Origin of the sequence: Labrenzia sp. THAF35, assembly GCF_009363595.1 — a bacterium.
GTDB classification, from domain to species: domain Bacteria; phylum Pseudomonadota; class Alphaproteobacteria; order Rhizobiales; family Stappiaceae; genus Roseibium; species Roseibium algicola.
Map to the genome: position 1 here is coordinate 2,045,001 of NZ_CP045380.1, position 57,671 is coordinate 2,102,671.

Annotated in this window: 44 protein-coding genes, 1 tRNA gene and 2 rRNA genes (1 of these 47 only partly in view); 31 read left to right on the forward strand and 16 right to left on the reverse strand. The window is 58.9% G+C overall.

The window, feature by feature from the left end:
- Positions 1 to 154: 154 nt before the first annotated feature.
- The 3 genes from FIU93_RS09450 to FIU93_RS09460 all read left to right on the forward strand — a co-directional run bounded on the left by FIU93_RS09450 (position 155) and on the right by FIU93_RS09460 (position 3,519).
- Positions 155 to 2,877 (forward strand): 23S ribosomal RNA (locus FIU93_RS09450).
- Positions 2,878 to 3,078: 201 nt separating this feature from the next.
- A 5S ribosomal RNA gene (gene rrf / locus FIU93_RS09455) occupies positions 3,079 to 3,193 on the forward strand.
- A 249-nt stretch (positions 3,194 to 3,442) separates the two neighbouring features.
- A tRNA-Met gene (locus FIU93_RS09460) sits at positions 3,443 to 3,519 on the forward strand.
- Positions 3,520 to 3,986: 467 nt separating this feature from the next.
- Here the strand turns inward: FIU93_RS09460 and FIU93_RS09465 are convergent.
- From FIU93_RS09465 to FIU93_RS09515, 11 genes are all read right to left on the reverse strand, one after another.
- Entirely contained in the window at positions 3,987 to 4,334 is a 348-nt protein-coding gene (locus tag FIU93_RS09465; RefSeq protein ID WP_031270608.1) for a cupin domain-containing protein, read from the reverse strand.
- Positions 4,335 to 4,346: 12 nt separating this feature from the next.
- Positions 4,347 to 5,351, reverse strand: a complete 1,005-nt coding sequence (locus tag FIU93_RS09470) for a zinc-binding alcohol dehydrogenase family protein (RefSeq protein ID WP_152505452.1) — start codon at positions 5,349 to 5,351, stop codon at positions 4,347 to 4,349.
- A gap of 39 nt (positions 5,352 to 5,390) precedes the next feature.
- Entirely contained in the window at positions 5,391 to 6,269 is an 879-nt protein-coding gene (locus FIU93_RS09475; RefSeq protein ID WP_152505453.1) for a 3-keto-5-aminohexanoate cleavage protein, read from the reverse strand.
- A 3-nt stretch (positions 6,270 to 6,272) separates the two neighbouring features.
- Positions 6,273 to 7,019: an SDR family oxidoreductase gene (locus tag FIU93_RS09480; RefSeq protein ID WP_023003766.1), complete on the reverse strand. Its 747-nt coding sequence runs from the start codon at positions 7,017 to 7,019 to the stop codon at positions 6,273 to 6,275.
- The gene (locus tag FIU93_RS09485) at positions 7,016 to 7,942 is read right to left on the reverse strand and encodes a dioxygenase (RefSeq protein WP_152505454.1); all 927 of its coding nucleotides are present in this window, start codon (positions 7,940 to 7,942) and stop codon (positions 7,016 to 7,018) included. The genes FIU93_RS09480 and FIU93_RS09485 overlap by 4 nt, the downstream gene beginning before the upstream one ends.
- 9 nt (positions 7,943 to 7,951) lie before the next feature.
- The gene (locus FIU93_RS09490) at positions 7,952 to 8,746 is read right to left on the reverse strand and encodes a glutathione S-transferase family protein (RefSeq protein ID WP_152505455.1); all 795 of its coding nucleotides are present in this window, start codon (positions 8,744 to 8,746) and stop codon (positions 7,952 to 7,954) included.
- Positions 8,747 to 8,763: 17 nt separating this feature from the next.
- A complete protein-coding gene (locus FIU93_RS09495; protein WP_075284057.1) occupies positions 8,764 to 9,801 on the reverse strand; it encodes a branched-chain amino acid ABC transporter permease in 1,038 nt (345 codons plus the stop codon).
- Positions 9,801 to 10,679: a branched-chain amino acid ABC transporter permease gene (locus tag FIU93_RS09500; RefSeq protein WP_152505456.1), complete on the reverse strand. Its 879-nt coding sequence runs from the start codon at positions 10,677 to 10,679 to the stop codon at positions 9,801 to 9,803. The genes FIU93_RS09495 and FIU93_RS09500 overlap by 1 nt, the downstream gene beginning before the upstream one ends.
- An 11-nt stretch (positions 10,680 to 10,690) precedes the next feature.
- On the reverse strand, positions 10,691 to 11,419 hold the full coding sequence (locus FIU93_RS09505; protein WP_055661121.1) for an ABC transporter ATP-binding protein: 729 nt from the start codon (positions 11,417 to 11,419) through the stop codon (positions 10,691 to 10,693).
- The gene (locus tag FIU93_RS09510; RefSeq protein ID WP_023003760.1) at positions 11,419 to 12,162 is read right to left on the reverse strand and encodes an ABC transporter ATP-binding protein; all 744 of its coding nucleotides are present in this window, start codon (positions 12,160 to 12,162) and stop codon (positions 11,419 to 11,421) included. The genes FIU93_RS09505 and FIU93_RS09510 overlap by 1 nt, the downstream gene beginning before the upstream one ends.
- A 72-nt stretch (positions 12,163 to 12,234) precedes the next feature.
- Positions 12,235 to 13,527 (reverse strand): amino acid ABC transporter substrate-binding protein, encoded by a 1,293-nt coding sequence (locus FIU93_RS09515; RefSeq protein WP_023003759.1) that lies wholly within the window; start codon positions 13,525 to 13,527, stop codon positions 12,235 to 12,237.
- A gap of 579 nt (positions 13,528 to 14,106) precedes the next feature.
- Between FIU93_RS09515 and FIU93_RS09520 the strand changes: the two genes are divergently transcribed.
- From FIU93_RS09520 to FIU93_RS09565, 10 genes are all read left to right on the forward strand, one after another.
- Positions 14,107 to 15,138 carry a LacI family DNA-binding transcriptional regulator gene (locus FIU93_RS09520; protein WP_152505457.1) on the forward strand — a complete coding sequence of 344 codons (1,032 nt, stop codon included), beginning with the start codon at positions 14,107 to 14,109 and terminating at the stop codon, positions 15,136 to 15,138.
- A 629-nt stretch (positions 15,139 to 15,767) separates the two neighbouring features.
- Complete coding sequence (locus FIU93_RS09525; protein ID WP_286202419.1) at positions 15,768 to 17,225, forward strand: NAD-dependent succinate-semialdehyde dehydrogenase; 1,458 nt, start codon at positions 15,768 to 15,770, stop codon at positions 17,223 to 17,225.
- Between the two features lies 1 nt (position 17,226).
- The gene (locus FIU93_RS09530) at positions 17,227 to 18,105 is read left to right on the forward strand and encodes a fumarylacetoacetate hydrolase family protein (RefSeq protein WP_152505458.1); all 879 of its coding nucleotides are present in this window, start codon (positions 17,227 to 17,229) and stop codon (positions 18,103 to 18,105) included.
- On the forward strand, positions 18,099 to 18,899 hold the full coding sequence (hpaH, locus tag FIU93_RS09535) for a 2-oxo-hept-4-ene-1,7-dioate hydratase (protein WP_055661126.1): 801 nt from the start codon (positions 18,099 to 18,101) through the stop codon (positions 18,897 to 18,899). The genes FIU93_RS09530 and hpaH overlap by 7 nt, the downstream gene beginning before the upstream one ends.
- Before the next feature lie 5 nt (positions 18,900 to 18,904).
- Positions 18,905 to 19,666, forward strand: coding sequence for an HpcH/HpaI aldolase/citrate lyase family protein (locus tag FIU93_RS09540; protein ID WP_152505459.1), 762 nt, complete (start codon positions 18,905 to 18,907; stop codon positions 19,664 to 19,666).
- 223 nt (positions 19,667 to 19,889) lie between these two features.
- On the forward strand, positions 19,890 to 20,777 hold the full coding sequence (gene prpB / locus FIU93_RS09545) for a methylisocitrate lyase (protein ID WP_023003744.1): 888 nt from the start codon (positions 19,890 to 19,892) through the stop codon (positions 20,775 to 20,777).
- A 20-nt stretch (positions 20,778 to 20,797) separates the two neighbouring features.
- A complete protein-coding gene (locus FIU93_RS09550) occupies positions 20,798 to 21,769 on the forward strand; it encodes a tripartite tricarboxylate transporter substrate binding protein (RefSeq protein WP_082809658.1) in 972 nt (323 codons plus the stop codon).
- A gap of 76 nt (positions 21,770 to 21,845) precedes the next feature.
- Positions 21,846 to 22,232 carry a 5-carboxymethyl-2-hydroxymuconate Delta-isomerase gene (locus FIU93_RS09555; protein ID WP_055661127.1) on the forward strand — a complete coding sequence of 129 codons (387 nt, stop codon included), beginning with the start codon at positions 21,846 to 21,848 and terminating at the stop codon, positions 22,230 to 22,232.
- A gap of 19 nt (positions 22,233 to 22,251) precedes the next feature.
- Positions 22,252 to 22,692 (forward strand): tripartite tricarboxylate transporter TctB family protein, encoded by a 441-nt coding sequence (locus FIU93_RS09560; protein ID WP_023003738.1) that lies wholly within the window; start codon positions 22,252 to 22,254, stop codon positions 22,690 to 22,692.
- Between the two features lie 2 nt (positions 22,693 to 22,694).
- Positions 22,695 to 24,200 (forward strand): tripartite tricarboxylate transporter permease, encoded by a 1,506-nt coding sequence (locus FIU93_RS09565; protein ID WP_145903903.1) that lies wholly within the window; start codon positions 22,695 to 22,697, stop codon positions 24,198 to 24,200.
- Positions 24,201 to 24,231: 31 nt separating this feature from the next.
- Here the strand turns inward: FIU93_RS09565 and FIU93_RS09570 are convergent, their stop codons facing one another.
- Both FIU93_RS09570 and FIU93_RS09575 read right to left on the reverse strand, forming a co-directional pair.
- Positions 24,232 to 25,002, reverse strand: a complete 771-nt coding sequence (locus tag FIU93_RS09570; protein WP_023003734.1) for an IclR family transcriptional regulator — start codon at positions 25,000 to 25,002, stop codon at positions 24,232 to 24,234.
- 257 nt (positions 25,003 to 25,259) lie between these two features.
- Entirely contained in the window at positions 25,260 to 28,019 is a 2,760-nt protein-coding gene (locus tag FIU93_RS09575) for an AAA family ATPase (RefSeq protein ID WP_209010325.1), read from the reverse strand.
- A gap of 350 nt (positions 28,020 to 28,369) precedes the next feature.
- Here FIU93_RS09575 and FIU93_RS09580 point away from each other — a divergent pair, with 350 nt between their 5' ends.
- From FIU93_RS09580 to FIU93_RS09650, 15 genes are all read left to right on the forward strand, one after another.
- On the forward strand, positions 28,370 to 29,503 hold the full coding sequence (locus FIU93_RS09580; protein WP_152505460.1) for a serine hydrolase domain-containing protein: 1,134 nt from the start codon (positions 28,370 to 28,372) through the stop codon (positions 29,501 to 29,503).
- Positions 29,504 to 29,517: 14 nt separating this feature from the next.
- Complete coding sequence (locus FIU93_RS09585) at positions 29,518 to 31,239, forward strand: ShlB/FhaC/HecB family hemolysin secretion/activation protein (RefSeq protein WP_152505461.1); 1,722 nt, start codon at positions 29,518 to 29,520, stop codon at positions 31,237 to 31,239.
- Between the two features lie 93 nt (positions 31,240 to 31,332).
- A complete protein-coding gene (locus tag FIU93_RS09590; RefSeq protein WP_152505462.1) occupies positions 31,333 to 32,895 on the forward strand; it encodes a serine hydrolase in 1,563 nt (520 codons plus the stop codon).
- A gap of 290 nt (positions 32,896 to 33,185) precedes the next feature.
- Positions 33,186 to 34,574: a sigma-54 dependent transcriptional regulator gene (locus FIU93_RS09595; RefSeq protein WP_152505463.1), complete on the forward strand. Its 1,389-nt coding sequence runs from the start codon at positions 33,186 to 33,188 to the stop codon at positions 34,572 to 34,574.
- Positions 34,567 to 36,588, forward strand: coding sequence for a HAMP domain-containing sensor histidine kinase (locus tag FIU93_RS09600; protein ID WP_152505464.1), 2,022 nt, complete (start codon positions 34,567 to 34,569; stop codon positions 36,586 to 36,588). The genes FIU93_RS09595 and FIU93_RS09600 overlap by 8 nt, the downstream gene beginning before the upstream one ends.
- A 403-nt stretch (positions 36,589 to 36,991) precedes the next feature.
- Positions 36,992 to 38,731 carry an OFA family MFS transporter gene (locus tag FIU93_RS09605; protein ID WP_031270586.1) on the forward strand — a complete coding sequence of 580 codons (1,740 nt, stop codon included), beginning with the start codon at positions 36,992 to 36,994 and terminating at the stop codon, positions 38,729 to 38,731.
- Positions 38,732 to 39,271: 540 nt separating this feature from the next.
- Positions 39,272 to 40,288: a substrate-binding domain-containing protein gene (locus tag FIU93_RS09610; protein ID WP_075284046.1), complete on the forward strand. Its 1,017-nt coding sequence runs from the start codon at positions 39,272 to 39,274 to the stop codon at positions 40,286 to 40,288.
- A gap of 115 nt (positions 40,289 to 40,403) precedes the next feature.
- Positions 40,404 to 41,921 (forward strand): sugar ABC transporter ATP-binding protein, encoded by a 1,518-nt coding sequence (locus FIU93_RS09615; RefSeq protein ID WP_152505465.1) that lies wholly within the window; start codon positions 40,404 to 40,406, stop codon positions 41,919 to 41,921.
- Between the two features lie 71 nt (positions 41,922 to 41,992).
- Positions 41,993 to 42,937: an ABC transporter permease gene (locus FIU93_RS09620; protein ID WP_075284065.1), complete on the forward strand. Its 945-nt coding sequence runs from the start codon at positions 41,993 to 41,995 to the stop codon at positions 42,935 to 42,937.
- A 26-nt stretch (positions 42,938 to 42,963) separates the two neighbouring features.
- Positions 42,964 to 43,944 (forward strand): sugar-binding transcriptional regulator, encoded by a 981-nt coding sequence (locus tag FIU93_RS09625; protein WP_055661135.1) that lies wholly within the window; start codon positions 42,964 to 42,966, stop codon positions 43,942 to 43,944.
- On the forward strand, positions 43,934 to 44,929 hold the full coding sequence (locus FIU93_RS09630) for an aldo/keto reductase (RefSeq protein ID WP_152505466.1): 996 nt from the start codon (positions 43,934 to 43,936) through the stop codon (positions 44,927 to 44,929). The genes FIU93_RS09625 and FIU93_RS09630 overlap by 11 nt, the downstream gene beginning before the upstream one ends.
- A 60-nt stretch (positions 44,930 to 44,989) precedes the next feature.
- Complete coding sequence (locus FIU93_RS09635; protein WP_173017433.1) at positions 44,990 to 46,717, forward strand: glycerol-3-phosphate dehydrogenase/oxidase; 1,728 nt, start codon at positions 44,990 to 44,992, stop codon at positions 46,715 to 46,717.
- On the forward strand, positions 46,708 to 47,550 hold the full coding sequence (locus tag FIU93_RS09640) for a class I fructose-bisphosphate aldolase (RefSeq protein ID WP_031270580.1): 843 nt from the start codon (positions 46,708 to 46,710) through the stop codon (positions 47,548 to 47,550). The genes FIU93_RS09635 and FIU93_RS09640 overlap by 10 nt, the downstream gene beginning before the upstream one ends.
- Positions 47,543 to 49,054: an FGGY-family carbohydrate kinase gene (locus FIU93_RS09645; RefSeq protein WP_152505467.1), complete on the forward strand. Its 1,512-nt coding sequence runs from the start codon at positions 47,543 to 47,545 to the stop codon at positions 49,052 to 49,054. The genes FIU93_RS09640 and FIU93_RS09645 overlap by 8 nt, the downstream gene beginning before the upstream one ends.
- A gap of 258 nt (positions 49,055 to 49,312) precedes the next feature.
- Positions 49,313 to 50,932, forward strand: coding sequence for a GMC family oxidoreductase N-terminal domain-containing protein (locus FIU93_RS09650; protein WP_152505468.1), 1,620 nt, complete (start codon positions 49,313 to 49,315; stop codon positions 50,930 to 50,932).
- Positions 50,933 to 51,203: 271 nt separating this feature from the next.
- Here the strand turns inward: FIU93_RS09650 and FIU93_RS09655 are convergent, their stop codons facing one another.
- Positions 51,204 to 52,643 (reverse strand): helix-turn-helix transcriptional regulator, encoded by a 1,440-nt coding sequence (locus FIU93_RS09655; protein ID WP_023003698.1) that lies wholly within the window; start codon positions 52,641 to 52,643, stop codon positions 51,204 to 51,206.
- A gap of 131 nt (positions 52,644 to 52,774) precedes the next feature.
- On the opposite strand from FIU93_RS09655, the gene FIU93_RS09660 reads away from it, so the two are divergent.
- Positions 52,775 to 53,077, forward strand: coding sequence for a LuxR C-terminal-related transcriptional regulator (locus tag FIU93_RS09660; protein ID WP_077291702.1), 303 nt, complete (start codon positions 52,775 to 52,777; stop codon positions 53,075 to 53,077).
- A gap of 278 nt (positions 53,078 to 53,355) precedes the next feature.
- Here FIU93_RS09660 and FIU93_RS09665 read toward each other — a convergent pair whose 3' ends face one another.
- Complete coding sequence (locus FIU93_RS09665) at positions 53,356 to 54,294, reverse strand: LysR substrate-binding domain-containing protein (protein WP_031270575.1); 939 nt, start codon at positions 54,292 to 54,294, stop codon at positions 53,356 to 53,358.
- Positions 54,295 to 54,522: 228 nt separating this feature from the next.
- Positions 54,523 to 55,326 (reverse strand): creatininase family protein, encoded by an 804-nt coding sequence (locus FIU93_RS09670; protein ID WP_031270570.1) that lies wholly within the window; start codon positions 55,324 to 55,326, stop codon positions 54,523 to 54,525.
- A 172-nt stretch (positions 55,327 to 55,498) separates the two neighbouring features.
- On the opposite strand from FIU93_RS09670, the gene FIU93_RS09675 reads away from it, so the two are divergent.
- Together FIU93_RS09675 and FIU93_RS09680 are read left to right on the forward strand one after the other, a co-directional pair.
- Positions 55,499 to 56,494, forward strand: coding sequence for a putative metalloprotease CJM1_0395 family protein (locus tag FIU93_RS09675; protein ID WP_152505469.1), 996 nt, complete (start codon positions 55,499 to 55,501; stop codon positions 56,492 to 56,494).
- Between the two features lie 178 nt (positions 56,495 to 56,672).
- Positions 56,673 to 57,671, forward strand: the 5' portion of a protein-coding gene (locus FIU93_RS09680) for an MFS transporter (RefSeq protein WP_152505470.1). It continues 162 nt past the right edge of the window; the window shows 999 of its 1,161 coding nt (coding positions 1-999); it begins with the start codon at positions 56,673 to 56,675; the stop codon falls past the right edge of the window.

Consider the following 57,671-nt stretch of genomic DNA (forward strand, 5'->3'; position numbering starts at 1 on the left):
GTGACCGCATGGCTGTCAGAAAGATCTCGTGAAACTGGTCTTATATTATTGATGATCAGTTTGTTTTGAAGCCAGGTTGGTCTTGAGTGTTAAAGGTACTCATGGCTGGGTCTGGTGGATTTGCAAGCATGAGATGAGCATTGATAATGAGAGTGATCAAGTGTCTTAAGGGCATTCGGTGGATGCCTTGGCGACAAGAGGCGATGAAGGACGTGATACGCTGCGATAAGCCATGGGGAGCTGCGAATAAGCTTTGATCCGTGGATTTCCGAATGGGGAAACCCACTCCGTATGGAGTACCCGCAAGGGAGCAAACCCGGGGAACTGAAACATCTAAGTACCCGGAGGAAAGGACATCAACCGAGACTCCGCTAGTAGTGGCGAGCGAACGCGGACCAGGCCAGTGGCTTGCATTTAAGAACCGGAACCGTCTGGAAAGTCGGGCATTAGTGGGTGATAGCCCCGTACGGGTAGAAATTATGCAAGTCCTCGAGTAGGGCGGGACACGTGAAATCCTGTCTGAACGTGGGGGGACCACCCTCCAAGCCTAAGTACTCCTTGTCGACCGATAGCGAACAAGTACCGTGAGGGAAAGGTGAAAAGTACCCCGACGAGGGGAGTGAAACAGTTCCTGAAACCGGATGCCTACAAACAGTTGGAGGGCGCAAGCCTGACAGCGTACCTTTTGTATAATGGGTCAGCGACTTAATTTAACGAGCAAGCTTAAGCCGGTAGGTGTAGGCGTAGCGAAAGCGAGTCTGAATAGGGCGCCCTAGTTCGTTGGATTAGACCCGAAACCGAGTGATCTAGCCATGGCCAGGTTGAAGGTGCGGTAACACGCACTGGAGGACCGAACCCACGCCTGTTGAAAAAGTCGGGGATGAGCTGTGGCTAGGGGTGAAAGGCCAATCAAACTCGGAAATAGCTGGTTCTCCGCGAAATCTATTTAGGTAGAGCGTCGGATGAATACTCTCGGGGGTAGAGCACTGGATGGGCTATGGGGGCTTACCGCCTTACTGATCCTAACCAAACTCCGAATACCGAGAAGTACTATCCGGCAGACACACAGTGGGTGCTAACGTCCATTGTGGAGAGGGAAACAACCCTGACCGCCAGTTAAGGTCCCTAAGTTATGGCTAAGTGGGAAAGGATGTAGAACTCCCAAAACAACCAGGATGTTGGCTTAGAAGCAGCCATCATTTAAAGAAAGCGTAACAGCTCACTGGTCTAAATAAGGGGTTCCGCGCCGAAAATGTACCGGGGCTCAAGCCATACACCGAAACTGCGGGTGCATCTTATGATGCGCGGTAGCGGAGCGTTCTGTAAGTCTGCGAAGGGGGACCCGTGAGGGCTCCTGGAGATATCAGAAGTGCGAATGCTGACATGAGTAACGATAAAGCGGGTGAGAGACCCGCTCGCCGAAAGTCCAAGGGTTCCTGCGCAACGCTAATCGGCGCAGGGTTAGCCGGCCCCTAAGGCGAGGCCGAAAGGCGTAGTCGATGGGAATGCAGTTAATATTCTGCAGCTTGGTGGTAGTGACGGATGCCGTGTGTTGTATCTCCTTATTGGATTGGGGGTGCAGCGAAGGTGTTCCAGGAAATAGCTCCACCGTATAAACCGTACCCGAAACCGACACAGGTGGACTGGTAGAGAATACCAAGGCGCTTGAGAGAACTATGCTGAAGGAACTCGGCAAAATGCTCCCGTAAGTTCGCGAGAAGGGAGACCTCACGACGGGCAACCGTTGTGGGGTGGCACAGACCAGGGGGTGGCGACTGTTTATCAAAAACACAGGGCTCTGCGAAGCCGTAAGGCGACGTATAGGGTCTGACGCCTGCCCGGTGCTGGAAGGTTAAGAGGAGGTGTGCAAGCACCGAATTGAAGCCCCAGTAAACGGCGGCCGTAACTATAACGGTCCTAAGGTAGCGAAATTCCTTGTCGGGTAAGTTCCGACCTGCACGAATGGCGTAACGACTTCCCCGCTGTCTCCAGCATAGACTCAGTGAAATTGAATTCCCCGTGAAGATGCGGGGTTCCTGCGGTCAGACGGAAAGACCCCGTGCACCTTTACTACAGCTTCACACTGGTATTCGTCACGACATGTGTAGGATAGGTGGTAGACGTTGAAGCAGGAGCGCCAGCTCTTGTGGAGTCACCCTTGAAATACCACCCTTGTCGTCATGGATATCTAACCGCGGTACAACAATATCCGGGACCGTGTGTGGCGGGTAGTTTGACTGGGGCGGTCGCCTCCCAAATGGTAACGGAGGCGCGCGAAGGTGGGCTCAGAGCGGTCGGAAATCGCTCGTTGAGTGCAATGGCATAAGCCTGCCTGACTGCGAGACTGACAAGTCGAGCAGAGTCGAAAGACGGCCATAGTGATCCGGTGGTCCCTCGTGGAAGGGCCATCGCTCAACGGATAAAAGGTACGCCGGGGATAACAGGCTGATGATGCCCAAGAGTCCATATCGACGGCATTGTTTGGCACCTCGATGTCGACTCATCACATCCTGGGGCTGGAGCAGGTCCCAAGGGTTTGGCTGTTCGCCAATTAAAGTGGTACGTGAGTTGGGTTCAGAACGTCGCGAGACAGTTCGGTCCCTATCTGCCGTGGGTGTAGGAGAATTGAGAGGATCTGTCCCTAGTACGAGAGGACCGGGATGGACGTACCTCTGGTGGACCTGTTGTGGCGCCAGCCGCATTGCAGGGTAGCTATGTACGGAAGGGATAACCGCTGAAAGCATCTAAGCGGGAAACCCACCTCAAAACCAGTTCTCCCTGAAGAGCCGTGGAAGACCACCACGTCGATAGGAAGCGTGTGGAAGTGCGGCAACGCATGAAGCTTAGCTTTACTAATAGCTCGTTCGGCTTGATCCTCTCATTAGTCAATGTTCATCTTTTGGATGCGCCCCTGGCGCATCAAAAAGATCATTTTAAGTGCGCTACCGCCCTTCGGGCTGCTTGAGCGCGTTTGAAATGATCCATACGGCCAACGTCCTGGAACCTTCGTCCCAGGCGAGGCCGACCAAAACATCAAAAAAATATATAGACCAGTTCACGCAAATTGCGCTTCGCCGGCCTGGTGGCCCTAGCGGGGAGCCCCCACCCGATCCCATCCCGAACTCGGCCGTGAAACTCCCCAGCGCCAATGGTACTGCATCTTAAGGTGTGGGAGAGTAGGTCGCCGCCAGGCCTGCAAATCGCAATTTGAAACCTCTTCAACTTGTTTGCCGCTCACGCGCGCACCGCCCTAAAGGGCTGCGCTCCGCGCGGGCGGCCTGACCGGCCGGCGGCCACTCGGCCTTGCCTCCGCTGCGCTCCGGATCTCTTATCCCATATCAGCGCAGTCTTCCGGTCAAACCGAAACATAAGGGTATCCCCAACAGGGACCAAACCCACTTGGACCAAACGCGCAGCGCGCCAAGGACAAACAAAAAAACAACGCGGGATGGAGCAGCCCGGTAGCTCGTCAGGCTCATAACCTGAAGGTCGCAGGTTCAAATCCTGCTCCCGCAACCAACAAATAACCCGGCCGCGCGCCGGGTTTTTTGTTGCTAACGGATACTGATCTTAAACTGACCAGCGCTCCCACAAGAGCCGCTATGCCCGACGCACTGGCACAAAAAAGCTCAAAGCAACCTACCGATACAAAATAAAAAAAGGCCGTCCATAAGGGCGGCCTTTTTTGTTGCATCACGCGCGGCATGGATCTTGACTTCAACCGGACCCAGCCAAGGAGCGCTGCGCCCAACGCCAAAGGCCAGAAAACTCTCAAACCCATCTACCGAAACAAAATCAAACTCCGTCAGAAAAAACTGCCGGTGTTTTTTGTAACATTATGACAAGGGGGCAGGGCAAAAGCCCGACGCAGCGGGGCAGAAAACTCTCAAATCCGGCGACGAGCCCAAACAAAAAGCCTGTTCACACAGACTCCAACCTGACAGGCCACTGAAACAAGAGCCACGACCGGTTAACCCAAAGGCCTTCTAGAGACTTTGGGCTGTTTCCTCCATCGCCAGAAGGATGGTGGCCGGTTGGTTTGTCCTGTTTTCGAGAGCTCTTGGTTCATTTGGAGACAGGACGCAGGAATCCAGTGGTCCAAGGGTCACCACTTCATTTCCATTGGTGATGGTGACCTGGCCGGAGATGACCACATAGATCTTCTCTTGTGGGGACGCCTTGAGAGACGTGTGGCCTCCAGGAAGAAGATGGGACAGGCCTACCCACATAGAGTGCGTTGACGTCGCCTCCTTTCCCTGAAGACGAAGGCACGCCATCGCGTAGTGTTCCGGCGCCTCATATTGCTGCGCGCTGTCAATGCGGGTTACCTGCATGTGCGGTTCCTACTAAGGCTTGAGGATAACCCGCTCAGGCGTTGCCCGCAGAACTGAAGAGTAGGCCTTGGCAGCGTCGTCAAATCCGTAGACAGTTTCCGGATTGATCGGGAAGGGCTTCAGCACACCGGCCTCGAACTTCGGCTTGAGCACGTCGAAGATCTTCGCGCCGTACACACTGTCGAGCGCCAATGTATCGATACCGATGAACTTGTGACGCCCGCGGAAAAACGTGAAGATGTCGAAGTCTACCGCCCTGTCGAACGTGGAGATGAAGACCTGACGCCCCTGTTTTGCAAGCGCCTTGTTGGCCATTTCGAAATAGGGGCTTCCGACGGTGTTGAAGACGATATCAGCGCCCCGCCCCCCGGTCTTTTCGCGAACCAGTTCAGCGACGTCTTGAGAAGAGCTGTCGAACATTTCGATGGGTTGCGCACTATGGCCGAGAAATTCCATGGGCTTGTATTCGACACCGAACACTGTTGCACCTGCCATCGTCGCAAGCTGGATTGCAGCCTGTCCGACCTTGCCGTTGGCCCCGCAAACCAGGACATTGTCCCATGGCTGGACGCCGCCAGCTTCCCGCAGACCTTCAAAGGCGGTTATGAAGGGAACACCGATCGAGCCGGCTTCTTCCATGCTGAAGTTGACCGGTTTTTCGCGTACGGCGGCCTGTGGCAAGGCCATATACTTGGCGTGAGAACCGTTTTGAGTGATGCCGAGTTCTCCGCCTCCTCCCCAGATTTCCTTGCCGATCAGATGTGCTGGTCCATCAACTACAACGCCTGCAAAATCGCGACCGGGAACTCTTGGCCAAACCGCATGCGGCATATGGCCGAGAGACGCCTTCACGTCTGAAGGATTTACACCAGCTGCCCTGATTTCAACCAAGACCTGACCCGGCCCGTGCTGGGGTATTGCCGGTTCGATCACGTCGATCAGAAGATTGTCCAGATCCGGCGACTTTTCCGTCACCCAAAGGGCCTTGCCGGTGACTGTCTTGCTTTGAACGTTCATGGCTCTTGTCCCCGTCCTTTTCACTTTGTTGCGGCGCGCTTACTGCTGGAGGCCAAGCATTTGCCTGGCTTCGCCTGCAGTGGCGATTTCGCCTCCCAGTTTCTCAATGAAGTCACGGGCTCTGGCGGTCAGTTCGCCATTGCCCTTTGTCCGTTTGCCCTTGCCGATATAGACGGTGTCCTCCATGCCAATGCGCACGTGGCCACCCAGCAGCCAGGCTTGCACCAGCATCGGAAAAGCCCATCGGCCGACACCGAAGCCGGTCCACACCGTGCCCGGCTGCAACATTTGGGAAGCCATGGACATGGCATCCGGAGTTGAAGGCAGGCCGTATTTCACGCCCGTTACAAGCGAACACATGGCGGGACCTTCGATATGTCCGGCCTTCAGAAAATCGTTGGCCATGACGATGTCGCCGGTGTCGAACAGTTCCAATTCCGGTTTCACACCGCTGTCGCGGATGACTTCAGCCATCACGCGCACATTCCGAGGTGTGTTGATCACCACCTGCGCACCTGAGTTCATGGTATTGAAATCCAGTGTGCAGATGTCCGGACGGATCCTTGCGATATGTTCCACCCGTTTTTCAGGGGGCAGGATCGTCGTTCCCGGGCCGGCGACCGAAGGATCGTCATCGGAGGGGACGAAACGGCCGCCTGGACCTGTCGTCAGGTTGAGGATCAGATCAGTGTTCTTCTGCCGGATCAGCCTGACAACGTCTTCATACAGGCCGATCTCCATCGATGGCTTGGCCGTCTCCGGATCCCGTACGTGAATGTGGGCAATTGCGGCGCCGGCTTCGGCAGCCTCAAGGCATGCATCGGCAATCTCCTGAGGCGTTGCCGGCAGGTCAGGGTGCTGGTCGCGGGTGGTCAGGTTTCCTGTCACGGCGCAGGTGATGATGGTTTTGTGCACCATGGTTCAAAGCCCCCGCCCGGCATCGACAACGATGCGCGTGCCCGTGGAGTGGGTGAGGTAGGCAACGGACGCAAAGATCGCCTTGCCGACATCCTCGGCTTCGACAACCTTTTGCAATGGGGTCGCTGCACCTGCCTTTTCGACCTGTTCCCGTGTTCTGCCTGGAACAAAATCCGTCGCAACCATTCCTGGAGACACTGAGAGGATCCGGACTTCCGGTCCAAGTGCCAGGCCAAGCGTATGGGTCATCGAATCGAGTGCCGCCTTTGCGCCGCAGTAGGCGATGGAAGAACCGAAGCCCTTGAAGGCCGCGATCGAGGACACGTTGATGACGGCACCATCGCCGCTCGCCTTGAGCAGGGAGGCAAAGGCGCGAATGGACGCGAACACCCCCCGGAAATTGGAGGCGAAAACCTCATCGATGATGGTGTCCGTCAGTCCATCCAGATCCTTGTGAGCGACCGGCGTCGTGGTACCCGCCGAATTCACGAGAATGTCGACCCGCCCAAGTCTGCTCGCGATTTCCTCCTTGAAGGCCTCAATGCTTGGCGTGTCGATGACATCGACTTTCAGCGCAAGATGGCCGTCGCCTTCGAGTGCCGTGACGACTGCCTGCGCCTTGTCTTCGCTGGAGCGATATCCGACGACGACACGCGCGCCCGCCTCTGCGAACAGTTTGGCAGATGCCGCGCCTATTCCGCCGGAGCCACCAATGACGACGGCGACTTTCCCTTTCAATGACTGGCTCAAGACACTTTCCCCTTGATCGGCGGTTCGGGGAAACGGGGTTCGCCTGGCTTCAGGATGAAGTCGTAGGTGCAGGTGTAGAAGGGGGCGGCAACGTCGAGATATTCGGCTGAAGGTGTTTCCCGGAGTTCCAGATCACCCGCGATCTGTTCTTTCGCACCGAACACAACGTCGTTCACCATCGCCTCGTCCGTATCGGCGAAAATCTGGGTGATGAGTGTCTTGTGTTCAGGGGCGGACACTATGAAATGGACATGCGCCGGACGCATGGGGGTCCGTTTCTGTGCCCTCAACAGGTCTCCCGTAGTGGTGTGAACGGGGACCGGGTAACCGGCCGGTTTCACCGTGCGGATGAGGTAGTTGCCGTTTTCGTCCGAAATAAATTTGCCACGCAGATTGAAGTCGGCCTGGTCCTTGTCCTGGTTCTCGTAGAGTCCATCCGGGGATGCCTGCCAAACATCAAGCGTTGCCCCGGCAATGGGTTCACCATTCACGTCCAGTACACGGCCCTTCAGAACCAGCGGGTCTCCCGACGTGGTGGACCGTGCGATGGTGTCGCCAAACTCGCAGTCAGGTGCAGATCCCCGATAGAAGGGGCCAAGCAAGGCTGACATCGTCTCGCCCTGCATGCCGTCATTGTTGATGAGATCGATGAGTGTCGAGGCGCCGAGAACGTCGCAGATGAGAACCGCCTCGTTGTGAGCGTTGTCGGTCTGCTGGCCTATGGCATTGAGGATCTGCAGGCCTTTTTCATATTCGGCTTCGGTCGGGCGAACCTCCCGCAGGAAGGCATGCAGGTGCCGGACGAGAGAGGTGATGATTTCCTTGAAACGCGGATCCGATGTCGCCTCCATGGCCGCCAGGACGGCAGGGGTGACATCCTCTTCCTTGCTGATCAGTCTTGTAGTCGTAACGTAGCTGTCCATGACGTTCCCTCAGGCGGACGCCGCTGTCGCATGTAAGGCCTGGTCGACCCTGGCTGCTTTCAGGTGCGGGAATTTTTCGGTGAGCAAGGAGCCATGGTAATAGGTGGCCCCGAAGGCGGGCTCCTTGCGAATGTTATCCAGCCATGCCGCGACCATGGGCTTGTCTGCCCAGGTATCGCCCAGGTTGATGTCGTCCATGCGCACAATGACCGGCATGATGGCGATATCGGCGTAGGTGAGGGTCTGTCCCATGACCCAGGGGCCACCTCCTTCCAGAAGCCACTGGTTCATCCGGTCCAGGCCCCGATCCAGGCGTCCCAGCGCCTCGTCCATGTCAGCCTTCGGAAAACCGGTGCGGCCCATTTTCATGAGAAACTCGCGGCGCAACGGCTTGCTGTCGCAAAGCGCCTGAAATTCTTCTGCGCTCATGGCCTGAAAATGCGGCAGGAAGGCAAGATTATAGGATGGCACGCGGATCGCCGGTGTCGGCACTTCATCGATGAAGCGCAACATCGCCCGCATCCTTGCACTCTCATGAGGAGCAGACGGCCGCATCGGGGCGGTGTCCGGCAATATGTCTTCCAGATACTCCATGATGACGGCGCTATCGGTCACGGGGACCCCGTCATGCACGAGGGTCGGAACCACGCCATTGGGGTTGATCGCCAGATAATCCGGCTTGAGCTGGTCGCCACTGAAGAGGTCCAGCTTTCTTTCTTCAAATGCCTGTCCCTTTGCGTGAAGGGAGAAGCGCACACGCTGCGAGCAGGTGGATTGAGGCGCGTTGTAAAGTACGAAACCCATCGGTTGAGCCCTTTCTCTCAGTCCCAGTTCAGGAAGCGGGGCAGGCGGTGTTTCGCTGCCAGGGTTCCAACGATGCCGAGAGGAAAGAACATCAGCGCCAGCGCCATGATCAGGCCGGTTGCCAGGATGTTGAATTCCGAAGAGCCAAGAGTTGCGACGAAGATCTCGTTGAAGGCGACAATCAGGATTGCGCCGATGACCGGGCCCGCGATCGTGCCCTTGCCGCCGAGAATGCACATCAGAACCATGTTCACGCTGACAAGAATGATCAGGAAGATGTTCGGACGGATGTAGGTGAGATATTCACCCCAGATAGCGCCTGCCATGCCGACAAAGGCTGCCGAGATGGCGAAGGCGAGCGTCTTGTAGGTGCGGGTATCGATCCCTGCGCTCTCGGCCTTGATCTCGTCCTTCGAAATGGCGCGCAGCCCGAGCCCGAATTTCGAATGCTTGATCTTGTAGCTGATGAACACGGTCAGCGCCGCCAGAACGACGAAGGCGTAGTAATACGGCAGCTTGGCCCATTCCACACTGAGGTCGTTTGCAGGCAAGGCGACGCCATTTGCCCCACCGACAAAGTGCCAGTTGTCAAACAGGATGCGGGCAATCATCACCAGCGCCAGCGAGGAAATGATGAAGCTCGGCCCGCGCGTTTTGAGCGTGATGCGACCGATCAGATAGCCGACAGCAGCGCAAACGAGGCCTGCCAGAGGTGCCGTCAAAAGCGTCGAAATGCCGAAGCGTGCCAGCAGCATTCCGGCAAAGTAGCCGCCAATGCAAAAGAAGACGTTGTGTCCCAGCGAGATGTAACCGGTGAAACCGCCAAGAATGTTCCAGCCCGATGCCATGACCGCATAGCAGGCCGTGAACAGGATGAGGTGGATCACATAGTTGAAGTTGCCGACAAATTGCAGTGCCGGAACCGCCAGCAAGAGGGCCAGAAGGACGATCGGAAACCAGGTTGCCCGTGTCCTGTCGGCGCGCCGTGCAAGCTTTTCGTTGTGCTCGGCCCGGGCCTGCAGAACGTTGGACGTCTCGTTGAAAGCAAGGGACATTATGCAAGCTCCGGTTTTTCACCGAACAGCCCCTGGGGCCGAACGAGAAGGATGAGAAACAGGGCGAGAAAGAAGGTCATGGTCGACCATGTCGCTCCGACATAGGTGCCGACGAAGGCGGCAATCACGCTCAACAGGAAGGATGCGACGACCGTGCCGAGCAGCGAGCCCATGCCGCCGAGAACCACCAGGGACATGAGGACCGCGATCCACTCCCAGTGTTTTGCCGGAAAGAACGAGAAGACGAAGGAGACAAGGCAGCCAGCAGCCCCGGCGAGACCAATGCCGATTGCGAAGCTGACCAGGGCAACGCGGTTGACATTCACCCCCAGCAGTTCAGCCGCTTCGCGGTTCTGGGTGGTTGCGCGGATGGCGTAGCCGAAACTGGAATACTTCAGGAAAAGCGCCAGCACGGAAATGATGATCAGCGACAGAATGCCCGCATAAAGCTGGCCGGTCGGAATGAAGACATCACCGATAAAGATCGCATCGGTCGCGTAATCCGGAGACGTCACACGCTGGGTGTTCGAGAAGAACCCTCCCAGTGCCCCTTCGACAATCATCGCGATTGCGAAGGTGAGCAGGACCGTCATTTCCGAATATTTGGCCGAGCGTGCTTCCCGTTCGAAAACCAGCTTGTAAAGCACCACACCTATGGCGGCCAGAATGACGATCGCCACGGGCAGCATCATCAAGGGGTCGATGCCGTAGAGCCGGAAACCCCAGTAGGCGACGTAAGCGCCGGCGATGATCAGCACCGGATGCGCCAGGTTTACGATGCGCATGACACCGAATACGAGACTGAGCCCGGATCCCATGAGGGCGAACACACCACCAAGAGCAAGGCCCAGAATGAGAGTTTGAATAATATCAGCCATGGTTGCCCTCCTCAGGCTGCCTTCTTGCCGCCGAGATAAAGGTCCTGTATCCGCGGGTCGCGCAGGACGTCGTCCGCAGGACCGGAAAACAGGGTGCGTCCCAGGTCCAGAACGACGCCCTGGTCGGAATTCTTCAACCCCATCAAGGCGTTCTGCTCAACAAGAAGGATCGTGATGCCTTCTGCGGCCATCATCTTCATGATTGAAAACATTTCCTGGACGATCTTTGGCGCCAGTCCGAGCGACGGTTCATCCAGCATGACAATGTCCGGCTTCAGGATCATCGTGCGGGCCATGGCCAGGGTCTGTTGCTGACCTCCAGACATCGTGCCTGCGTGCTGGTCGCGGCGTTCCTTCAGGATCGGGAAGAGCTCCTCGATCTCGTCGATGCGTTTTTCCAGACCGGATTTGTCGCTCATGGAAAAGCCGCCCATGCGCATGTTTTCCCGCACGGTCATTTTCGGGAACAGCGCGCGCTCCTGGGGAACGAAACAAATCCCCTTTCGAAGCACCTGGTCCGGACGAAGGCCCTTCAGGCTTTCGCCTTTGTAGAGAACGTCGCCGTTGCGCACCTTGAGCATGCCGCAGATCGCCTTCAGCAAGGTGGACTTGCCGGCGCCGTTCGGACCGATGATGCAGTGGACCTTGCCGGGTTCGACACGAAGCTCGGCTCCGTCCAGAATTGCCGGGCCGTCGCCGTAACCGGCAGTCACATTGGAAACGTGGAGAAGTTCGCTCATCACGCAGCCTCCTCCAGGACGCCACCAAGATAGGCGTCGAGAACAGCAGGATTTTCGCGGACTTCCTCGGGCTTGCCATCAGCAATGACCTTGCCCTGGGCCATCACCACGATCTTGTGGGACAGGCGCATGATGAGGTCCATGTTGTGCTCCACGATGAGCACCGTCAGGCCCTGTTCGTTCAGCTTTTGTATGTGGCCGATGATTTCCTCAAGCAGCGTCGGATTGACCCCGCCAGCAGGTTCATCGAGCAGAATGATCTTGGGATCGCTCATCAGGAGCGCTGCCAGATCCATCAGTTTCTTCTGTCCGTAGGACAGGTTGGAACCGTCCTCGTAGGCGATCCGCGTAATGCCGAGGAAGTCGAGGATTTCCATCGCCTTCTCGACTTCTTCCGCACCAAGGGCGGGTTTGAAAAGATCCCGCCAACCGCCGATCCTGGATTGGCAGATGACGTTTTCCAGAACCGTCATGTCCGCCAGGTTTCGGCTGATCTGGAACGTGCGGCTCAGGCCCATGCGGGTGATCTTGTGCGGCCGCAGATGTTCGATGCGTTGGCCCTCAAGAAGAACCTTGCCGGCCGAGGGTTCGGTTGTCCGGCTTATGCAGTTGAAGGCGGTGGTCTTGCCTGCGCCATTCGGGCCGATCAGGGCCGTGATGCTGCCTTTAGGAACGGTGAACGAACAGCCGTCGACTGCGCGGATCCCGCCAAAATGCTTGGACAGGTTATCTATTTCGAGCATGGGAACTCGCTTTGCGCTTGGAATGTCAGGAGAGCTTCCCGGGCGCCACGCGCCCGGGACCGGTTCGATCCGTCAGAACGAACCCTTCGGGTAGGTGAGGGCACTGACGCCTTCAAACTCGTCCGTCGGATAGACAAACTGCAGTTCGCCATCGTTCCACTGGGTCATCAGGAACGGCTTGTCTGCAGGCAGCCCCAGTTCATCCCAGTTGAACCGACCGAGGATCGTGCGAACCGGCTCGTCCCTGGTGCGTTCCGACAACCATTTGCCCATGGCTTCATTGTCGGTTGAACCGGCACCGAGAATTGCCTGCTCGATGCCCTGGCAGACAGCGAAGGGAATGGCAGCGTCTTCATCGGGAACCGCCCCGAATTTTTCCTGATAGGAGGCGACGAAGTCGCTGTTGGAAAACGGTTCGCCGGCCAGCGTCGACTGAAACGGCGCATCCTTGTGCCAGGAGGTATGAACCAGAACGCCTTCTGCACTTGAGCCGGTGCCTTCCAGGTATTCAGCCTGTGTTCCCTGGCTGAAATAGACGAGTTTCGGCTCCGCCCGGACGGTCTTGAGTGCGCGTGTCAGCTGGACCGCCTCTTCCGCGGAAGCTGTCAGTCCGATGATCAGTTCCGCTCCGGAGCGTTTCACCTGATTGGCAAGGTTGAGCCAGTCGCTGAAACCTTCTTCCGGCCAACGCTCGGAAAAGACGACTTCGATGTTGTTTTCAGCAAGGTATCCCGGTGCGAGGTCGCGCACCAGTGAGCCGTCCGCCGGGTCCATGACCTTCTCGCCCATCAGACCGGACCAGACACCGTTTGCGAAGAAGTCGTCCGCGGATATCACGGCCGCAGTCTTGGGTGTTTCACCCTCGGGGATCAGGTCCTTGATGATGCCTGCGAGGGAAGCGCCGACATATTCGGCGGCATTCGGCTGGAAATAGAAGATGTTCTTGTGACCCTGCGTATAGATGCGCAGGGCGCCACCGGCCGGCAACGGGTGAACCATGTTGTTCTTTGCCAGAATGCTGGCGACAGGGAAGGACAGACGCGAGGAAAAGGTTCCGTACACCGCCTCCACGCCGTCGACATTGATGAAGCGTTCGTACTGGTTGATGGCGGTTGCCGGGTCGGATCTGTTATCGGAAACAAGCAGCTCTACCTGGCGCCCCATGATGCCGCCGCGCTCGTTAATGAGATCGACACACAGTTCATAGCCTTGCTGGTGTTTTTGTCCGGCAATCGAAAAACCACCGGTCAAGGGCAGGCTGGCGCCGATCTTGAGCGGATCAGCCGCCTGAGCCATGCCGGTATAGCCAGATGCAAGCATGCTGGCAGACACAAGAGCTGCCACCGTCCAATTAATGCGTTTCATCTTTTTCCTCCCTGAAGATGAGATCAGATCCTTTTCGGTAGATCTGCGGTGGAGCCCTCCCAAGCCCTTGCACCATACCGTAGCCATTCGTCGTGCCCCTTGCTCACGTTCGAGATCGGGGCGGCATTCACATCACCTCATGCATTTCAGCAATCGAACTTAATCGTGCAATCGATTGCACAGATATTCGCAATAATATGCGCGACGAAAATCGCCACGCTCTGATCCGGATGTGCCGGACAGGAAAAGTCTGACTCCCTCCCAAATCATCGATAGCGCTCGAAACACGTGTCGTGTTTCGGAGCGTTGGGCCGACGCCTCTCCCAAGGCTGACAGTCCCAAATCGAAGCACAGATCTTTCGCTCGTCCAACCCGCTTCGGGTTTGCCCTCGCCACAATGATGGAACCGTACGTACCGGTGCGGTGCCCATTTCAGGCAAGTCGCAGAACGCGAATTCCAAATCTCTGCAATCGATTGCATAATCGGTAACACGATCACAAACGAGGTGTCAACAGTTTTATGCAATCGATTGCGAAGAGGGCTCCATCCCGCTATATGGAGGGTGGGAGGACGCAAAGATGAGCCGACGGCCGACACTGAAGGATATAGCCCGGGAAACAGGTGTTCATGTTTCCACGGTTTCCCGTGCGCTTGATCCGCAAAAGCGCAGTTCGCTGACCGAAGAAATTGTCGTGAAGATCCGTCAAGCGGCCGACAGGCTGGGGTATCGGCCCAACCGGATTGCCTTCAGTTTGCGCAAGCAGAAGTCGATGACGGTCGGGGTGATGATCCCGGATATCACCAACATGATTTTCCCGCCGATCGTTCGCGGTATCGAAAGTGTGATGGAGCCGCTGGGTTATGCTTCCATCATCGTCAACACCGATGGTGACAGTGACCGGGAGCGCCGATTGACCGAGACGCTTCAGGAGCGCGGCGTGGATGGCATAATCCATACGGCTGTGTTGCGCAGCGATCCCAATATCGTGGAAGCGGCGCGCCAGGGACTTCCGGTTGTCACGCTGAACCGAAAGGTCGAAGAAGCCGAGATCCCATATGTGATCAACGACGAGGAAGCCGGGATCCGCATGATTTTTGATCATCTTCATGATCATGGTCACCGGCGAATTGCGCATCTTGCCGGGCCCCGGGACTTGTCGACCGGACTGCTGCGCCGTGAAGCGTTCTGCTCGGTTGCCCGGGACTACGGATTTTCGGCCGATGCACTTGTCATCGAGGAAGCCTGTCGTTTCGAGGAGGAGGAAGGCCGCCGTTGCGCGAAAGAGATATTGAGCCGGTCACCGGAGACAACCGCAATTCTGTGCGCCAATGACAGGCTGGCCCTCGGGGCCATGGATTATTGCGCCAGAAACGGGCATCCGTGCCCCGACAAGATTTCCATCACCGGTTTCAACGACATGCCGTTCCTGGATCTCATTCCGCCCGGCCTCACAACAGTGCGCATAGAGCAGTTTGATGCAGGGGCCACCGCTGCCCGGCTGCTGGTTCAGATGATTGACGGCTGTGACGGCAAGGTTCCAAGGGAAACAGTTCTTCCGGTCAGCCTGAAATGCCGAAACAGCGTCCTTCGGATAGAAACCGACCATTAGAGGTCGCCTGACTTCTGCTGGCCGGGCGATTTTTGCTCTGCAGCCTCAAGTGCGCCGTCATCCGGCCTTGGGGTGAAGAACAGTCACCCCAAAAGACTACCAACCAGGCACACCATTCCCTTGGGACGACACTCGTGACAGCGCCTGTCAGCTTCATTTTGGACGATCGGGGTGCTCTGATCGCGAGCCTGGTTTGCTTGAGCTCGCATTTCACTATTGGCTCCTTGCATTTAGTGTGCCCGATCGACGGGTTCAGAATGTGGTCGCTGAGCCGGATCGTTGATGTTCTTTCGGTTCTTTCGCATTCGTTGCCGGACCGTACAGCCGCGTAAACGTTCAGTGCCCGGCTAGTGGCACTCATTCATTCGTCTTTTCAGATACTTACGAAAGTGACCGATCCGGCAACCCGATGGTTGCTGGATCGTCCTGCTTCTTTCAAACGTCGGTTCGAGCCGTGGTTGGGCAGCCGCAGCTTCTGCTCTCGGCGACAAGGCTTCCCAAAAACACTGTAGTCAAGCGTCCCTTGAACAAATAAGCTCATAATGTGATTGTTATTATTATATTTGTTGAATATATATCCACAATATGAACTTTTTGAATTGGGTGTTTAAGCAGGGGGAGATGCATCAGTGTTAAAAGACAGGAGCCTTCTCTGCGAAAGCGTCCGTATTGGTGAAGGCATCTACGAAGCGGGTGTTGAGGGCCTTACCGTCATGAACCCGGCGACCAGCGCTTGCCTCGGCAATGTTCCCAACCTTGGGGGCACTGAGACAGAGTTGGCCATCAGTCATGCCAGAGAGGCACAGGCCGATTGGGCTGCGCAGCCTGCGAAGGCTCGGGCCGAAGTGCTTCAGCGCTGGTTTGTGTTGATTGTCGAGAACGCTGACGATCTGGCGCGCATCATCACCCTGGAACAGGGCAAGCCATTGAAAGAGGCGAAAGGGGAAGTTCTCTACGGTGCCTCCTATGTCGAATGGTATGCCGAGGAAGCGCGCCGCATATACGGCGAGACGATACCTGCGACGTCCCGGGACAAGCGCCTCCTGGTGATCAGGCAGCCTGTTGGTGTGGTTGCGGCGATCACCCCCTGGAACTTTCCGAATGCGATGATCACAAGAAAGGTTGCACCGGCATTGGCTGCCGGGTGCGCAATCATCGTCAAGCCCGCCGAGCAAACGCCTTTTTCAGCCCTTGCGCTGGCGACGCTCGCCGAGCGTGCAGGTGTTCCGCCTGGTCTCTTCACGGTGATCACGGGGGACGCGCGCAGGATTGGCGCAGCGATGACCTCCAGTCCCGTCGTGCGAAAGCTGTCCTTTACCGGCTCAACGGACGTCGGCAAGTTGCTGATGCGGCAGTGCGCCGACACCGTCAAGAAGATCTCGCTGGAACTCGGCGGCAATGCGCCTTTCATCGTCTTCGATGATGCCGATGTGGAAGCCGCCGTCGAAGGGGCTGTGGTCGCCAAATTCCGCAACAGCGGCCAGACCTGCGTTTGCGCCAATCGCATCTATGTGCAGTCCGGTGTTCACGACGCATTCGTTGCCGCTCTGGTGAAGCGGATGCGGACCATGAAGGTCGGCGATGGGCAGGCTGATGATACGGACCTTGGTCCGCTGATTGACGTTTCAGCCATAGACAAGGTCCAGGCGCATATCTCGGATGCCATTGCCAATGGTGCCAGGATTGAACTGGGCGGAACGCATCATTCCCTTGGTGGCACCTTCTTTCAGCCGACCGTTCTGACCGATGTGCACCATGAGATGCGCATCGCACGTGAAGAGACCTTCGGGCCTGTGGCGCCAGTCTTCCGTTTCGACACGGAAGAAGAAGTGATCGCGCTTGCCAACGACAGCGAGTACGGGCTCGCAGCCTACTTCTTTACTCGCGACCTCGCGCGCAGTTGGCGGGTCGGCGAGCGTCTCGAGTACGGCATGGTCGGCATAAACACGGGCCTGATCTCCACTGCCGAAGCACCGTTCGGCGGCATCAAGCAATCCGGCCTGGGACGGGAGGGATCCCGCCTTGGCCTGGATGAATACCTGGAAGCCAAATACCTGTGTGTTGGCGGAATCGATGAAGGAAATTGACATGACGGCATATGAGCCAGCCATTGCAGCGTTTCGGGCAGAAGGTGCCCTGCGTTATGGTGTCCTGACAGGCGATGATCTGGTGGACGTGACCGACAATCTGGAAGCCCGGTTCAGCAATCTTCTGGACGTTGTTGCCGCCGGCGCCCTTCCGGATCTGGTCAAGGCCGGCGAGAGGCGTCCGGTGAGCTATCGGGCGTCAGATGTCGCCTTCCAGATTCCGATCGCCGCTCCCCAGAAGATCATCTGCGTCGGGGTGAACTACCCGGACAGGAACGCAGAGTATAAGGACGGCCAGGCACAACAGATGCGGCCCTCCCTTTTTCCGCGGTTTGCGAGCGGGTTTACCGGTCATGGCCAGCCACTGATCCGGCCACCGGAAAGCGATCAGCTGGACTATGAAGGCGAGATTGCGATCGTCATCGGAAAAGCCGGCCGTCGCATTCCGCGCGAGACGGCATTCGACCATATTGCCGCGATTACCCTTTGCAACGAGGGAACGATCCGCGACTGGACGCGCCATGCAAAATTCAACGTGACGCAGGGCAAGAACTGGGAAAGGACCGGCAGCATCGGCCCGGCTCTCGTCCCGCTGCATTCCCCGGCCCAATTGCAGGATGTTGCTCTTGTAACCCGCGTCAACGGTGAGGTTCGCCAGCAGGACCGGACGTCGAGAATGATTTTCGACTTCCCCTATATCGTCAATTACGTTTCGACATTTGCGCAGCTGATGCCTGGCGACATTCTGGTCTGTGGCACTCCGACAGGTGCCGGCGCAAGGATGGAGCCCCCTTGCTGGTTGAAGCCGGGGGATATTGTAGAAGTCGAAGCCGAAGGCATCGGTATCCTGCGCAACGGCATTGAGGACGAAAAATGCTGAGTGCCGCGCAGGTGCAGGACGTGGCGGCCGAACTTTTGGAAGCGGAAGCGACCCGGCAACAGACTGGCCTTCTCAGCGTGCGTTACCCGGACATCTCGCTGGATGATGCCTATGCCATACAGGGGGCGCAACTTGCGACCAAACTGGCAGCCGGACGGCGCATTCTGGGGTGGAAAATCGGCCTGACATCCAAGGTCATGCAGAACGCACTCGGTATCGATACGCCGGATTCGGGCGTGCTTTATGACGACATGCTGTTCCCGGATGGCGGTCAGGTGCCACGCGGCCGATTTATCGAACCGCGCGTGGAAGCCGAGATAGCGTTTGTGATGAAGGCGCCAATCGATGGCAACGTGTCCCGTGAAGATGTGATCGCGGCGACGGATTATGTCAGCCCCGCGCTTGAAATCCTGGACACCCGCATCTTGCGTGCTGATCCGGAGACGGGAATGCGCCGGCGCATCTTCGACACCGTGGCGGACAATGCCGCCAATGCGGGCGTGGTTCTGGGAGCCCAACGGCATGACCCCGGCGACGTGGATCTTCGCTGGGTTGGGGCTATCGTCGAACAGGATGGTGAGGTCACGGCCACCGGTCTTGGTGCGGCTGTCTTGAACGACCCCGTTATGGGGCTCGTCTGGCTTGCCCGGCGGATGGCCAGCTACGGCCACCGCATCGAACCCGGCCAGATCGTCCTGACGGGATCGTTTATCGGCCCCATCGAATGTCCACCCGGCACGGCGATCCGGGCCGACTTCGGACCGTTCGGTGCGGTCTCCACCAGATTTGCGTGATCGTCATGACCTTAGCGAAAAACCTCTTCAAGGCGCGGCTTGCAAAGCCGGAGACCCAGATTGGCCTTTGGATGGCGCTGGCACATCCCGGCGCCGCGGAAATTTGCGCCGGAGCCGGGTTCGACTGGCTTGTCATCGATGCCGAACACGGGCCGAACGGGCTTGCCGAAATCATGGCGCAGCTGCGGGTTCTCTCCGGCAGCAGCCATCCGGTGGTTCGCGTCCGCGAGAATGACCGTGCCCTGATCAAGCAGATGCTGGATATCGGGGCGCAGACAATTCTGGTGCCGATGATCGAAACGGCAGCGGAGGCGCAGGAAGCCGTGGGCTCGGTCCGTTATCCGCCGGAGGGGGCGCGCGGTGTCGGCGCGGCCCTGGCAAGGGCATCGGACTATGGTCGCATCACCGACTATCTGCACACGGCAAACAAGCAGGTGTGTCTGCTTGTGCAGGTCGAAAGCTGCAAGGGCATCGATGCGCTGGACGAGATACTGGCGGTTGAAGGTGTCGATGGCGTCTTTGTCGGGCCAGCGGATCTGGCCGCGGACATGGGCTATGTCGGCCAGCCCGAAGCGGCTCCGGTACAGGCGGTCGTGGTTGAGGCCCTTTCGCGGATCAGGGCCGCGGGAAAGCCCGCCGGTATCCTGACGTCCAATCGTGAACTTGCGCATCGTTATGCGCTCATGGGTGTCGAGTTTCTGGCCGTTGGGGCTGATGTCGGTGTCTTTGCCCGCGGTCTTGCGGAGTTGAGGCAGGCGTTTCCCTGATCATTTCCCGGTTACAGCCGGGTGTGTCCATATTATGAACAGGCAGGCTCGTTGCGCGAAAGCGCGGCGGGCCTTTGTTTTTGGCTGTTTTCTGCGGCTGAGGCGGCTCGAAATCATCAGGAAATAACGTATTGACTTTGAAAAAAGCCATAATATGATCTTTATCAAATAAAGACTTCAAAAAATGATCATATTATGGTCAGTCAAAAATGAGAGGTTCATAATGACGACACTTTCGGCAGGCGCACGGTTCCGGCAGGCCTTGAAGGAAGAAAATCCGCTTCAGGTCATGGGGTCGATCAACGCCTACACGGCGATGATGGCAGAGCGCGTGGGCTACAAGGCTCTTTATCTTGCCGGTGCAGGCGTCGCGAACGCATCCTACGGGCTTCCCGATCTCGGCATCACGAACCTGAGTGACGTGCTGACGGATCTCCGCCGCGTTACGGATGCAAGCAGTCTGCCGGTCCTCGTTGATGTCGATACCGGCTTCGGCGGTGCCTTCACCATCGCGCGCCTTGTGCGCGGCCTGATCAAGGACGGCGCCGGTGCCATGCACATGGAAGATCAGGTCCAGCTCAAGCGGTGCGGTCACCGTCCGGGCAAGGAGATCGTTTCCAAGCAGGAGATGGTTGACCGCGTCAAGGCGGCCGTGGATGCAAAGACCGACGATCAGTTCTTCATTGTTGCCCGCACGGATGCGCTGGCCATCGAGGGCCTGAACGGTGCGATCGACCGGGCCTGTGCCTATGTCGAGGCTGGCGCCGACATGATCTTCGCAGAAGCCTGCACGGAGTTGTCGCAGTACAAGGCTTTCGTCGATGCACTCGACACGCCGTATCCGGTTCTCGCCAACATTACCGAGTTTTCCAAGACGCCGAACTTCACTCTGGACGAGCTGCGCAGCGTCGGTGTTTCAGCGGCGCTCTACCCCTTGTCTGCGAATCGCGCAATGAACGCGGCAGCCCTGAAGGTTTACAAGCATATTCGTGAGGTCGGATCGGCGACCGGTGTGCTGGATATCATGCAGAAGCGCGAGGAACTCTACGACTTCCTGAACTACCACGACTACGAAAGGAAGATCGACGAGTTGTTCCAAAGTCGGAAGTAATTGAGCAAAGGGAGGAAAGAATGCTCACCAAGAGAACTTTGTTGTCAATCGCAGCGGGCGCCTTGGCGCTCACAGTGGCGGCTCCGGTTATCGCGCAGGACGCGTTTCCGGAGAAGCCGGTCCGCCTGATTGTGCCGTATTCGCCTGGAGGGGGGACAGACACTACGGCCCGGATTGTTGCCGACAACATGAAGGAGTATCTGGGGCAGCCTGTTGTCGTCGAAAACCGCCCGGGTGCGTCCGGAACGGTCGGCACGCTTCTGGCGAAACAGGCAGAGGCTGACGGGTATACCATTCTGTTCGGTATCCAGGCGACGCTTGCGCTGAACCCGTCGCTTTTCAAGTCGGCAACCTACAACTCGAAAGAAGACTTCTCGGGGATCGCGGTGATCTCCGAGTCGCCCTATGTGGTCACGGTGCCGGGGGATTCCGAAATCTCCGACTATGAAGGCTTTGCCGCGGCCGCCACGGAAAACCTGACCATGGCAAACGGAGGCAGCGCGGCGCTTCTGGCGGCGCGCTTGCTGGCTCGGCAGGCAGATCTCAGCTTCACCAATATTCCCTATTCAGGTTCCGGAGATGCAATTTCCGATATCCTGGCCGGCCGTGTGAATGCGATGATCAGCAGTCCTGTTTCGGTCCTGCCGCATGTTGAGAGCGGTGCCCTGAAGCCGATCCTCGTCACGAGCACGGACCGTTACGCCGCGCTGCCCGACACGCCAACGGCAGACGAACTCGGCTTCGACGGTTTCAACGTGGTTGGGTGGTACAGTGTCGTTGCTCCGGCTGGTGTCCCCCAGGAGCGTCTGGACGTTCTGAGCGATGCCTTCAACAAGACCATTGCCAATCCGGACGTGCAGGCGAAACTCGAAAGCATCGGTGTAACGCCGTCCCGGCGTGGCCTGAACTCTGCGGCGACGACAGAATTCATCGCCTCCGAGGTCGACCTGTGGGGCCAGGAAATCAAGGACGCCGGCATCGAGCCGAAGTGACCTTTCCCTGAACTTCCATTTCGCAACAATTGAACCTACCGGGCGAGCTTCGGCTCGCCCTTTCAAGGATGGAACCATGCCGCACGCCTGGATCGAATATTCCGGTAATATTGCAGATCAGACCGAGGTCGAAACTTTCGGTCGCTGTGTCCACGCCGCCATGACGGAAGCCGGTATCTTCCCGATCGCGGGTATCCGCATCCGCATCAACCGCATTGACGATTGCCTGGTCGGTGACATGAACCCGGACAACGGGTTCGTCCACTTGTCCCTTCGTATCGGTGAAGGCAGGGATGCGCAGACCAAACAGGAGGCGGCAGACTTGATCTTTGATCGGACTTCGTCGCATCTGAAGCCTCTCGCTGACCGTGCCCGGCTTGCATACGCAATGGAAATGCAAGAGATCCCGAGTGCTTACAGTTACAAGATGAACAACCTGCACAAACACTTGAAAGCCAGCTGACGGTTTTCTGGAGGATGGGATGAAGGCTCTCTTCAAGGCACAGGACGGGCTGCTGGTCGCGCTCGTAGGTGCAATTTTCCTCTACGCTTCCCGCGATCTCGACATGGGCGTGCCGCGCAACATGGGGCCGGGAATGTTCCCGGTCGTCCTGAGTGCCTTGACGATTGTCTTCGGATTGCTGATCGCGGTCGTCAACGTCGTTCGTGACGTCACCCTTCCAGGGCAATTCCCCTGGCTCGGCCTCTGCGGGGTCGTTGCCTCCATCGCACTCTACGCTTTGCTGATCGAACGGCTCGGCATCGCACTCACCACCTTGTGTGCGATTTCGGTGCTGGCGCTCGTCATTCCGCGCATGAAATGGCTGGAAACGGTGCTGCTCTCCATCGGCGTTTCTGCCTTCCTGTGGCTCACATTCGTTCTGGGCCTCGGCATGCCTCTCAGGCTTTTCCCCGGGTTCTGATCATGATGGATTTCCTCTCAGGGTTTACGGTCGCACTGCATCCGGTAAATCTCTTTTATTGTTTCGCAGGTGTTCTGCTGGGCAATATCGTCGGTGTTCTTCCAGGTATCGGCGCGATCGCGGCGATCTCGATTCTGCTGCCGGTCACCTTCTATCTGGAGCCGACGACTGCGGTCATCATGCTGGCCGGTGTCTATTACGGAGCCGAATATGGTGGCTCCATCGCATCGATCCTTCTCAATCTGCCGGGCACGGCTTCCAATGCGATCACAACGCTGGACGGTTACCCGATGGCGAAAAGGGGTGAGGCTGGTCTTGCCCTGCTGACAGCGCAGATCTCCTCGCTGAGTGGCGGCACTTTCGGCATTCTGGCCATGGTTTTCCTGTCGCCGTTGATCGTGAAGTTCTCGCTCTCCTTCGGACCGGCTGAGTATTTCGCGACCTTGCTGCTGGGGCTCGTTGCCGGATCGGTTGCAGTGGGCGGCTCGGCGCTCAAGGGCGTTGCGATGGTCTTCATCGGCATGCTGCTGGGCAGCATCGGCCTTGATCTCAACAGCGGCGTTGCCCGGTTCGACATGGGCTATGCAAACCTTCTCGACGGGCTGTCGATCGTCGCCGTTGCCATGGGCCTGTTCGGCATCCCGGAGGTCATCAACAAGCTGAGGGATGACCAGGGCGACAGGAAACCGATCGCCATTTCCGCCCGATCCATGTTTCTCGCTTTCGGCAAACTCAAGAGCATCAAGTTTTCGATCCTTCGCGGAGCCTCCGTTGGTGGCATCCTGGGGCCCTTGCCCGGTGCAGGGCCCACAATTTCCTCTTTCCTGGCCTATTCGCTGGAACGGTCCGTGGGTGGCAAGAAGGAAGAATTCGGCACTGGACGGATCAACGGGATTGCCGCACCCGAGGCAGCCAACAACGCTGCCGCCCAGACGGCCTTCATTCCGACCATGACGCTCGGTATTCCCGGAACGCCGACGATGGCGATCATCCTGGGCGCCTTGATGATCCACGGCATCGCACCCGGACCACAGCTGGTGGTCGATCACCCGGATCTGTTCTGGGGCCTGGTCGCCAGCTTCTGGATCGGCAACGTGTTGCTGCTGGTGTTGAACGTACCGCTGATCGGGGTCTGGGCACGACTGGTTGCCGTGCCGAGACGGTTCCTGTTTCCCGTGATCATTGCACTGATCTGCACTGGCGTCTTCGGCGTGGCGAATTCGACTTTCGACGTCTGGGCCGTGTTGTTGATGGGGGTTATCGGGGCGATCCTGCGATTTTACGACTATTCCCCCGCACCGCTGCTCATCGGGTTCGTTCTGGGGCCGATGCTCGAGGAGCACCTGCGCCGCGCCTTGATGATTTCAGGAGGAGACTTCGGTTATCTTCTCGGATCCAGCACGGCCATCGCGATCCACTGCATCACGATCCTGATCATCGTGCTGCCGCTGCTCAACCTGCTCTGGTCGCGGATCAAGCGTAAAACCGAAAATCCCGTTGCCGATTAACAGCCTCGGTCAAGCGGAAGGCGCGGCCGGATCAGGCTCTTCCTATCGGCCGCATCTTCGACAGCTTGGCGCTGATCTTCGCGACTTCCTCCCCCATGATGGCGAGTACCGACTGCAGGTGCTCGCCGGTCATGCGCGCCATGATGCTGGAAACGCTGATTGACGCAAAGGGTGTGCCGGCACTGTCGCGGATTGCCATGGCGACGGTCCTGACGCCAACGTCCGACACCCTGTCGATGTAGCCGGTCTCTCTTGCCAGTTCGACCATTTCACGGATTTTCGTGACGCCACCGGAGAACTCCTTGAGGTCGCCGGTGTTTCTGTCCAGGATCGCTTCGGCTTTTGCAGGCGGAAGGGCAGCAAGGACAGCCATGCCACCGGCGCCCAGCCCGATCGGGCGATGAACCCCGACGTCCAGAACAAACGCCTTCACGGGAAACGCGCCGCTTTCCCGGGCAATGCAGGTCATCTTGTCACCGACGACACGATTGAGGAAAACTGTGTCGCCCGTTACCTCGACCAGACGTTCGAGTTCCGGCTTGCAAACATCTTGCAGGTCATAGGCTGGGAAGACCAGCAGACCCAGTTCGTAAATTCTGGAGCCGAGGAAAAAGCGGCGGTTTTCCGCATCCTGGTCGACGAAGCCATGTTCGATAAGCGCTTGCAGCACTCGTCGGGCCGTCGGCCGGGTCAGGCCGGACTTTGCGAGTATGTCCGCAAAGGGAACACCGTCGGGATGCCCACCGGCGACAAGATCGAGCAGCATTGCTGCGCGGTCGATGCTTTGTGTTCCTGCAGTCATCCTCGTAAGTCTCTATAATCGTATGTGTTTAAAATCTAATTCGACCGAATGTCCTAGTAGAGTGGTATTGCATGAGGGCACAGGGGTCCATTGAAATGAAGGGCATTCGGGAATTTATTGGCATGGCTAAAGGCCTCGTTTCCGGATCCGATGTTGCCACTGTGTCTCCAAGTCGGAACGGGGTGACCTAGAAGCCTGTTGAACGGCTGGAGATGCAGGCTGAAGTCCTATCCGGACGCGGGTTGGCGGGGTGCTTCTCAGGTCAGTTGACCTGCAATCCGGTCCAGAAGGTCTTGCGCACGTTTTTCGTAAGTCACGGCGTTTTGGGTTCGTGCAACCCTGATTGCACGGCGAAGTGCAGAAGAAGCATTTCGGGTTCGGCCGGTCTGAACCGAGAGCAAGGCCCACAGGCGGTGGAGCTCCGCTTCATGCCAGCGTTCGCCAGTACGCCTGATGATCTTGAACGCCGACGCAAGTGCCTTCAGCCCCTCGACCGGGTTACCGCAGCGGCTGGTCGCTTCTGCGTAGAGTGCCAATCCGTAAGGACGGGTCAGCGTCACGTTCATTGCCGCCTGTGCGTTCAGACCTTCGTGAATTTGCCGAAGGCCGGAAGCGTTCCCAAGCACGACCTGCGCCCAACCGGCCAGCAGGTCGCCATAGGGGCGCCAGAATGGAATTGCGGCTGCTTCGCAGGTTTCGATCAGGCCCGTCGCCCGTTCCAGCACACGCACCGGGTCTTCACGTTCACGAGCGATCAGAGCTCCTGCCCAAAGCATCTGCGCTCGACCGAAAGGCTGCTCCAATGTGTCCGTCAACGTCATGCCTTCGGCATAAAGGCGTTCGGCACGTTCGCCTTGGCCGAGCAACTGATGAACGCAAGCGGCATACTGGCGGCAGACGATGCCGGGGTCCTCGCCGAAGAGAACCGATGCCTCTGCGCCGTGGTTCGTGTCGTAGGCGCTGCAAACAGCGTTGATATGAGGCAGACAGGCGGCAAGATCACCACGGAAGAACCGTGTTTGCCCGACAGCATTGTGGGCCACCATTGCATAAAGCGCTGGTGCATCCTCTGCCAGGTCATCGAGACCCTTGGCAAGTTCGTCGGCGGCTGCAAGGTCTGCCTTGGTCAGGTGGTGGTTCCAGAGCCCCGCAAGTGCGGGCACAATTGTCGTCGGGTCATTGGTTCGGCCTGCAAGTGTCGCGGCGCGTTCGTAAACGTCCCGAAGTTCGTCTGTGGTGAAGTGATCCCCGACGATAAGTGCTGCTCCCAAGCCCAGTAGCGTGCGGCATTCCGCCGTGTGCGTTTCGGGGTCAGGCTCGCAGGCGGCAAAGGAGACAAGCGCCTGCCGGAACTGGGCGGCTGCATCGGTGATTGCGCCGCGTTCCAGCGCGGTCAGGCCCGCAAGCCCTCGATGGACGGCAGCACGTTTCCAATCGGCGGCACGCTCGAAATGATCGGCTAGTGTGGACGCGATTTCGCCAGTGCGGGATTTGAACGCGGTTTCAAGCCGGCTGCCGATGCGTTCGTGAAGTCCTTGCCGATTCGCGGCCGGAATAGCGTCGTAAAGGGCCTCCTGATAAAGCGCGTGCCGGAAGACGTAGCGTGTTGCCTGCGTCCCGTCCGGCCAGGCCATGACACCGGCCCGTTGAATAAAGCGCCTGACGCTTGCAAGGCGGTCGAGAACCGCTTCGCCTTTTTCCACCTCGAGCCGTTCATCGCTCAACATGGCTGCGGAAAATCGAATTCCGGCAACGCTGGCAATGTCGAGTAACTGCCGCTCATATGGGTCCAGCCGGCCGATTTCGCCCGCGATGAATTTTCCGGCTCCGCGTGAGATTGCCGAAACGATTTCAGTGATGTCCTGCTCGGGTGCTTGCCGATTTTCGGAACTCTCCAGGACCCCGTCCCGATGCCACTGGTCGATGATCGCATCGACCAGGATGGCATGCCCTTCCGTTCTTCGCCTCAACTGGCCGGCAAGGGAGGCAGGCAGTCTGTGGTCCGGAAAGCGTCGCTTGAGAAGGTCCGCTACGGCTGTTTCGTCGAGGCCGTCCAGCGTGATCGGGCTAAAGTCCTGAACACGTTGAAGGTAATGCAATGTCGTTTGAAGATCTCCGGACTTGTCCAGTTCATCAAACCTGTAGGTTCCAACCACAAGGGTTCTGGCAGGAGCGCGGCGTTGAGCCCAGGAAAGAAGCCATGCCAGCGTGCTCTGATCGGCCCAGTGCAGGTCTTCCAGAATGATGACACCGGGCTGCTGCTGAGAGAGACGCTCCATGAGTGCGGTCAGCTCCCGCAACATTGAGTCCGGGTGCGTGTCCGTCAATCTTGTGGGCATGGGAGCGGGCTCCCGGCCAGAACGAAGCTGAGGCAGCAGGTCTCGCCAGGACGGTGCGACATCCTCAAGAAGTCGTAGGACCCGTTTTCGTGACGCACCTTCGGCGAGCTGTGTCACGATCTCGATCAGTGGGCCATAGGGTTCCCGGGCACCTGGATGGGGAATGCACTGCCCCCGGGCAGACCAGAAGTCTGCCGTGCGTGGCAGCGTGGCGGCGAATGTCTCCACCAGCCTTGATTTGCCCGATCCGGCTTCCCCGGCGACAAGGCTCACAATGCGCTTGCCAGCGCGCACTGCCGCTGCGCAGTCCGCAAGGGACCGCAGTTCCGTGGTTCGGCCCACGCAAAGAGGGGCTGTTCCGGTGGTCTCCGTTCCGGAGTTCAGAACCGTGATCTTGCCGACAAGGCGGTAGCCCTGCCTGCCGACCGTTTCGATGAACCCGGGTGTTTCGGCGCTGTCCCCCAGCAAGCGTCTAAGCTCGCGGATACACTGCTTTGGACCGGTCTCGCGTCCATGCTGCTGTCCCCAGATCAGGTGTCTCAGTTCTTGCTGGCTGACGACCTCTCCCTCGCGGGCGTGCAGCTCGACCAGCACGGCGAGAGTCTTGGGGCGCAAACGAACGACTTCCCCGTCACGCAGCAGTTCACCGCGAGAAACATCAAGTTCAACTTTTTGCACTGGGACGCAGATTCCGATGTTCCGGTGAGGCACGAGGACCGTGCCCCGATGAAGAATTACACTGATTGACGAACTACTTATACCATTTTTGCACCGTTGCCGACTTTGTTTGCCACCCTGATTTCCCTACCACCAGTCCTCATGGAGACGCGCCCCTGCGGCATGCCCCGCCGCAAGCGCGATCTCCCGTCTGCAACCGGAAAAGAGGACAGCCCAGTTTGACAAGATCGGTCACAACAGGCCCGGTGACAGCACGGGCCGTGCAATTGCTTGCGGTCCTGCTGGTGTCGGTATGCAGCGTTAACCCCGTCGCAGCGACCGTAACATGTGTTGAGGATTTTGACCGGGGTATGACCTCCGCTGCAAGGGACGCCAGGCCCGGCACGCCGCTCTCCGCAGCACTCTCGCAAAAGCTGGATGATGCGGTGCTGGCCGCGCTTCCGCTTGCCGAAACGCCGGGCGTCATTGTTGGTGTCCAAACACCAGAAGGCACATGGAAAAAAGGGTACGGCGTTGCCGACCCGGCAACGGGAGCTCCGATGGAGCCGGGCATGCACACGCGCATCGGGTCCGTGACGAAGACCTTTACCGGAACAATGCTGTTGCAGCTTGCAGAAGCCGGACGGCTTTCTCTCGATGACACGATCGACGCCTATGTCGAGGGAATTCCCAGCGGAGACAGGATCACGCTGCGCCAGCTTGCGGACATGACCAGCGGTGTGGCGAGCTACACCGCTTCCGAGCGGTTTGTGGAGTTGTTTCTCGATCAACCCGGTGTCGCGTTTTCACCCGAGGACCTTTTGACCTTTGCCGTCGAGAATTCCCCGCTCTTCGAGCCGGGAACGCAATACGATTATTCCAACACGAACACGATCCTCCTTGGCATGGTCATTGAAAAGACCACCGGGCAGCCTTTCGAGACGTCTTTGCGGAAGATGATCCTGGAGCCTCTCGGACTGGAAAAAACAGTCTGGCCGGGAAGCAGGACGGAACTACCGGAGCCCTACGCGCAGGGTGTTACCCTTCAGGGGTACGATGCGACGCCTGAGACACCTCTTGTTGCCACACACTGGAACCCGGCTTCACTCTGGACGGCGGGGGAGCTGATTTCCAACCTCGACGATCTGCTCGTCTATGGCCGAGCCCTTGGGTCCGGCCAAGGGCTTCTCGAAACCGAGATGCAGCAAGCGCGACTGCGATCCTTCCGTCCGCCTGATGGGTACGGCCTGGCGCTTCGGTGCAACGGAGAGTGGGTCGGCCACACGGGCGAAGTGCCCGGATACACAACGGTCGTTTTCCATAGCCCGCGGACCGACACGACCCTTGTTGTCCAGGCGAACAGCGACATGCCTTCCGGTGACTGCGAGGAGGCTCAGGACGCCGATGAAGCCTCGGGTCTGTCCTGCTCGCTGCCTGCCATGCGCATTTTTAACGCCGTCGCTCCGTTACTCGGCGAAACGGCTCCCCAGAACACCGCTGAATAAGAACGGAGCCGTCCGTGACAAGACAGGTGCTGCCTCCCCCGGCAACAAGAACCCTGCGCGGTGCTGCCGCTGCTAATCCCAAATCTACCTTTCGGCTTCGGGCTGCTTCGGTTCTGGCCGTCTCTTTCGTGGCCGCGGTGTTTTCTCATTCTGCACCGGCTCAAACGCTTGATCAGGCCGTCGCCGGGCAGACCGTCATTATCGAACGGTTCACGCCGCCTACAAGGCCGGGCACGGTCGACATCACTGTGCAGGATCAGCGCAAGCGTGTTTCAGAACAAGATGCCGAGAGGGTACGCTTCACCCTCCGCTCGGTATCGATTGCCGGCGCTCATTCGGTTTCGAGCACCGATCTGTCGGCCATCTGGCAGGGCAAGATCGGCAAGGACATGTCTCTTGCGGATCTCTACCGGATCGCCGAGGCGGTTGATGCCGCCTATCTGAGAGCCGGCTATTTTTCGATGACCGTCGTTCCGGTGCAGGACTTTGCGTCGGGCGCGGTCTCGCTCCGGGTCTACGAAGGCTATGTTGAAACCGTCGAGATCACCAGTTCCATCCCGCGCATCAGGGAGCGACTGGCGCCCTATATCAATCGTCTGACCTCCATGCGGCCCATTCGGATCAAGGAGGCAGAACGCGTCCTGCTGCTGATGAGCGATCTTGCCGGTCTGCAGATCGAGGGAACAATTGTGCGCCCGGAAACGCCCACAGGTGGCGGTACGCTGAAGCTCGCGGTTGATTTCAGCCGATACAGCGCTGGCGTCGGTCTCGATAACCTTGGAACAGATACGGTCGGTCCGCTGGAACTTTCCGGAAATGCCACGGTCAACGACATCTTCGGGTTGTTCGAAACGACAAGCCTGGTTGGGGTGACCGTTCCGGACGCACCCGAGGAAATGGTGCTGCTGCAGGCTTCGCAGTCGGTTCCAATCGGGTTCAACGGGCTCTCCGCGGGCTATGACCTAACCTATGTGACACAGAAGCCCGGCGCAGACCTGAAAGAGCAGGACATCCACATCGAAACCGTTATCGGTTCGGCTCATCTCCAGTATCCGCTCATTCGCACCATCGACCAGAGCCTTTACGGCAAGGTGGAAATCAATCTTCGGAACGACCGGATCGACGTGATGGGCGCGCGGGCTGCCCGTGAACAGGCGCGTTGGGCGACGGTGTCCCTCCGGTACGACCTTGATGCAGGCCCTACCTCATTTTCCGCTGGAGCCGAACTGGGTCAGAGCCTGAACCACAAAGGTGAAATGGAAATTGACCCGGACGACTATCGCTTTGGCCGGTTCAACTTCGGCGTCTCATACGATCTGGCGTCCATCGCTCGGCTTCAGCTGCGCACGGCCAGCCAGTATTCGCCGACACCGCTGCCCGGTGCGGTCCGGTTCGCTCTTGGCGGCGATCCCTACGGCTGGGCGTTCGATGGCGGCAGCCTCTCCGGTGACAGTGGCTTTGCGTCGGCGTTTGAAGTCAGTCACGACATCGAAACCGGATGGTCTGCGCTTCCCGGTCTCACCCTGACGGCCTTTGCCGATTATGGCGTCGTCTGGAACGTGGATGAAGCCGCCGACTTTGCCCGCGACGAACTCGGTTCAGCCGGTGTCGGTGTCAGTGGCATGGTTGCCGACCGGGTGAATTTTCAGGTTCTCACCGCCACACCCTGGCATCGGCCGGAAAACGCCGAAGATCCGGGGACCCGGGTTTTCTTCAGGCTGGGGCTGGCGCTTTGACGACACAGGAAAGTATCGCCCCGGCCGGATCGGCCGAAACCCATCTGCAATGACCTGCAGGCGCGAACAGCAAGACTGATTGAGAGGTTACACATGTCGTTCTTCCAGCTCACACGGCGCCGGTTCCTGGCGTCCGCGTCTCTCGCGGTTCTGGCAGCACCAGCCCTTGCCGAGGACCTGCCGCCATCCAGAACGGCGGGAACCGATGTTCCGCCTGGCCAGATCGACAAGGCGATCGCCGGGCTTGACGGGATCGTTGAAGACATCAAGGCGCGCAGCAAGGTGCCGGGCCTAGCGGTTGCCGTCGTCCACAAGGGAGAGACTGTCTACGCGAAAGGCTTCGGAACGCGGGGTGGTGAGGGCGATCAACCGATTGACGCCGACACCGTTTTCCAGATGGCTTCCGTGTCCAAGTCGATCGGGGCAACAGTCGTTGCCCGGCAGGTCACGCGCGGCATTGTTTCGTGGGACAGCAGGATGCGCGACCTGCTGCCATGGTTCAGCCTTGCCGATCCCGATATTACCGAACGTTTGACAGTGGGGGATCTCTACAGCCACCGTTCCGGCCTGCCGGACCATGCTGGTGACGATCTGGAAGACATCGGCTTTGACAGGCAGACGATCCTCGAACGTTTGCGCCTGCAGCCCCTGCGCGCCTTCCGCACGAGCTACGCCTACACGAATTTCGGCCTGACTGCCGGCGCCGAGGCGGTTGCCGAAGCATCCGGGGCCGAATGGGCCGACCTTTCTGACGAGGCCCTGTTTCAGCCGCTTGGCATGACCAGGACCAGTGCGCGGTTCGATGATTTCATGGCACGGGAAAACCGCGCGGTGCCGCATGCCAGAAGCGGCGACGGTTTCGAGGCGCTGTACCAGCGGCAGCCGGACGCCCAGTCGCCCGCCGGCGGGGTGAGTTCTTCCATCAACGACATGGCAAGATGGATGAAGATGGTTCTGGCCGATGGTGGAGAGCTTATTTCTCCCGAAGCCTTGCAGCCTGCAATCAGTCCGCAGAGCTTTTCCAGCCGTCCCCATACGCCTGACGAACGCGCCGGGTTCTACGGCTATGGTTTCAATGTCGGCACTGACCCGTCCGGCCGGGTAATCCTCAGCCATTCAGGTGCTTTCATCCTTGGTGCGTCGACCTATTTCCTGATGATCCCCTCGCTCGACATAGGGATCGTGGTCCTGTCGAATGCGGCTCCTGTCGGTGCCGTTGAATCCATCGGCGCATCCTTCTCCGACATGGTTCAGTTCGGGCGTGTGACCCGAGACTGGTTCTCCGGATACGAAGGCCTGTTCGCTTCCTTCTATACGCCTGCCGGTTTCACCGCCGGTGAACCTGCGCCTGCCGCTGCCGCACCTGCTCCTGCGGCTGGCTATTGCACGGGCCGTTACGGCCATCCCTACTTCGGCACGGTCGAGGTGCAAGAGGAGGATGGCGGGCTCGTCCTGCTTGCCGGTCCCCAGCCAGTAAAGCTGCCGCTGCATGCCTGGGACGGGTCGATGATGGTGTTCGACATTGCCAACGAAAATGCCGTGGCTGGTTCGCGCTCGACGGTGACTTTCTCAGGCGATGGCAAGGAAGCAAGCACCCTGGAAATCGAGCTCTTCGTGCTGAACGGGCCTGCGCGGTTCGAAAGGCTTGCGCAATAGAGTGAGCTGATTCTGCGACGCACATTCAAACCCCGCAGGGACATCCTGCGGGGTTTTTACTTTCGCACACCCTCAGCACCTGATCCGCAGCGAGAACAAGCAGAAGACGTCGGGATACTTGAGAGCTCCGGTGCTGAGGCAGCTTCCCGTCTGGGCAATTGGTCGCGCGATTTCAGATAGTTGCAATTGCACGTGCGTCTCCGGAAGACATTGCATACTGGAATATGCAATGCTCCGGGCCGGAGGATGGACCATGACAAAAGAACGGATGAAACTGCCGGGGAGGGGCTATGAAGAGCGGTGTTTCCAAACGTCCTGAAGAGGCAGATTCACAGCCGGAATTCGGTCCCTGGCTGCCGCAGGCGTCGATCCTGATCGTCGACGACGAGCCTGGCATGCGCAATTTTCTGGTCCGCACGCTCGAGCCTTATTGCAAACGCATCGAGCAGGCCGCTGACACGGTCGAGGCCTCGGCGCTTCTTGATACCCACCATTATGACGTGGTGATCCTCGACAATATCATGCCAGGCAAATCCGGCGTGGAATGGCTTGGCGAACAGCGGCGGATCGGGTTTTTCGCCGATGCGATCCTGATGACGGCCTATGCGGATCTGGAAACCGCGATCCAGGCCTTGCGGGCAGGTGCCGTGGATTTCATCCTGAAGCCCTTCCGGTCCAACCAGCTGCTGAACGCGGTTGCCAGGTGTCTCGACCGGGTCACGCTGCTGCGGGAAAACCAGCTGTTGCGCCACCAGTTGCAGGCAACATCCGACCATCTTCTTCTGCGTGACAAGCTGATCGGACATTCGCGCCAGATCGGCGAGATCCGCGAAACGATCTCCCGCGTCGCGCCACTGCCGACATCCGTTCTGATCACGGGGGAATCCGGGACCGGAAAGGAAGTTGCTGCCAGGTCGCTTCACGATCTTTCCGATCGGGTGGACAAGCCCTTCGTTCCGGTCAATTGCGCCGCCATTCCCGGAGACATGATCGAAGCTGAATTGTTCGGGCATCTCAAAGGCGCTTTCACCGGCGCCGGGTCCAGCCGCGACGGCCTGTTCATGCATGCGCATGGCGGTACGCTTTTTCTGGACGAGATCGGCGAACTGCCCATGGCACTGCAGAGCAAGTTGTTGCGGGCAATCGAAGACCGGAAAATTCGGCCGGTCGGGTCCGAGCGTGAAGTGCCTGTCGATCTGCGGTTCGTGTTCGCGACCAACGCAAATCTGGAGCAGGCCGTGGAGGAGGGCCGGTTCCGGGCGGACCTCTACTACCGGGTCAACGTGCTTCAGCTCGAAATGCCGCCGCTGCGCGAGCGTGGTGACGACATCCGTGAACTTGCCTCGCTGTTCATGCAGAAGCTGTCCGTGCAGCTTGGAATGCCGCCGGTACCGTTTACCGATGAAGTCGTCTCCGGACTGCTGGCTTATGAATGGCCGGGCAATGTTCGCGAACTGCGCAACACGATCGAACGAACCTTGATCCTTGGCCGCTTCCCGGCGGAGTTCCACAGTACGCAGAGCCTGTTGCTGCCCGGCGGGGAAACGCTGCAGGACATGGAGAAGCGTCATATCCTGATGGTGCTCGAGGAAGCCGGTGGAAACCGTGCCGAAGCGGCGCGGCGGCTCGGCATTTCACGCAAGACCATCGACAGGAAGCTGATGGACTGGAATGGCTGAGGAGAGACGACGCCGGAAATCGGGAAGCCGCCTGTCCGTCAGGGTCAGACTACTGGCCATCGCCCTGTTGCCGACACTTGTGGTTCTGCCACTCTTTCTCGGCTGGGCGATGGTGCGCTGGAACGCGAAGTTCGATTCCCTGTTGATCACCAAGGTCAATGGCGACCTGACCATTGCCCATCAGTACTTTTCGAGGATCCTGGAAAATTCGGGTGAAAAGATCGATGCGCTGGGCCAGTCGGCCTCCTTTCGCGACGTTGCAGACAGTGGTGATGCCGCACTTCTGGCAGGGCTGCTGGAGCGGCGGCGTGAGGAACTGGGTCTCGATTTTCTGTATGTCGTGCGCAAGGACAGGACAGTTGAGGCGGCCTCTCCGCCAAGTGCCGTTCCGCCGGTCTCCAAGGACTGGCCGGTCATCGAACAGGCCTTTGCAGGATCTGCCGCCACAAGCGTGGATATCTTCGAAGCCGGTGATCTGACGGCGATTTCTCCGGCACTAGCAGATCGGGCCCGGCTGGATCTCGTCCCGACACCCAACGCGGTGCCGACCGAGAGGGCCGCGGAAACACGCGGCATGGTGGTTCACTCCGCAAGCCCGGTCACCGTGCCGGGAGCGCCCGTGGCAGCTCTGGTCGGTGGCATTCTGCTCAACCAGAACCTCGTTTTTATCGACACGATAAACGATCTCGTCTACCGCGAGGCGAGCCTTCCCGAAGGCAGCCAGGGCACCGCGACGCTGTTTCTGGAAGATGTCCGCGTCAGCACCAATGTCCGTCTGTTCGAAGACAAGCGCGCGCTTGGGACGAGGGTGTCCGCCGCCGTTCGCCAGAAGGTGCTGGGCGAGGGGCAGGTCTGGCTGGACAGCGCGTTCGTCGTCAACGACTGGTACATCTCGGCCTATGAACCGATCACCGACAGTTTCGGCGAGCGGGTGGGCATGCTTTATGTCGGCTTTCTGGAAACGCCGTTCCGGGAAGCCAAGCTGGCGACACTGGTCGCGCTGCTGTTGGGCTTTCTTGTCGTGACCGCTGGCAGCGTGCCGCTGTTCCTGAGGTGGGCTCGCGGCGTCTTCAAGCCACTGGAAAAGATGACGGACACCATTGCCAGTGTCGAAAAGGGAAACCTTGGCGCCCGCACGCGGTCCGAAGGCAGCGGTGACGAGATTGCGCGTGTCGCCCAGCATCTCGATCATCTGCTCGACCTGGTTCAGGAAAGCGACCGGCAGCTCAGGTCCTGGAACGAGGAGCTGAACACCCGCGTCGAGGAACGCACGCGCGATCTCAAGATGGCGAACAGGCAGCTGGAAGACACCACCAAGCAACTGATCATGTCGGAGAAGCTTGCCGCCATCGGCGAGATCACCGCCGGTGTTGCCCACGAGATCAACAATCCGATTGCAGTGATCCAGGGCAATCTGGAAGTGCTGCGCATGCTGCTCGGTGATCATGCAAAGGTTGCCAGTACGGAAATCCGCCTGATCGACGAGCAGGTGGACCGGATCAACCAGATCGTCATGAAGCTGCTGCAATTCGCCAAGCCGGACGAATATGCAGGCTATGCCGATCGGCACGCTCCGGACGAGGTGATTTCTGACTGTCTTCCGCTGGTCCGCCATCTCTTGCGCAAGACCGATATCGAGGTTGTCCGCGAGGCCACTGCGTCCCGTCTGGTGCTGATGAACCGGACGGAACTGCAGCAGGTGCTGATCAACCTCATTGTCAATGCCATCCATGCCATGCCCGGCGGCGGCACGCTGACGATGAAAACCTGGGATATGAATAAGGAAGATGTCGCCGGAGTGTCGATCGAGATTTCGGACACCGGTGTCGGCATGAGCGCGGATGTTATCGCGCGTATATTCGACCCCTTCTACACGACGAAAAGCCGGCAGGGCACCGGATTGGGGCTTTCGATTACCCAGACGCTGGTCAGCCGTCAGGGCGGCGATATCAAGGTGGAAAGCATCGAAGGGACCGGGACCGTTTTCACAATCTGGTTGCCTGAAAACGCTTGACGTTGCGGGTGGGCTGCCCCTGAGTTGCTCCCGGCAAAAAGGCCGTTTGGGCGGTCAAGGGCTTCCGGACAGATTGTCCCAAACGGCTGGAAAACAACTTTTGAATGTGGACAAAATGTCCACTCGTCTTTCTTCCTGAAAACCTAACTGTCTGAAATTAAACAGAAAAGAAACTGGCCCCGAACTTGCCATCAGCAAGGAGCTGCCGGAAGGCGCGGGACGGTGCAACCGTTCCTGCGTTGCGGACCTGAAGCGGGAGGCTTCGACAGGTGCGCGTCTGCCGGGAGCGGGGCATCCGGCTTTGTCTTGCCGGACCGGGGGAGACATGACAGGCCGGCCGCAAAGGGACCGGCACCTTCCCGGAGGAATGCCCGACAACCGTGCATGGGAGGAAAATAAGTGCATGTTTGATCGGTTGAAAAAGGAACATATCGTCGCAGAGGACGGATTTAACCGCTGGAAGGTTCCGCCAGCATCCATCGCCATCCATCTTTGTATCGGCTCCGTCTACGCCTGGAGCATCTTCAACCCTCCTCTGATCAAACAGTTCGGGGTGGTTGCCGCAGCGCCGGAAGACTGGAGCCTGTCTTCGGTCGTCTGGATCTTTTCCGTTGCCATCGTGTTTCTCGGGCTTGCGGCCGCCTTTGGTGGCAAGTGGCTTGAGGAAGTCGGCCCTCGCATGGTCGGCGTCGTTGCCGCCATCTGCTGGGGCGGCGGTTTCATCATCGGCGGCTTCGGCATCATGACGCACCAGCTCTGGCTGCTTTACCTCGGTTACGGCGTGATCGGCGGCTGCGGTCTGGGACTTGGGTACGTATCACCCGTTTCCACATTGATCCGGTGGTTCCCGGACCGGCGCGGCATGGCCACCGGCATGGCCATCATGGGCTTTGGCGGTGGAGCGATGATCGCAACGCCGATCAAGGAATATCTTCTCGGTCTATTCTACAAGGCGCCGGAATACCTGGGGCCTGAAGGGTCTGTTGCCCTGATCACCGAAGGCGGCAAGCGCCTTGCGGAAGTCAACGGCCAGATGGTGGAAGTGGTTATCGCAGGCGCCAAGCAGGTGGCAGCAGCGCCCGTTGCGCTTCAGGAGGGGATCTATGTGGTCGGTACCGGTAACACCGGGGCTGCAGGGACCTTCTTCACGCTTGGCATCGTCTATCTGGTCGTGATGATCATCGCGGCCTTCTCCTACCGGGTTCCGCGCGAAGGCTGGCGTCCGGCCGGCTGGACACCGCCAACTGCCGATGCTGCGTCCCGCAAGATGATCACCCACAACAACGTTCACATCGATCAGGCGCTCAAGACGCCGCAGTTCTATCTGCTGTGGATCGTGCTCTGCTTCAACGTGACGGCGGGTATCGGCGTGATCGGCGTTGCCAAGACCATGATGACGGAAATCTTCGGCACCACTTTGCCGCTGATCGTGAATTCGGCCTTTGCGGCAACCTATGTGTTCATGATCTCGGTCTTCAACATGGTCGGACGGTTCTTCTGGGCTTCCACTTCGGACTTCATCGGCCGCAAGAACACCTACCACTGCTTCTTCGTGCTCGGGATCATTCTTTACCTGTCGATCCCCTTTGCAGCAGAACAGGTGAGCGTCAATCCGGCCGTCACCTGGCTCGTGATGTTCTATGCAGCCACCATGATCATCTTCACGATGTATGGCGGCGGCTTTGCGACCATCCCGGCGTATCTCGCCGATATATTCGGCACGAAATATGTCGGTGGTATCCATGGGCGTCTGCTGACGGCGTGGAGTACGGCAGGCGTTCTGGGGCCGCTGGCGATCACCCAGCTGCGGAACATGTCCCTGAACAATGCGATCACGGATCTTGCCGCCAAGGTGGACCCGAGTGCCTTTGCCGAGAAATTCGGTGCGGGTGTCGATCAGCTCGACCAGCTGGTGGCCGCAAAGACGGTGACTGTTGCCCGGCTGATGGAAATCGCTCCGGCCGGCACGGTGGATCCCACACCGAGCCTCTACAACACCACCATGTATGCCATGGCAGGCTTGCTCGTGATCGCGTTGATCGCGAACTCGCTGGTGAAGCCGGTGCACGACAAGCATCACATGGAAGCCGGTGCCGACGGGACCAGCCCGGTTCCGGACGGTGCGGAGCCGGCGAAGGCCTGATCAAGGCTTCTGCCATCACGATCAACCGGCCCGGAAGCATCCGCTTCCGGGCCTTTTTTTGTGTTCATATGCATCACAAAGCTGAGGGGCTGGGGGTCGGATTTCGGCTTCGTCAGGGGCGCTCCGTCAGTTTCCCGCCACGTCCATGGTGAGCGATTTCAAGTGGTCAGGTGCAATGACTGTCACGAAAAGATATTTTCTCTCAATGGCTTGTGTTCTCTTCCGGGTCTTCACTCGGCAAGTTCTCATTTGAGGTGCTGGTTGAAATAAATTTCAGAAAAGGAAATAAATACCAAAACAGTTTGACGGCTTTCGGGGGCTGCCCTTATCCATGGTCTCACTGGGATAAAAACCAGTGTTTGAAATTTCTTGCAGTGAGCAAGTCTCTTTGACAGGCAGACCTGCAAGACCGGGAGGAGCAGCGTCAGGCTCCCTGCGTTGAGAGGAACGCAGACTGGATGTCCTGACAATCTGAAATCGATCACCCATCGGGCATTCGACCGTTCGCGGTTGGCAGCCCGTTGGTCCAGGGAGGAAACCATGGGCACTTCTATCTTCAAGGGAATTCTCGCGTCGACCATGCTGTCGGCTGCAGTTCTGACCGCAGCTCCGGCCGCGGCAGACGGTTTGAAATGCGAGCCGGGCGAAACCTACATCATGAACGTCATGGTTTCCGGCCATCCCTACTGGGTGCCGGTCTATCAGGGCTTCAAGCAGGCTGCGGCCGCATTCGGCTGCGAGACGATCTTCTCCGGCACGCCGGACTATGACATCACCAAGCAGATCGCATCCTTCGAGCAGGACATGGTCAAGCAGCCGGCTGGCGTCTTGCTGCACCCGATGCAGTCCGATCCGTTTATCGAGCCGATCGACCGGGCCGTCGACAACGGCACGCAGGTCGTGACCTTCGCGGCGGATTCTCCGAAGTCCAAGCGCAGTGCCTATATCACCTCAGACAACCTTGCCGAAGCCAAGTTTGCCGCCGAAGAAATCGTCAAGCAGGTTGGCGACAGCGCGGAATATGCGGTTCTCGAAAACCCGGGTCAGTCGAACCACGATCTGCGCGTGACCGCGCTGCTCGACTACATGGGAGAGCACTACCCGAACATGAAACTGGTCGGCCGCCAGGCGACCAACCAGGATAGCAATGCCGCCTACCGGGCAACGGCCTCTATCCTTCAGGCCAACCCGAACCTTGCCGCTCTCTGGATCCCGGAAGCAGGTTCAGCGGAAGGAGCTGTCGCAGCGGTGCTGGAAGCGGAAGCGAAAGTGCTGATCATGCATGCCGATGTAACGCCGACCACACTTGAGCACATCAAGGCCGGCAACATCCACATGGCGCTGAATCCGAACCAGGGCATGCAGGGGTTCATGGGCTTCATGGCCGTGTTCCTGGCCGCACATTCCGACGTGTTCGATCCGTTCAACGACTACAAGGTGTCCGGCTACAACCCGGTTCAGATCCCTTACGTCGACAACGGCTTTGCCGTGATCACCAAGGAAAACGCCGACAGCTTCGACCTCAACGCCTACATGGAAGGCCGCGACCCGAGCTGATGAACAGACCGGGGTTCCTGGAGAACCCCGGGTGATACGGCGGGCTGCCTGCAGTCGATGCAGCAGATCAGGCAGCCCGTTCCTTCTACGGAATTGCGAGCAAATCGGCCCTGTCATGACTGACGATGTGATCCTCAAGATCTCCAACCTCTCGAAATCCTTCGGGCCGGTTCAGGCGCTCAAGGGGGTAAGTTTCGAATTGCGCAAGGGCGAGATCCATGCGCTAGCCGGGGAAAACGGTGCCGGCAAATCGACGCTGATGAATATCATCGACGGCATCCTGCAGCCGGACAGCGGAGATATCCGCTTCGATGGCGAACCGGTGGTCATTTCATCTCCGGCGATAGCGCAGAAGCTCGGCATCGGCTTCGTTCACCAGGAGATTGCCCTTTGTCCCGATGTGACGGTTGCCGAAAACATCTTCATGGCGACGACCAATGTCAGCCGATCGTTCCTGATGAATTATCGTGCGCTTGAAAAGAAGGCCGCTGAAGTTCTGGGCCAGCTTGGCGACATCGATCCGACGACACTCGTGCGGGATCTGTCGATTTCCCACCAGCAGCTCGTCGAGATCGCCAAGGCCCTGACACTCGATTGCCGGGTGCTGATCCTGGATGAGCCGACCGCGGCGCTGACAGAAAAAGAAGCGCAGATCCTCTTCAAGATCATGCGCCGTCTTGCCGACAAGGGCATCTCGATCATCTACATCTCCCATCGCATGGTCGAGATCTTCGACAATTGCGACCGGGTCTCCGTCTTCCGGGACGGCACCTACATCACGACCCGCAATGTTGCGGAAATCCAGCCCGATGACGTGGTCAATGCCATGGTCGGTCGGGTGATCGACGAGCTTTACCCGCGCAAGCAGTCCGAAAGCGAAAAGACGGACGATATCATTCTGGACGTTCAGAACCTGAGTGAACGCACGCGTTTCAAGGATGTCTCGTTCCAGCTCCGCAAGGGCGAGATCCTCGGGATTGCCGGGCTGATCGGTGCCGGGCGCAGCGAGATCGTGAAGGGCATCTGCCGGCTTGAAGGTGACGTGACCGGGGAGGTTTCGCTCAATGGCCGCAAGCTGTCGCTGAAGACCTATCGCGACAGCATCTCCGAGGGCATCGTCTATCTGTCCGAAGACCGCAAGGGTGACGGCATCTTTCTGGATATGTCCATTGCCGCCAATGTTTCCGCCCTGAAGCCGGAACAGGTGGCGAATTCCTTCGGTCTGATTGCCGGAAGCCGGGAGGAGGCGCAGGCAGACACGCTTGGCAAGCGTCTCAATCTCAAATGCGGCTCGCTGTCGGACCCGGTGTCATCGCTTTCCGGAGGCAACCAGCAGAAGGTTGCAATCGCGAAAATGCTGTCGGTCAATCCGAAGCTGATTTTCCTGGATGAGCCGACGCGTGGTGTCGATGTCGGCGCAAAGGCCGAGATCCATCGCATCCTGCGCAATCTCGCCAGCAGCGGGGTCGGCATTCTGGTGATCTCGTCGGAGCTGCCGGAACTGATCGGCGTTTGTGACCGCGTGCTCGTCGTCCGGGAGGGACAGATCAGCGGCGAAGTCACGGGCGATCAGATGACCGAAGAAAACATAATGCACCTGGCGTCCGTGGGCGCCCAGGCAACCATAAACTAATCGTGGGGGAAACCATGGAAGACGCCGTCTCCCTGACAGACGCGCCGAACGGCAAACCGGCAGACGTATCGATGATCCGCAAACTGTTGCGCATGCGTGAAACGGGACTGATCGCGATCATCCTTGTGCTGTTCATCGTGATGTCCTTCGCCTCGCCCTACTTCCTGACCTGGGTGAACATGCGCGCCATGGTCATGGCCTTTGCGGTGGAAGGCATCGTGGTGGTCGGCATGACCATCCTGCTGATTTCCGGCGGGATCGATCTTTCGGTTGGCTCGGTGACAGCGCTCGCCATGGTGATTGCCGGCTGGCTGTTTCTGAACGGGGTCGACCCCTGGGCCGCGTCGGCGATTTCGATTGCCGCCTGCACGGCCATCGGGGCGTTCATGGGGTTCTTTGTCACCCGCGTCGGCCTTCATCATTTCATCGTGTCGCTGGCGATCATGGTGATCGCCCGGGGGGCGTGCCTTCTGGGCACGGGCGGGCGTCCGCTCGGTCTGTTCACGCTGCCACCCGAGTTCAAGTTCATCGGCCAGGGGTCCATCGGACCGATCCCGGTCGTGATCCTGATCTTCCTTGTGGTGGTGATCGGCTTCGACTTCCTGCTGCGCCGCACGACCATGTTCCGCAAGGTGTTCTATACCGGCAGCAACGAGAAGGCCGCAGCCTATTCCGGCATCCGCACCAAGCGCGTGGTGTTCTTCACGACCACCCTTTGCTCGGCTCTGTGTGGTGTGGCCGGCATCATCTACATGGCCCGCTTCGGTTCTGCCCAGCCGACCTTCGGCATCGGCATGGAACTGAACGTGATTGCGGCGGCCGTTATCGGCGGGGCGAGCCTCAAGGGTGGTTCGGGTACCATTTTCGGAGCGATCCTGGGGGCGGTGCTGCTGTCGGTTGTCTCCAGCTCGCTCGCGCTTCTGGATGTCTCGGTCTATTGGCAGGACATCATCCGCGGCTCGATCCTGCTGGCGGCGGTCTCCATCGACCACTATCTCGTCAAGAAACGCGCCTGACCCGGCTCCAGCGAAGAGGCAACCAGATGGCGGACAAGAAAAACGATATCGAGCTGATGCGCCAGATGCACACGGTTCTCGTGCTGCATTTCCTGGAAGGCAAGAAACAGTCGGAAATCGCCGAACTGCTCAACCTGTCGACGTCCAAGGTGAACCGTCTGATCACCCAGGGCCGCAAGATGGGCATGATCAAGATCGATATCGAGAACCCGTTCCAACGGTTGACGGATCTGGAAAACCTGCTGGAACAATCGACACCGCTCTCGAAGGCGCTGGTTACATCGTCCGTCGAAGGCAGCCCGAACACGACGCTGAAGCAGGTCGGGCTTGCCGCTGCCAACCATCTGGTGGAGACCATCCGCGATGGCGACATCATCGCCATCACGGGTGGCAAGGCCGTCGGGGCGGTGGTGCAGAACATCGAGACCGACCGGAAGTTCGACGTCACCGTGGTGCCGCTTACCGGTGGAGTGCAGGGCAAGTACCACACGGATGTCAATCATCAGGCCAGCCTGATGGCCGAGAAGCTGGGCGGCAAGGCACTGCAGCTTCATGCGCCGCTCTTTGCCGAAAGCCGGGAACAGCGCGACATGCTGATGGAAGTCGGCTCCATTCGCGAGGTCCTGGACCTGGCACGGCAGGCAACGATCGCTCTGGTCGGCATCGGATCCATCGCGACGCCCGGGTCGAGTTACTACGACCTGCATCCGATGCCTGAATCGGACCGCAAGATGCTGGTTGGCAGCGGTGTCAGCGCCGAATTCCTGGCCTACCTGATGCGCCAGGACGGGACGGTTGCAGACTACGCCCTCAATTCGCGGCTGGTCGCACTGGCGCCAGAAGAGCTGCGGCGCTTCAAGCGCGTCATCGGGGTGACCTCGGGCGACGAAAAGATCTGGCCGATCCGGGCCGTCCTCAACGGAAACTATCTGAATTCACTCATCTTGGACGAGGACACCGCGGGAGCGGTCCTTGCAACCATGGAAGGCAAACAGAATGTTGCATGAAATGCTGACACGCGAGATCGGACGCTCAAGCATCGAGGCGTCGGCTATCGGGCTCGGCACCTGGGCCATTGGCGGCTGGATGTGGGGCGGCACGGATGAAGCCAAGTCGATTTCCGCAATTCAGGCTTCCATCGATGAAGGCATCAGCCTGATCGACACTGCTCCGGCGTATGGCCAGGGGCTGTCGGAGGAGATTGTCGGCAAGGCGATTGCAGGCCGCCGCGAAAAGGTGGTGCTGGCAACCAAATGCGGTCTCGTCTGGCACACCCAGAAGGGCAATCACTTCTTTGATTATGACGGCAAGCCGGTGCACCGGTATCTCGGCAAGGATGCGATCGTCCATGAGGTGGAGCAGAGCCTGAAGCGGCTCGGGACCGATTACATCGATCACTACATCACCCATTGGCAGGATCCGACCACGCGGATTGCGGAAACCATGGAGGCGCTGGAAACCCTGAAGACCCAGGGCAAGATCCGCTCCATCGGTGCCAGCAACACGACCGCCGACGATGTGAAGGCCTATGTGGCTGCAGGGCAGCTGGACGCGATCCAGGAAGAATATTCGATGATCAAGCGCGACATCGAGGACACCCTGGTGCCGCTCTGCCTCAAGGAAAAGGTTTCGGTGCTGAGCTATTCATCGCTGGCGCTGGGCCTTCTGACGGGCAAGATCGGTCCTGACAGAACCTTCGAAGGTGATGATCAGCGCAAGGACAATCCGCGGTTCTCGGTCGAAAACCGCCGCAAGGTTGCCAGATTGATGGACGCCATCGCACCGATAGCGGAGACCCATGGAGCCACCAAGGCCCAGGTGGTGATCGCCTGGACGCTGCAGCAGCCGGGCATCACCTTCTCCTTGTGCGGAGCCCGTGATCCGGAGCAGGCGCGGGAGAATGCCAAGGCGGGGCGCCTCAGGTTGACCAGTGAAGAAATCGGGCTCATCGGCGATGCCGCCGCGACCCATCTGACCGAACTCGCCGCTTAAGAGACTTCGAAATTGAGATTGGAAAGGGCACCGGGCATCCGTCCGGTGAACGGGGAAGGCATGTCCGAACAACGGCAAGGAAAATGGGACCGTATCGCGCGTGACGGCGCGTTCGACGCCGTTGTCGTCGGCGGCGGTATCAACGGGATCGGGGTCTACCGAGATCTGGCGCTGCAGGGTGTCAGGGTGCTGCTGGTGGAACGGAACGACTTTTGCTCGGGGTGCAGTTCTGCCTTGTCGCGCATGATCCATGGAGGATTGCGCTATCTGGAAAACGGCGAGTTTGACCTGGTGCGCGAATCCTTGCGCGAACGCGACGCACTGCTGGTCAATGCGCCCCATCTGGTCCATCCGCTGCCGACCGTCATTCCGATCGGCTCGCTCTTTTCCGGACTTCTGAACAGCGCGGCAAGTTTCTTCGGCTTTTCAGGTCAGCCTTCCAGCCGGGGAGCGGTTCCGATCAAGCTCGGACTGACGCTTTATGACTGGGTGACACGCAAACGCCGGCTGTTGCCGAAACACCGTTTCCGCGGGGCGAAGGCGACCCGGGATACCTGGCCTGGACTGACCGGTGCCATCCGGTGTTCGGCCACTTATCACGATGCCTGGATCAGCCACCCGGAGCGGCTTGGTCTGGAACTGGTCAGGGAAGTGGAAGAGGTGGCTCCGGACTGTGTCGCCCTCAACTATGCCTGTCTTGAGCCGGCCGGGAGCGGTTTTGTTGTGCGAGATCAGGTGAGCGGCCGAACGGAAGAGATCTCGGCGAAGATCCTCGTCAATGCCACTGGCGCCTGGCTGGATGATGCCATTGATGAGCTTGCCGGCAATTCCAGCCACGAACGCCTGGTGTCGGGTACAAAGGGATCGCATCTCATTCTCGACAATCCGGCGCTGGAGAAGGCGCTTGGCGGCCATATGGTCTATTTCGAGAATTCGGATGGCCGGGTCTGCATTGTCTTTCCGTTCTTCGGCAAGGTGCTGGCCGGGTCGACGGATATCCGCGTCAAGACGGCCGAACGTGTGCGCTGTGAGCCGGAAGAAGAAGCCTACATTCTGGGCTCGCTCCGGCTGGTCTTTCCGGAGATCGGCTTCAATGCGGATGATGTCGTTTTCAGTTACAGCGGCATTCGGCCGTTGCCGAAGAGCGATCATGATTTCACCGGCCGGATTTCCAGGGGCCATTTTACCAAGCGTATCGAAGGACCCGTTCCGCAGATCTGCATGATCGGCGGCAAGTGGACAACGTTCCGTGCCTTTGCCGAACAGGCGACGGACGAAGTGCTCAACGAACTTGGCCGGACCAGGCAGGTCGGCACCCTGTCGTGCCCGATCGGCGGCGGAAAGGATTTTCCTGATGCTGCCGTGATCCTGGAGCGCGACCTGATCTCGAACCATGGCATTGGTCCCGCGCGCGCAGCGCACCTGGTGTCGACCTATGGCACCACAGCGACGGAGCTGCTGGCTTTTTGTCAGGGCCGGCCGGACGACGTGGCACTTTCGCCGCAGACGGAAATCACAGTGGCGGAGATCGCGTTCCTCGCCTCCCGCGAAAGCGTGGTGACCCTTGCCGACATCGTGTTGCGCCGGACGACACTCGCCATCCAAGGACTAATGAGTGAAGAGCTGCTCGACAAGCTGGCGGCTGTCGCCGGTGAAGAACTCGGCTGGTCCGACGCAGAGCGCGGGCTTCAGCGTGACCGGCTGATCGAAGACCTTTCCACCTATCACGGCGTTTCGTTTGAAGATCGCCGGAACCAAGACACAAGCAGGAGCAGAATATGCGTTTGAGCCCCAAAGCCCGGATGAACCGGATGTTCACCCACGGCGGCTGCCTGGATGTCGCCGTTGATCATGGCGTGTGCAACGAACCGAGCTTCATGGTTGGCCTGGAAGACATGGCCGGGGTTGTCGACACCCTGGTCAAGGCCGGGCCTGATGCGATCCAGATGGCCTATGGCCAGGCGGATCTGTTGCAGTCGCGTCCGGAGAAGGACAAGCCGGCGCTGGTGATGCGCATTGACATGGGCAACCCCTACAATGACCAGCGCCACCGGGTGATGTGGTCGCTGCTGCAGAATGCCGACGAGCCGATCATCGGGGCTCTGGAAATGGATGCGGCTTGTGTCGTGGTGAACCTGTTCATGTTGCCGGACGAGCCGGAGCTGTTTCGCCAATGCGTGGAGAATATCTCCAGGGTGCGCGCTGCCTGCCACAAGTACGGCATGCCGTTGATGATCGAGCCGCTGGTGATGCTGCCGAACGACATCCGGGGTGGCTATCAGGTTGATGGCGACGCAGACAAGATCGTGACACTGGTTCGGCTGGCAAGCGAGATGGGAGCTGACATCATCAAGGCGGACCCGACCGATAACGCGGAAGATTTCCACCGGGTGGTCGAAGCGGCGCGCGTTCCGGTTCTGGTGCGTGGTGGTGGCAAGGAAGACCTGAAGACCGTTCTCAGGAAATCCGCTGCACTGATGCGCCAGGGTGCCAAGGGCATGGTCTATGGACGCAACATCTATCAGCACGACAACCCGAAAGCGGTGGTTGCGGCACTCATGGCGATGATCCACAACGGTGCCGACGGTGACGAAGCATGGGACATCTATAATCGTGGCTGACGACAGGACTTATCTGCTGGGGCTTGATGCCGGCAACACGGTGATCAAGGCTGTCCTGTTCGATCTGGCGGGCCGCCAGGTGGCGATGAGCGCACTGGACGGCCAATCGTTTTCACCTGCTCCCGGACATGTTGAACGCGATCTCGGAGAGTTGTGGCGCAATGCGCAAACGGTTATCCGCGAGTGCCTTGACAAAGCCGGTGTCGAGCCTTCGCAGATCGCGGCAGTTGGTTGTGCCGGGCACGGCAATGGTCTTTACCTGCTGGACAAGGACCATGAGCCACTGCTGGGCATCCAGTCGCTGGATACGCGCGCCGCGGATCATGCAGGCAAGCTGCGTGAGGCGCATGGCGACAGGCTGCACGCCCTGAGCCTGCAGGAGCCCTGGCCATCCCAGACCCCGACGCTGCTTGCCTGGATCAAGGATAACCGGCCGGATCTTTATGCCCGGACCGGAACCGTGCTCCTGTGCAAGGACTTCATCACCTTCAAGTTGACCGGAGAACGCGTCAGCGAGATTTCCGACATGTCGGGGTGCGGTTTGCTGAGGTTGCCGGACAATCTCTATGACAGGGAGCTGCTGGAACTTTATGGTCTCGGCGAGGCGGAGCCGATGCTGCCGCATCTGGTCGAACCGGCGGATGTGGCCGGGCATGTCACGGCAGAAGCCGCGGCTGCGACCGGACTGAAGGAAGGGACGCCGGTTGTCGGCGGCTATTTTGACGTGATCGCCAGCGCGCTCGGGTCGGGCGTTGTCCATCCCGGCGAAGCCTCGATCATTGCAGGCACCTGGAGCATCAATCAGGTCTTTTCGGAGGCCCCGATCGTCGACAAGGCAATGTTCATGGCCTCGGGTTTTGCCCCCGGCCGGTTCGTCAATATCGAATCGAGCGCAACATCGGCTGCCAACCTGGAATGGTATGTGCGGGAGCTGGTGGAGCGCGGGAAACATCACGACGATCCGTTCGGCTATTGCAACGCGAGGATCGCGGAGGTCGCGCCCGCGGCGGACGACCCGTTCTTTCATCCGTTCCTTTACGGCTCGCGGCTTGGGGCGGACTTCCGCGCCGGGTTCTATGGTCTCGCCGGCTGGCATTCGGAAGGGCACCTGCTGCGGGCCTTGTTCGAAGGGGTTCTCTTTGAACATCGCCGCCATATCGAGGTGCTCGGGAGAACCGGTGTCACGTTCGACCGGGCAGTGCTCTCCGGAGGCGGGTCACGCAGCCCGGTCTGGCCGCAGATGTTCGCCGATTGCCTGGGCGTTCCGATCACCGTTGCGGAAGCCCGTGAGACGGGTGCGCTGGGCGCGGCCATTGGAGGCGGTGTTGGTGTCGGTCTCTTCCCTGATTACGAGACGGCTGTTGCAGCCATGACGAGGGCGCAGAAGGAATACCTGCCGGTGGCTGCGATGAAATCGCACTACGACCGGCGCTACCGGACCTACTGCAAGCTGACAGATGCTCTTCGGTCCTTCTGGGCCGATATGCATGTCATGGACGAATAGTCCTCTTGGAGGAATTGCCGAAACGTCAGGATCTTCTAGTGTGAGGGAAACAGCCGGGCGAATTCGCATCGGCGAGCGCCCACATATGTCTTTTTTCGAGTTTGCGAAGAAACAGAAAACCTGATCAGGATGAGGGTGTTAAAGGGTCTCATCAGTGCCGGCGGAAGATTGCCTGGTCCGGCATGATGCAGATCATCGAAGTTTGGACCGCAGCAGGAAAGACTGCGGACAGGAAATGGGCAGGAAACGGGAAACGACATGAGCGGTCCGACTTCACTCGATGGAACCTACGATTATGTGATCGTTGGGGCCGGAACGGCCGGCTGTGTTCTGGCAAACCGGCTGACCGAGGATCCTTCGATCAAGGTGCTGCTTCTGGAAGCAGGCGGTTCGGACAATTATCACTGGGTGCATATCCCGGTCGGATATCTCTTTTGCATTGGCAATCCGCGCACCGACTGGATGATGAAGACAGCCAGCGAGCCTGGCCTCAACGGACGCAGCCTGGTCTATCCGCGTGGCAAGGTTCTGGGTGGCTGCACGTCCGTCAACGGCATGATCTACATGCGCGGCCAGGCGGCGGATTACGACCATTGGCGTCAGCTTGGCAACGTCGGCTGGTCCTGGGATGATGTGCTGCCCTATTTCCTGAAGTCGGAAGACCATCATGCCGGAAAGTCAGGTTTGCATGGTGGTGGCGGTGAGTGGAAAGTCTCCAAGCAGCGCCTGAAATGGGAAATCCTCGAAGCCGTTCAGAAAGGCGCACGGGAGTTCGGTGTCGAACCGCGTGCGGATTTCAATGACGGCAGCAACGAAGGCAGCGGTTTCTTCGAGGTCAACCAGAATGGCGGCGTTCGCTGGAACACGGCGAAAGGTTTCCTTCGCCCGGCACTGAAACGGCCGAACCTGCGCTTGATCACCCATGCCGAAACCAGGTCGATCCTGCTGGAAGGCAAGCGCGCAGCCGGTGTTACCTTCACCGTGAAGGGGCAGGAACGGACCGCGCGGGCGGAGCGCGAAGTTCTACTGGCTGCGGGGGCGATCAATTCACCCAAGATCCTGGAGCTTTCCGGCATCGGCAATGGCGCGGTGCTGTCGCAGCACGGCATCGAGGTGAAGCATGAACGTGCTGGCGTTGGCGAGAACCTGCAGGATCACCTTCAGATCCGAACGGTCTACAAGGTCAAGAACGCCAAGACCCTGAACACCATGGCCAATAGTCTTTTCGGAAAAGCCTCGATTGCGCTTCAATACGGGTTGATGCGATCCGGGCCCATGTCGATGGCACCCAGCCAGTTCGGCATGTTCACCAAGTCAGATCCGTCACTTGAAACGCCGGATCTCGAATATCACGTCCAGCCGCTCTCGACCGACAAGCTCGGCGACCCGCTGCATCCGTTCCCGGCAATCACGGTTTCGGTGTGCAACCTTCGTCCGGAAAGCGTTGGTGCGTCACATATTCAGAGCGGTGATAGTGGGCAGCAACCCGACATCAAGCTGAATTACCTGTCGGCGGAAAATGACAAGCTCATTGCCCTCAAGTCCGTACGTCAGGCACGGGAGATCATGACGGCCAAGGCCTTGCAGGCCTACCAGCCGGAGGAAATCCTGCCGGGGCCTCAGGTCGACAGCGACGAGGACCTTCTGAAAAAGGTCGGCGATATCGCCACCACGATCTTCCACCCGGTCGGAACCTGCCGGATGGGGCCGGACGAACAGTCGGTCGTCGATCCTCAGCTGAAAGTTCGCGGTCTCGACGGCCTTCGGGTCATCGATGCCTCGATCATGCCGAAGATCGTTTCCGGCAACACGGCTTCGCCCGTGGTGATGATCGCGGAAAAGGCGGCGGACATGATCCGGATGGAGCAACGGGGCTGAGGGGGCACTGGTCGGAGAAATTGGGTGTGGTTGGTCCATTCTGCTGAAATCTGCCCACCCACTGCCTCATCCTGAGGAAGCGCCTTGGCGCTGTCTCGAAGGATGGGCGGCATATTCTGGGCAAGCGGCCCATCCTTCGAGACGGACCTGACGGTCCTCCTCAGGATGAGGGGGAAGTTGGTTAGGCTGAACTGAGTCGCGCTAACTTAAGCTGAACAAACCTGAATTGAGTTGCTTGCGGCGTGTCCGGCAAGCCTCTGAAATTTCACACCTAATCAGCCGCCTTCACCCGATATGGCACAATGCCGCGCTGGCCTGAATCGATGAAAGGTTCCTTGTCGACGGCCGGGAAGGCGCGCTGGTCGCAATTGTCCCTCGGGCAGATGCGGCAGTTGACGCCAATGGGCTCGGGCGAGGAGATCTCGTCGACCGCAAGCCCGTCGGCATAGACGACCGCATCGGCATATTGCACCTCGCAGCCGATACCAAGCGCGTAGCGGCGCTCGCCGCTGCGGTAGTCCGGCTGGTGCTTGGTGATGCTGGTCGCCACGCAAAGATAGCGTACTCCGTCAGGCATCTGGGCGACCTGCGAGGTGAACTTGTTGGAGTTCTGTTCAAAGGCCTGATGGACGTTCCAGCGCGGGCAGGAGCCGCCGAAGCGGGCGAACTGGAACCGGGTTGCGCTGTGGCGTTTGACGACGTTGCCGGCCCGGTCGATCTTCACGAAGTAGAAAGGCAGACCTTTGGCGCCGGGGCGCTGCAGGGTCGACAGACGGTGGCAGACAGTCTCGATACTGGCGTCCAGCCGGTTGGACAGAAGCTGGATGTCGTGCCGGGTTTCCGCAGCGGTTTTCAGGAAGTCGTCATAGGCCAGGATCAAGGCGCCCGCGAAATAGTTCCGCAAGGCCAACCGCGCGATGCTTTCCGCCGACTTGGTCTTGAACCTTGCCTTGGTGACCTCTTCTGAAATGAGGTCCCGGACACACAGTTCGGCGACGACTGACCCAAGCAGGAAGCTCTTGGTCGATTGCGGAATGGCACTGTAGAGCGCGATGGTGCGGGCGAAATCGTCCTGACGGATCAACGTGCCTCGATAGTCCGGAAATTCCGTGACTGATATACCGAAGCGTTCCTGAAGCCAGGTGGTCAGGGCGGTGAACTTCGAAGGGGCTTTTGAAAGTCCGATTTCCAGCGAGAGCTTCTCCGCTGCCCGGTCGATGCTGTCAACGTAATTGTCCATGTAGTGGAAATAGTCGCGGACCTCTTCATAAGCGGATTTCCGAGGTCCGGGACCGCTTTCCGGACTACCGCCGAGCTGGACCAGATCGTCCTCGTTCGCTTCCCGGTCGTGATAGGTCCGCAGCGCGCCGTAAAGATCCATGATCGCCTTGGTGACGCCTGGTGCCCGAGTGACCAGCTCATGCACTTCCTGCCGGCCGACGGAGGCTGTCAGAAACTGGGTGTCGGCGAAAATTTCCTGAAGATCTTGCACCACCCGGTCGAGGTCGTTCTGCTCGAAAGCCGACAGATCGACGCCAAAGATCCTGTTAATCGTTAGCAACACCGAGGCGGTGACCGGGCGGTTGTTGTTTTCGATCTGGTTTACATAGGCGGTGGACAGGCCGATTTTCTTTGCAAACTCCACCTGGGAAAGGCCGAAATCCGAGCGGATTTGCCTCAACGTGTGGCCGGAATAGAGTTTTTTGCTCACGCTTGGCACCCTTCAGGATCAAATTGCAAAACTTTAACATTATGCAGTATGCATTTTAACATTTTACAATAGCCGGATAATCATGAAAAGTCCTGCCACCACGGAGGAATACAAACCCAAGGAACATAGTGATGACCGCTCATTTCGCCTTGCCGACAAGTTCCGCAGTCAATGGTAGCGCCGGCCCGTTCGCCGCAGGCATCCGTTGGCCGATCAACCTCACCGACCTGGTGACGCCGCGCCAGCTGGAAATCATGGTGAAGCTGTGCGAAGGCAAGGTGAACAAGCAGATTGCCTATGAGCTGGACGTGTCGATTGCGACCGTCAAAGCGCATATCCGCAATGCCATCACCCGTCTCGGGGCGAAAAATCGCACCAATGCGGTTGCCATCGTCGCTGCCAACAGCGCGATTTTCCAGAACGCAGCCGCCTGATCTGGTGACAGACCAGCCTTCCGGACATCCCGCCAGAGACCTGTGGGTGTCCGTAGGTGTGTCAAACTGAAATACCGGTGCAGCCAGCTCGACTTTGTTTGATCAGGCGTGCGTCTGACAGATTGTGCAAGCCCCATCGACCGCGGAATATCGCAAGAAAATAACCGCGAACCGCAGATTGTCTGACGGCGGGACCGCCGTCAGTCGCTTGCATTTGGTCGTCGAAAACTGCTTCCCGACACCACTGAACATACGGGCCGGACGTTTCCGGCAAAGGATCAGGCTGTCCGCTTGATCATGGATGTGCGGATGCTTTCCACTTCCGCGGCAAGGAAGTCGCAAAAGTCCTTGGCGACAATGGAAATCGGCCGGTGGGTCGGTGTGAGGATCGACAGGCTGTTCTGTATGCGCGGCCGGAACGGACGAAAGACGATCATGGGTGGGCCCATGCCGAGCCGACCTTTTTCCTGCGCATTGTAGGCCGTGATCATGTCGCACATCAGGGCGCAGAGGCCTGCTTCGACGAAGCGGAGCCCAAGCCAGGCCGTCTGAAGTTCGAAGCGCTGGTTGAAGCGAACTCCGGCATCGCGAAAACGGGCGAGTGTCTGCCGGTGGCTGCGATGTTCTGAATGAAGCAGCGCCAGCGGATATCCATCCAGTTCAGTCGGGGTAATGACTTCCTTTGAGGCCAGGGGGTCGGTCGCGGGGATCGCGCACATGCATTCCAGGTCGAAGTCGATCTGGTCGAAGGAATTTCTGGCTCTCGGTGTTTCTGCAAATCCGATATCGAATTGCTGTGCGGCGATCAGTTCCTCGATTTCGGCTGACGTTCTGCTGGCCAGGGCAACCTTGACGCTTGGCTTGTCGGCAATGAACTTCGACAGGCTGTTGGGCAGAAAATCGGCCGTCGCTTCCGGTATGCCAGCGACCCGCAGTTGGCCGTGTTCCCGGTTGGCGAGACCGCGCAGGGTGCGCTTGGAAATTTCCAGCCGCTTGAGAATGGCTTCCGCTTCTTCCAGGAAGAATTCCGCTTCCGGTGTCGGAACCAGACGGCCTTGCTCGCGAACGAACAGTTTCAATTCCAGTTCGGTTTCAAGACCCGCGATTGTGGAGCTGACTGCAGGTTGCGTCCGGCCAAGCGTACGCGCGGCTTCAGAAATCGAGCCACTTCGCATGACCTCTCGAAAGGTCGCCAGTTGCCGAATAGAAAGATTCATGGTTCTGCGAGAACCGCCCTCTCAAATCTCCACCTTTATTAATGTGTCGCCTAAACAGGTGCAGGTCAACACATGCAGAGAATTGTTGTGTATTCTTGTGGGTTTAGCTGAATAAACGCGAATAATACCTGCTTTAATTCCGTAATATTGCTATATTACGAAATCGAATGCTTCCCTTTGCGTAAGCTCAAGCCGTCCCGGCAAGCTCGGGACGAATTCCGACTGGTCTCAAGGTGCCGGTGACCAGAGCCTTGCAAGATCGAAGTTGTTGACGTCTTCAAGCAGCTCGATAAAGCCGCGTGCTGCGTGATCGAGCGATTGCCGACCCTTTTCAGCCGTGGCCAGCGAGGCGTTGCCGAGCGCGCCCGTTACGTTTAGGTCCTGCGCTTTCCAGCCGTATTGGGCTTTGCCGTGGCCACGCAGATGCTTGAATTCCTGCAGGTAGGTTTGCTGTTCCGACGGAAAATCGGTGGCAAGCTCCATGCGGACAAGATCAGGACGCAGATGTAACATCAGTGATGTTTCGATGTCGCCGCCATGTATGCCGTAGGTGAATTCCGCGTCGGCATACAGCCCGTCGGGCTGACCGAACCGCAGCCAGTTGGTGGCGGTGACGAACATGTCGTGTTTCACGCGTAGCTCCCGCGCCACGATATCCAGAACAGGAACGTTGCCGCCATGGGAGTTGATCAGCACAAGTTTGCGAATTCCGGCACGAGCGACGCTTTCACCCAGCTCTAGCCAGGCGCGTGTGACCGTGTCCCAGGCCAGGGTCAATGTACCGGGTGAAGAGATGTGTTCGTCCGATTTGCCGACGGCCTGTACGGGTAGAAAAGTGACAGGCAGACCAGAGGGCAGAAGCTCGAGTACCCGCTTGACCTGACCTTCTGCAATCGTCGTGTCCGTCGACAATGGCAAATGCGGGCCGTGCTGTTCGATGGCCGCAACGGGAAGAACCGCGATCCAGTCTTCAACTCCTTGCGACTGAAAGTCGAGGGTTGTCATGTCTTGCCAATACGGCTTGGGCAGCATGGATCCGTTCCGCTTTGAAGATACGTCACTTTCTCCTTTGCATAGCGTGTCCGGGCAGGCAAGAGGCGGTAGCAGAACGGCCATTGAGCGAGTGGGTCTTCACGAACTTATGATGCCGGATTCTTAACCGGTGTTTAGAATTTGCTGACGCCTTTTTGGGACAATCCGCGCCATGATCGGCGCAATCCTGTCAAATACGCCGGCAACGATCCTGAGAGGAAGCGGTGTCGCGGCTGAACGCGATCCTGGTTCTGGGGAAAATACCCAGGGCCGGGACCAGGCTTCTGCGCGTGCAAGCCAGGCAAGTGCCCAGGCAATCTCTGCCCGTGCCGGCAACACGCCGATCTTGACCGCACAAGCCGTGATCGCCCTGCAGGAAGCCGACGGGGCTGCCGATGCGCCGGGTAGATCCCGCCAGGCAACTGCACCCGGAACTCCCGAAAGCGAAGAGACCGAGACCGGAACGCCCGCAAATGCGGCGCCTGCTGGCGACAGTGCTGATGCGGAGGCCGAAGCCGCCAGCGGTGGAGCTGGCCAGGCGCAGGATGATGCTGCAAAGGACGAAGATCCTGATGGCGACGGCCTTGACCAGGCCGAGGAAAAGCAGGTCGACAAATTGAAACAGCGTGACCAGGAAGTCCGTGCCCATGAGCAGGCACATGCCCGTGTTGGCGGTGCTTATGCCGGGGCGCCCAGCTACACCTTTCAGCAGGGACCGGACGGCAAGCGGTATGCCATAGGGGGCGAGGTCCAGATCGATACCTCCAAGGAACGCACACCGGAAGCCACGATCCGCAAGATGCAGGTTGTCATTCGCGCTGCGACCGCACCTGCCGATCCGTCTTCTCAGGATCTGAAGGTGGCGCAGCAGGCAAGGGCCCAGATTTCCGAAGCGCAGGCAGAAGTCCGGCAGAAGAAGTCGGAAGAACTGTCCGGGGATGATGACGACGGGAATGTCAATTCCGCCTCCGGTCCCGATCTTGAGACTGTCGGTGCGGACAGCACGACTGGCCGGAACAATTCTGGCGGCTCGGATAGTGCCGAGACTGTTGGCGGAACGAGCGGGGACAGGGCCCGGGCGGAAACCGCTGCAGCCATTTCCGCCTATCAGTCCGCAGTGGAGCGGACCAATGAAATCCAGTCCCGTCTGTCCGGGCTGGCCACTTGAGCCAGCAATCCTGGTCCTGCACAGAATCGAGACCTGGCTGCAGGCATTTTTTCCTATCGCGGAAGCTGGTTTAAGGCGCTGCTTATTTCACCCGGAATGATGCTTGTCAGGCTGGCACTTGCGTGACAGAAAGACGGCTCCCTTTCGGGCGCTCGCCCTCCCAGAAAATGTTAGCTCCATGTCAGTTTCAATTCAGCGCCAAGCCATTGCCGCGCGTCGTGTCGTTTCGGCGATCTTCTTCATGTGCGGAACCAGTATCGGTACGTGGGCATCGCGAATTCCCAATATCAAGTCTGCAACCGGGCTCGATGAAAGCGGCTTCGGCATTCTTCTGCTTGTCATGGCTTGCGGTGCGTTTGTCGCCTTTCCCATTACCGGAATGCTGATCGACCGCCTGGGCGCGGCCCCCATGACAAAGTTGCTGGCCGTCGCCAACATCATCAGTTTCGTTCTGATCGGTCTTTCGCCCAACGTGGCCCTGCTGACAGGGGCATTGTTCCTGGCAGGGCTGAGCATTGGTGCGCTGGATATTTCCATGAACGGCTGGGGTGCTGAAGTGGAAAAGGCGCTGGAGCGTCCGATCATGTCCTCCTATCACGGGCTGTACAGCCTGGGTGCGGGTGTTGCTGCCCTGGCCGGCGGGCTTGCGATCATGGCGGATCTCAGCGTGCTGTCGCATTTTGTCCTGTGGGGCATCGTCGCGGCGCCATTCCTTGTCTGGTATTGGCGCCAATCCTGGCCGCAGACCAAGACGGAAAACGAAGATGGCAGCAAGGCACCGCTTTTCGCGCTGCCCAAGGGGGCTCTGGTGCTGGTCGGGCTGATGGCGCTGGTGGCAGCGCTGGGTGAAGGCGCAGTTACTGATTGGGCCGCGCTCTATCAGATCGAGGATCTTGCCATTGCCGAGTCGATCGCGCCCGCCGCTTTCACGATTTTTTCTATCGCCATGGTGATCATGCGCCTGTCCGGTGACAAGGTGATCGCCCGCTTCGGGCCGGTGCCGACCGCGCGGGTCAGCGGTATCGTCGCGCTGCTCGGGTGCATCCTGCTGGTCTCCGGCGCAGGTCTGTGGTCTGTGTGGGCCGGCTGTTTCGTGATGGGCCTTGGATATGCGGTGCTGTTTCCGCTGGCCATGTCACGGGCAGCCAGTGACCCGCACATGTCGAAAGGGGCTGCC

Excerpts from the sequence above, each read along its gene's own strand:
- FIU93_RS09530 (WP_152505458.1), top strand. The coding sequence starts at position 17,227 with ATGACGGCATATGAGCCAGCCATTGCAGCGTTTCGGGCAGAAGGTGCC.
- FIU93_RS09490 (WP_152505455.1), bottom strand. The coding sequence starts at position 8,746 with ATGGGTTTCGTACTTTACAACGCGCCTCAATCCACCTGCTCGCAGCGT.
- FIU93_RS09595 (WP_152505463.1), top strand. The coding sequence starts at position 33,186 with ATGAAGAGCGGTGTTTCCAAACGTCCTGAAGAGGCAGATTCACAGCCG.
- FIU93_RS09620 (WP_075284065.1), top strand. The coding sequence starts at position 41,993 with ATGATCCGCAAACTGTTGCGCATGCGTGAAACGGGACTGATCGCGATC.
- prpB (WP_023003744.1), top strand. The coding sequence starts at position 19,890 with ATGACGACACTTTCGGCAGGCGCACGGTTCCGGCAGGCCTTGAAGGAA.
- FIU93_RS09505 (WP_055661121.1), bottom strand. The coding sequence starts at position 11,419 with ATGAGCGAACTTCTCCACGTTTCCAATGTGACTGCCGGTTACGGCGAC.
- FIU93_RS09635 (WP_173017433.1), top strand. The coding sequence starts at position 44,990 with ATGTCCGAACAACGGCAAGGAAAATGGGACCGTATCGCGCGTGACGGC.
- FIU93_RS09600 (WP_152505464.1), top strand. The coding sequence starts at position 34,567 with ATGGCTGAGGAGAGACGACGCCGGAAATCGGGAAGCCGCCTGTCCGTC.
- FIU93_RS09485 (WP_152505454.1), bottom strand. The coding sequence starts at position 7,942 with ATGGACAGCTACGTTACGACTACAAGACTGATCAGCAAGGAAGAGGAT.
- FIU93_RS09560 (WP_023003738.1), top strand. The coding sequence starts at position 22,252 with ATGAAGGCTCTCTTCAAGGCACAGGACGGGCTGCTGGTCGCGCTCGTA.
- FIU93_RS09605 (WP_031270586.1), top strand. The coding sequence starts at position 36,992 with ATGTTTGATCGGTTGAAAAAGGAACATATCGTCGCAGAGGACGGATTT.
- FIU93_RS09665 (WP_031270575.1), bottom strand. The coding sequence starts at position 54,294 with ATGAATCTTTCTATTCGGCAACTGGCGACCTTTCGAGAGGTCATGCGA.
- FIU93_RS09675 (WP_152505469.1), top strand. The coding sequence starts at position 55,499 with ATGATCGGCGCAATCCTGTCAAATACGCCGGCAACGATCCTGAGAGGA.
- FIU93_RS09625 (WP_055661135.1), top strand. The coding sequence starts at position 42,964 with ATGGCGGACAAGAAAAACGATATCGAGCTGATGCGCCAGATGCACACG.
- FIU93_RS09465 (WP_031270608.1), bottom strand. The coding sequence starts at position 4,334 with ATGCAGGTAACCCGCATTGACAGCGCGCAGCAATATGAGGCGCCGGAA.
- FIU93_RS09565 (WP_145903903.1), top strand. The coding sequence starts at position 22,695 with ATGATGGATTTCCTCTCAGGGTTTACGGTCGCACTGCATCCGGTAAAT.
- hpaH (WP_055661126.1), top strand. The coding sequence starts at position 18,099 with ATGCTGAGTGCCGCGCAGGTGCAGGACGTGGCGGCCGAACTTTTGGAA.
- FIU93_RS09500 (WP_152505456.1), bottom strand. The coding sequence starts at position 10,679 with ATGGCTGATATTATTCAAACTCTCATTCTGGGCCTTGCTCTTGGTGGT.
- FIU93_RS09470 (WP_152505452.1), bottom strand. The coding sequence starts at position 5,351 with ATGAACGTTCAAAGCAAGACAGTCACCGGCAAGGCCCTTTGGGTGACG.
- FIU93_RS09590 (WP_152505462.1), top strand. The coding sequence starts at position 31,333 with ATGTCGTTCTTCCAGCTCACACGGCGCCGGTTCCTGGCGTCCGCGTCT.
- FIU93_RS09610 (WP_075284046.1), top strand. The coding sequence starts at position 39,272 with ATGGGCACTTCTATCTTCAAGGGAATTCTCGCGTCGACCATGCTGTCG.
- FIU93_RS09510 (WP_023003760.1), bottom strand. The coding sequence starts at position 12,162 with ATGCTCGAAATAGATAACCTGTCCAAGCATTTTGGCGGGATCCGCGCA.
- FIU93_RS09550 (WP_082809658.1), top strand. The coding sequence starts at position 20,798 with ATGCTCACCAAGAGAACTTTGTTGTCAATCGCAGCGGGCGCCTTGGCG.
- FIU93_RS09520 (WP_152505457.1), top strand. The coding sequence starts at position 14,107 with ATGAGCCGACGGCCGACACTGAAGGATATAGCCCGGGAAACAGGTGTT.
- FIU93_RS09540 (WP_152505459.1), top strand. The coding sequence starts at position 18,905 with ATGACCTTAGCGAAAAACCTCTTCAAGGCGCGGCTTGCAAAGCCGGAG.
- FIU93_RS09475 (WP_152505453.1), bottom strand. The coding sequence starts at position 6,269 with ATGGTGCACAAAACCATCATCACCTGCGCCGTGACAGGAAACCTGACC.
- FIU93_RS09495 (WP_075284057.1), bottom strand. The coding sequence starts at position 9,801 with ATGTCCCTTGCTTTCAACGAGACGTCCAACGTTCTGCAGGCCCGGGCC.
- FIU93_RS09570 (WP_023003734.1), bottom strand. The coding sequence starts at position 25,002 with ATGACTGCAGGAACACAAAGCATCGACCGCGCAGCAATGCTGCTCGAT.
- FIU93_RS09660 (WP_077291702.1), top strand. The coding sequence starts at position 52,775 with ATGACCGCTCATTTCGCCTTGCCGACAAGTTCCGCAGTCAATGGTAGC.
- FIU93_RS09555 (WP_055661127.1), top strand. The coding sequence starts at position 21,846 with ATGCCGCACGCCTGGATCGAATATTCCGGTAATATTGCAGATCAGACC.
- FIU93_RS09615 (WP_152505465.1), top strand. The coding sequence starts at position 40,404 with ATGACTGACGATGTGATCCTCAAGATCTCCAACCTCTCGAAATCCTTC.
- FIU93_RS09580 (WP_152505460.1), top strand. The coding sequence starts at position 28,370 with ATGACCTCCGCTGCAAGGGACGCCAGGCCCGGCACGCCGCTCTCCGCA.
- FIU93_RS09640 (WP_031270580.1), top strand. The coding sequence starts at position 46,708 with ATGCGTTTGAGCCCCAAAGCCCGGATGAACCGGATGTTCACCCACGGC.
- FIU93_RS09670 (WP_031270570.1), bottom strand. The coding sequence starts at position 55,326 with ATGCTGCCCAAGCCGTATTGGCAAGACATGACAACCCTCGACTTTCAG.
- FIU93_RS09515 (WP_023003759.1), bottom strand. The coding sequence starts at position 13,527 with ATGAAACGCATTAATTGGACGGTGGCAGCTCTTGTGTCTGCCAGCATG.
- FIU93_RS09650 (WP_152505468.1), top strand. The coding sequence starts at position 49,313 with ATGAGCGGTCCGACTTCACTCGATGGAACCTACGATTATGTGATCGTT.
- FIU93_RS09630 (WP_152505466.1), top strand. The coding sequence starts at position 43,934 with ATGTTGCATGAAATGCTGACACGCGAGATCGGACGCTCAAGCATCGAG.